This window comes from Lysobacter sp. H21R4, from assembly GCF_015277535.1.
Taxonomy (GTDB): domain Bacteria; phylum Pseudomonadota; class Gammaproteobacteria; order Xanthomonadales; family Xanthomonadaceae; genus Novilysobacter; species Novilysobacter ciconiae.
This window is the reverse complement of record NZ_CP063772.1, coordinates 1,280,230-1,337,399: the sequence shown is the minus strand read 5'-3', so window position 1 is coordinate 1,337,399 and position 57,170 is coordinate 1,280,230. Positions and strand designations below refer to the sequence as shown.

General features: G+C 67.3%; 50 protein-coding genes and 1 tRNA gene (2 of these 51 only partly in view). 28 read left to right on the top strand and 23 right to left on the bottom strand.

The genetic code is table 11. The annotated features are described in order from the left end of the window. The 3 genes from INQ40_RS06140 to INQ40_RS06130 all read left to right on the top strand — a co-directional run. A protein-coding gene (locus INQ40_RS06140) for a cysteine dioxygenase family protein (RefSeq protein ID WP_194342257.1) crosses the window boundary here: on the top strand, positions 1–342 show its 3' portion. 261 nt of this gene lie to the left of the window's left edge; 342 of the gene's 603 nt are visible here — the last part of the coding sequence; its start codon lies off the left edge, out of view; its stop codon occupies positions 340–342. A 235-nt stretch (positions 343–577) separates the two neighbouring features. Next, positions 578–1,216, top strand: coding sequence for an SDR family oxidoreductase (locus INQ40_RS06135; protein WP_194342256.1), 639 nt, complete (start codon positions 578–580; stop codon positions 1,214–1,216). Further along, a complete protein-coding gene (locus INQ40_RS06130) occupies positions 1,216–2,733 on the top strand; it encodes an MFS transporter (protein WP_194342255.1) in 1,518 nt (505 codons plus the stop codon). The genes INQ40_RS06135 and INQ40_RS06130 overlap by 1 nt, the downstream gene beginning before the upstream one ends. A gap of 39 nt (positions 2,734–2,772) precedes the next feature. Here the strand turns inward: INQ40_RS06130 and INQ40_RS06125 are convergent, their stop codons facing one another. Together INQ40_RS06125 and INQ40_RS06120 are read right to left on the bottom strand one after the other, a co-directional pair. Then, positions 2,773–4,158 carry a cytochrome c gene (locus INQ40_RS06125; protein ID WP_194342254.1) on the bottom strand — a complete coding sequence of 462 codons (1,386 nt, stop codon included), beginning with the start codon at positions 4,156–4,158 and terminating at the stop codon, positions 2,773–2,775. 23 nt (positions 4,159–4,181) lie between these two features. Next, the gene (locus INQ40_RS06120; protein WP_228482151.1) at positions 4,182–5,684 is read right to left on the bottom strand and encodes a GMC family oxidoreductase; all 1,503 of its coding nucleotides are present in this window, start codon (positions 5,682–5,684) and stop codon (positions 4,182–4,184) included. Here INQ40_RS06120 and INQ40_RS06115 point away from each other — a divergent pair. Next, positions 5,665–6,675, top strand: coding sequence for a carbohydrate porin (locus INQ40_RS06115; RefSeq protein ID WP_194342252.1), 1,011 nt, complete (start codon positions 5,665–5,667; stop codon positions 6,673–6,675). The two genes, INQ40_RS06120 and INQ40_RS06115, sit on opposite strands and share 20 nt — an antisense overlap. 19 nt (positions 6,676–6,694) lie before the next feature. Here INQ40_RS06115 and INQ40_RS06110 read toward each other — a convergent pair whose 3' ends face one another. Then, positions 6,695–8,032 (bottom strand): MFS transporter, encoded by a 1,338-nt coding sequence (locus INQ40_RS06110; RefSeq protein ID WP_194342251.1) that lies wholly within the window; start codon positions 8,030–8,032, stop codon positions 6,695–6,697. A 79-nt stretch (positions 8,033–8,111) separates the two neighbouring features. Here INQ40_RS06110 and INQ40_RS06105 point away from each other — a divergent pair, with 79 nt between their 5' ends. The 5 genes from INQ40_RS06105 to INQ40_RS06085 all read left to right on the top strand — a co-directional run bounded on the left by INQ40_RS06105 (position 8,112) and on the right by INQ40_RS06085 (position 12,888). Further along, positions 8,112–8,684, top strand: coding sequence for an NADPH-dependent FMN reductase (locus INQ40_RS06105; RefSeq protein ID WP_194342250.1), 573 nt, complete (start codon positions 8,112–8,114; stop codon positions 8,682–8,684). 18 nt (positions 8,685–8,702) lie between these two features. Next, positions 8,703–9,602, top strand: a complete 900-nt coding sequence (locus INQ40_RS06100; protein WP_194342249.1) for a pirin family protein — start codon at positions 8,703–8,705, stop codon at positions 9,600–9,602. A 119-nt stretch (positions 9,603–9,721) separates the two neighbouring features. Continuing rightward, positions 9,722–10,921 carry an MFS transporter gene (locus tag INQ40_RS06095; RefSeq protein ID WP_228482150.1) on the top strand — a complete coding sequence of 400 codons (1,200 nt, stop codon included), beginning with the start codon at positions 9,722–9,724 and terminating at the stop codon, positions 10,919–10,921. A gap of 15 nt (positions 10,922–10,936) precedes the next feature. Continuing rightward, positions 10,937–12,187, top strand: a complete 1,251-nt coding sequence (gene codA / locus INQ40_RS06090) for a cytosine deaminase (protein ID WP_194342248.1) — start codon at positions 10,937–10,939, stop codon at positions 12,185–12,187. Positions 12,188–12,300: 113 nt separating this feature from the next. After that, complete coding sequence (locus INQ40_RS06085) at positions 12,301–12,888, top strand: YSC84-related protein (protein ID WP_194342247.1); 588 nt, start codon at positions 12,301–12,303, stop codon at positions 12,886–12,888. 58 nt (positions 12,889–12,946) lie between these two features. Here the strand turns inward: INQ40_RS06085 and INQ40_RS06080 are convergent. The 6 genes from INQ40_RS06080 to pssA form a co-directional block, all read right to left on the bottom strand. Then, positions 12,947–13,033, bottom strand: a tRNA-Leu gene (locus tag INQ40_RS06080). Between the two features lie 52 nt (positions 13,034–13,085). After that, entirely contained in the window at positions 13,086–13,484 is a 399-nt protein-coding gene (locus tag INQ40_RS06075; RefSeq protein WP_194342447.1) for a hypothetical protein, read from the bottom strand. 47 nt (positions 13,485–13,531) lie between these two features. After that, positions 13,532–13,735, bottom strand: coding sequence for a PspC domain-containing protein (locus tag INQ40_RS06070; protein WP_194342246.1), 204 nt, complete (start codon positions 13,733–13,735; stop codon positions 13,532–13,534). 28 nt (positions 13,736–13,763) lie between these two features. Then, positions 13,764–14,870 carry a class III poly(R)-hydroxyalkanoic acid synthase subunit PhaC gene (locus tag INQ40_RS06065; RefSeq protein WP_194342245.1) on the bottom strand — a complete coding sequence of 369 codons (1,107 nt, stop codon included), beginning with the start codon at positions 14,868–14,870 and terminating at the stop codon, positions 13,764–13,766. A gap of 1 nt (position 14,871) precedes the next feature. Continuing rightward, positions 14,872–16,248: a class III poly(R)-hydroxyalkanoic acid synthase subunit PhaE gene (gene phaE / locus INQ40_RS06060; protein WP_194342244.1), complete on the bottom strand. Its 1,377-nt coding sequence runs from the start codon at positions 16,246–16,248 to the stop codon at positions 14,872–14,874. Between the two features lie 69 nt (positions 16,249–16,317). After that, the gene (gene pssA / locus INQ40_RS06055; protein ID WP_194035562.1) at positions 16,318–16,938 is read right to left on the bottom strand and encodes a CDP-diacylglycerol--serine O-phosphatidyltransferase; all 621 of its coding nucleotides are present in this window, start codon (positions 16,936–16,938) and stop codon (positions 16,318–16,320) included. Between the two features lie 160 nt (positions 16,939–17,098). Here pssA and dinB point away from each other — a divergent pair, with 160 nt between their 5' ends. The 5 genes from dinB to INQ40_RS06030 are packed head-to-tail and all read left to right on the top strand — an operon-like array spanning position 17,099 to position 24,243. Beyond that, on the top strand, positions 17,099–18,193 hold the full coding sequence (gene dinB / locus INQ40_RS06050; RefSeq protein WP_194342243.1) for a DNA polymerase IV: 1,095 nt from the start codon (positions 17,099–17,101) through the stop codon (positions 18,191–18,193). Between the two features lie 49 nt (positions 18,194–18,242). Next, entirely contained in the window at positions 18,243–18,878 is a 636-nt protein-coding gene (gene lexA, locus INQ40_RS06045; protein ID WP_193987015.1) for a transcriptional repressor LexA, read from the top strand. Further along, positions 18,878–19,585 carry a translesion DNA synthesis-associated protein ImuA gene (gene imuA / locus INQ40_RS06040; RefSeq protein WP_194342242.1) on the top strand — a complete coding sequence of 236 codons (708 nt, stop codon included), beginning with the start codon at positions 18,878–18,880 and terminating at the stop codon, positions 19,583–19,585. Before lexA ends, imuA begins: the two co-directional genes overlap by 1 nt. 9 nt (positions 19,586–19,594) lie before the next feature. Continuing rightward, the gene (locus INQ40_RS06035; RefSeq protein WP_194342241.1) at positions 19,595–21,040 is read left to right on the top strand and encodes a DNA polymerase Y family protein; all 1,446 of its coding nucleotides are present in this window, start codon (positions 19,595–19,597) and stop codon (positions 21,038–21,040) included. After that, a complete protein-coding gene (locus tag INQ40_RS06030; protein ID WP_194342240.1) occupies positions 21,037–24,243 on the top strand; it encodes an error-prone DNA polymerase in 3,207 nt (1,068 codons plus the stop codon). Before INQ40_RS06035 ends, INQ40_RS06030 begins: the two co-directional genes overlap by 4 nt. A 13-nt stretch (positions 24,244–24,256) precedes the next feature. Here INQ40_RS06030 and INQ40_RS06025 read toward each other — a convergent pair whose 3' ends face one another. Then, positions 24,257–25,054, bottom strand: coding sequence for a tRNA threonylcarbamoyladenosine dehydratase (locus INQ40_RS06025; protein ID WP_194342446.1), 798 nt, complete (start codon positions 25,052–25,054; stop codon positions 24,257–24,259). A gap of 96 nt (positions 25,055–25,150) precedes the next feature. Here INQ40_RS06025 and INQ40_RS06020 point away from each other — a divergent pair, with 96 nt between their 5' ends. Further along, positions 25,151–25,615: a cytochrome c gene (locus INQ40_RS06020; RefSeq protein ID WP_194342239.1), complete on the top strand. Its 465-nt coding sequence runs from the start codon at positions 25,151–25,153 to the stop codon at positions 25,613–25,615. A gap of 102 nt (positions 25,616–25,717) precedes the next feature. Further along, a complete protein-coding gene (locus tag INQ40_RS06015) occupies positions 25,718–26,200 on the top strand; it encodes a glycine zipper 2TM domain-containing protein (protein WP_194037424.1) in 483 nt (160 codons plus the stop codon). A 92-nt stretch (positions 26,201–26,292) separates the two neighbouring features. Here the strand turns inward: INQ40_RS06015 and INQ40_RS06010 are convergent, their stop codons facing one another. Then, positions 26,293–26,502 carry a cold-shock protein gene (locus INQ40_RS06010; RefSeq protein WP_043957790.1) on the bottom strand — a complete coding sequence of 70 codons (210 nt, stop codon included), beginning with the start codon at positions 26,500–26,502 and terminating at the stop codon, positions 26,293–26,295. A 199-nt stretch (positions 26,503–26,701) separates the two neighbouring features. On the opposite strand from INQ40_RS06010, the gene INQ40_RS06005 reads away from it, so the two are divergent. The 5 genes from INQ40_RS06005 to INQ40_RS05985 all read left to right on the top strand — a co-directional run bounded on the left by INQ40_RS06005 (position 26,702) and on the right by INQ40_RS05985 (position 32,236). Then, entirely contained in the window at positions 26,702–27,187 is a 486-nt protein-coding gene (locus tag INQ40_RS06005) for a DUF456 domain-containing protein (RefSeq protein WP_194342238.1), read from the top strand. Between the two features lie 108 nt (positions 27,188–27,295). Then, positions 27,296–28,561 (top strand): phospholipase D-like domain-containing protein, encoded by a 1,266-nt coding sequence (locus INQ40_RS06000; RefSeq protein WP_194342237.1) that lies wholly within the window; start codon positions 27,296–27,298, stop codon positions 28,559–28,561. Between the two features lie 22 nt (positions 28,562–28,583). After that, positions 28,584–29,987 (top strand): mechanosensitive ion channel family protein, encoded by a 1,404-nt coding sequence (locus INQ40_RS05995; RefSeq protein ID WP_194342236.1) that lies wholly within the window; start codon positions 28,584–28,586, stop codon positions 29,985–29,987. Positions 29,988–30,068: 81 nt separating this feature from the next. Next, positions 30,069–31,196, top strand: coding sequence for a phospholipase A (locus INQ40_RS05990; protein WP_228482182.1), 1,128 nt, complete (start codon positions 30,069–30,071; stop codon positions 31,194–31,196). A gap of 83 nt (positions 31,197–31,279) precedes the next feature. Beyond that, positions 31,280–32,236 (top strand): patatin-like phospholipase family protein, encoded by a 957-nt coding sequence (locus INQ40_RS05985; RefSeq protein WP_194342234.1) that lies wholly within the window; start codon positions 31,280–31,282, stop codon positions 32,234–32,236. A gap of 4 nt (positions 32,237–32,240) precedes the next feature. Here INQ40_RS05985 and INQ40_RS05980 read toward each other — a convergent pair whose 3' ends face one another. Together INQ40_RS05980 and INQ40_RS05975 are read right to left on the bottom strand one after the other, a co-directional pair. Continuing rightward, positions 32,241–33,800 carry a fumarate hydratase gene (locus tag INQ40_RS05980; protein WP_194342233.1) on the bottom strand — a complete coding sequence of 520 codons (1,560 nt, stop codon included), beginning with the start codon at positions 33,798–33,800 and terminating at the stop codon, positions 32,241–32,243. Positions 33,801–33,927: 127 nt separating this feature from the next. Then, on the bottom strand, positions 33,928–34,167 hold the full coding sequence (locus INQ40_RS05975; protein ID WP_043957797.1) for a heavy-metal-associated domain-containing protein: 240 nt from the start codon (positions 34,165–34,167) through the stop codon (positions 33,928–33,930). 315 nt (positions 34,168–34,482) lie between these two features. Here INQ40_RS05975 and INQ40_RS05970 point away from each other — a divergent pair, with 315 nt between their 5' ends. Continuing rightward, complete coding sequence (locus tag INQ40_RS05970; RefSeq protein ID WP_194342232.1) at positions 34,483–36,366, top strand: ABC transporter ATP-binding protein; 1,884 nt, start codon at positions 34,483–34,485, stop codon at positions 36,364–36,366. Positions 36,367–36,376: 10 nt separating this feature from the next. Here INQ40_RS05970 and INQ40_RS05965 read toward each other — a convergent pair whose 3' ends face one another. Further along, the gene (locus INQ40_RS05965) at positions 36,377–36,931 is read right to left on the bottom strand and encodes a DUF488 domain-containing protein (RefSeq protein WP_194342231.1); all 555 of its coding nucleotides are present in this window, start codon (positions 36,929–36,931) and stop codon (positions 36,377–36,379) included. A 79-nt stretch (positions 36,932–37,010) separates the two neighbouring features. Between INQ40_RS05965 and INQ40_RS05960 the strand changes: the two genes are divergently transcribed. From INQ40_RS05960 to INQ40_RS05945, 4 genes are all read left to right on the top strand, one after another. After that, positions 37,011–38,792, top strand: a complete 1,782-nt coding sequence (locus INQ40_RS05960) for an AarF/UbiB family protein (RefSeq protein ID WP_228482149.1) — start codon at positions 37,011–37,013, stop codon at positions 38,790–38,792. 82 nt (positions 38,793–38,874) lie between these two features. Continuing rightward, complete coding sequence (locus INQ40_RS05955) at positions 38,875–39,297, top strand: universal stress protein (RefSeq protein WP_193987001.1); 423 nt, start codon at positions 38,875–38,877, stop codon at positions 39,295–39,297. An 84-nt stretch (positions 39,298–39,381) separates the two neighbouring features. Continuing rightward, a complete protein-coding gene (locus INQ40_RS05950) occupies positions 39,382–40,191 on the top strand; it encodes a ferredoxin--NADP reductase (RefSeq protein ID WP_194342229.1) in 810 nt (269 codons plus the stop codon). A 121-nt stretch (positions 40,192–40,312) separates the two neighbouring features. Then, positions 40,313–42,772: a Tex family protein gene (locus INQ40_RS05945; RefSeq protein ID WP_194342228.1), complete on the top strand. Its 2,460-nt coding sequence runs from the start codon at positions 40,313–40,315 to the stop codon at positions 42,770–42,772. A gap of 19 nt (positions 42,773–42,791) precedes the next feature. Here INQ40_RS05945 and INQ40_RS05940 read toward each other — a convergent pair whose 3' ends face one another. After that, on the bottom strand, positions 42,792–43,211 hold the full coding sequence (locus INQ40_RS05940) for a hypothetical protein (RefSeq protein ID WP_194342227.1): 420 nt from the start codon (positions 43,209–43,211) through the stop codon (positions 42,792–42,794). Between the two features lie 34 nt (positions 43,212–43,245). Next, positions 43,246–43,509 (bottom strand): DksA/TraR family C4-type zinc finger protein, encoded by a 264-nt coding sequence (locus INQ40_RS05935; RefSeq protein WP_193986997.1) that lies wholly within the window; start codon positions 43,507–43,509, stop codon positions 43,246–43,248. A gap of 162 nt (positions 43,510–43,671) precedes the next feature. Here INQ40_RS05935 and INQ40_RS05930 point away from each other — a divergent pair, with 162 nt between their 5' ends. After that, positions 43,672–44,661, top strand: coding sequence for a sensor domain-containing diguanylate cyclase (locus tag INQ40_RS05930; protein WP_228482148.1), 990 nt, complete (start codon positions 43,672–43,674; stop codon positions 44,659–44,661). A gap of 11 nt (positions 44,662–44,672) precedes the next feature. Here the strand turns inward: INQ40_RS05930 and INQ40_RS05925 are convergent, their stop codons facing one another. From INQ40_RS05925 to INQ40_RS05915, 3 genes are read right to left on the bottom strand one after another with little or no spacing between them, the layout of a single operon-like run. Continuing rightward, positions 44,673–45,437, bottom strand: a complete 765-nt coding sequence (locus INQ40_RS05925) for an ABC transporter ATP-binding protein (protein ID WP_194342225.1) — start codon at positions 45,435–45,437, stop codon at positions 44,673–44,675. Continuing rightward, on the bottom strand, positions 45,430–46,632 hold the full coding sequence (locus INQ40_RS05920; RefSeq protein WP_228482147.1) for an FtsX-like permease family protein: 1,203 nt from the start codon (positions 46,630–46,632) through the stop codon (positions 45,430–45,432). The genes INQ40_RS05925 and INQ40_RS05920 overlap by 8 nt, the downstream gene beginning before the upstream one ends. 5 nt (positions 46,633–46,637) lie before the next feature. Continuing rightward, on the bottom strand, positions 46,638–47,912 hold the full coding sequence (locus tag INQ40_RS05915; RefSeq protein ID WP_228482146.1) for an efflux RND transporter periplasmic adaptor subunit: 1,275 nt from the start codon (positions 47,910–47,912) through the stop codon (positions 46,638–46,640). 84 nt (positions 47,913–47,996) lie between these two features. On the opposite strand from INQ40_RS05915, the gene INQ40_RS05910 reads away from it, so the two are divergent. Beyond that, positions 47,997–48,260 (top strand): PAAR domain-containing protein, encoded by a 264-nt coding sequence (locus tag INQ40_RS05910; RefSeq protein ID WP_228482145.1) that lies wholly within the window; start codon positions 47,997–47,999, stop codon positions 48,258–48,260. An 85-nt stretch (positions 48,261–48,345) separates the two neighbouring features. Here the strand turns inward: INQ40_RS05910 and INQ40_RS05905 are convergent, their stop codons facing one another. The 4 genes from INQ40_RS05905 to recC all read right to left on the bottom strand — a co-directional run. Beyond that, entirely contained in the window at positions 48,346–48,768 is a 423-nt protein-coding gene (locus tag INQ40_RS05905; protein WP_194342224.1) for an OsmC family protein, read from the bottom strand. A 168-nt stretch (positions 48,769–48,936) separates the two neighbouring features. After that, complete coding sequence (locus INQ40_RS05900) at positions 48,937–50,877, bottom strand: AAA family ATPase (RefSeq protein ID WP_194342223.1); 1,941 nt, start codon at positions 50,875–50,877, stop codon at positions 48,937–48,939. Next, positions 50,874–54,482, bottom strand: coding sequence for a UvrD-helicase domain-containing protein (locus tag INQ40_RS05895; protein ID WP_194342222.1), 3,609 nt, complete (start codon positions 54,480–54,482; stop codon positions 50,874–50,876). The genes INQ40_RS05900 and INQ40_RS05895 overlap by 4 nt, the downstream gene beginning before the upstream one ends. Then, positions 54,479–57,170, bottom strand: partial view of an exodeoxyribonuclease V subunit gamma gene (gene recC / locus INQ40_RS05890; RefSeq protein WP_194342221.1) — the 3' portion only. The gene runs 1,013 nt beyond the window's last position; 2,692 of the gene's 3,705 nt are visible here — the last part of the coding sequence; the start codon falls outside the window, past its right edge; its stop codon occupies positions 54,479–54,481. Before recC ends, INQ40_RS05895 begins: the two co-directional genes overlap by 4 nt.

Genomic DNA, 57,170 nt, shown 5'->3' with positions numbered 1-57,170 from the left:
ACCTGGGGGCCCGGCCAGGGCACCCCCGTGCACGACCACTGCGGCCTGTGGTGCGTGGAAGGCGTCTGGCAGGGCGGTCTGGACATCACCCAGTACGAGTTGCTTGAGCGCGACGGCGAGCGCTTCCGCTTCCGCGGCACCGGCGGCATGATCGCCGGGCCGGGCAGCGCCGGCAGCCTGATCCCGCCGCACGAATACCACGCGATCCGCAACAGCAGCAGCGACCAGATCGCGATCTCGGTCCACATCTACAAGGGACCGATGGAGACCTGCGCGATGTTTGTGCCCGTCGACGGCGAGTGGTTCGCGCGCGTCGAGAAGGCGCTGCCGGTCGACCTGTAAGGATCCGGCAGGCACCACCTCGCGACGGATTGCCTGCCCAGAGGTGAGGCGTCGACCGTCGCGCGCTGACGCGCAGCGTGCTTGCACACGCGCACTGGACACCCGATGGCGTAGAACAGGCACCGGCGCTCCCGCAGCCGGGCTTCCACAGCCAAATCGTCGCAGCCCTGTTCTTTGAGCCGCCTGCTTCTGCTGCATGCGACAGCGCCGGCCTCACTCATTCAGGAAAACTCCCATGCGCGTCCTCATCGTCGGTGCAAACGGCAATATCGGCCGTCGGCTGATCCAGCAGATGGCCTCCGGCCCGCATCAAAGCCAGGCAATGATCCGCGACGCGAAGCAGGCGGCGGAGCTGCGAGAGCGTGGCGCCGATGCCACCGTGGTGGCGGATCTGGAGCACGACATCCAGACCGCATTGGACGGCTGCGATGCGGTCATTTTCACCGCGGGCTCGGGCGGCAAGGGCGGCGCGGAGAAGACCGATGCGGTCGACCGGGACGGCGCAATCGCGGTCATCGATGCAGCGCAGAAGGCAGGTATCGAGCGCTTCGTGATGGTCTCCTCCATGGGCGCCGACGCGCCGGGACAAGGACCCGAGGGCCTGCAGCATTACCTCGCCGCCAAGCAGGCCGCCGACGAGCACCTGCGCGAGAGCGATCTGCACTACACGATCGTTCGCCCCGGTTCGCTCACCGACGAAGCCGGCACCGGCAAGGTGGAGATCGGCAAAGACCTCGGCCGCCACGGTACCGTCCCGCGCGATGACGTGGCCACGGTGCTGCTGCAGGTGCTGGACGCCAACAACACCTGGGGCAAGCAGTTCGAGCTGCTCTCGAGTACATCGTCAGTGTCTGCAGCGGTGGCCGCCATTTGATGGACCAGGCAGAGGGCGCGAGCCGCTGGCGCATCCTGGCGGTGCTGCTGGGCGTGATCTTCATGTCGTTGATCGGCGTGAGCATCGTCAACGTCGCCCTGCCCTCCATCCAGGTCGGTCTGGATGCCGACCAGTCGGACCTGCAGTGGGTATTGTCGGGCTATGCGCTGACCTTCGGGATCATCCTGGTGGCCGCCGGGCGCGCGGGCGACATCGTCGGGCGCGGCGGGATCTTCCTCGTCGGTGTGGGCATCTTCACCGTGTCCTCCATCGCGGCCGGATTCGCCTCGGATGCGATGTGGCTCAACGCGGCGCGCTTCGTCCAGGGGATCGGCTCCGGCCTGCTTAGCCCGCAGGTGATCGGGATGATCCAGCATTACTTCCGCGGCGATGATCGCGGCAAGGCCTTCGGCTACCTGGGAACGGCGGTGGGCGTTTCAGTGGCGATCGGCCCGGTGCTCGGCGGTTTCCTGATCGGCGCCGGCGGGCCGGAACTCGGCTGGCGCCTGACCTTCCTGGTCAATGTGCCTATCGGCATCATCGCGATCATCCTGGGGATGAGGTGGTTCCCGAAGCCGCTTTTCCGCAAGCCGCCGCAGGCGACGACCGGCGGCAGGGAGAAACCGGCAAGCTGGCTCTGGTCGCTGGACCCGGTCGGCTCGATCCTGTTGGGGTTGGCGCTGCTGGCGATCCTCTACCCGTTCATGGAATCCGGTGGCTCGCCGCTGTGGTGGGGCTTGCTGCCGGTCGGAGGCGTCCTGGTCTGGCTATGGGTGCGGTGGGAGCAGCGCTGCCCGCGGCTGGGCCACACGCCGATGGTGGACCTGGACATCTTCCGTACCAGCAGCTTTACCAACGGCACGGCCATCATGACGCTGTACTTCACCGGCATGACCAGCATCTGGGTGCTGGTGGCGCTGTACGTGCAGGATGGGCAGGGAAAGACCGCGTTTGAGTCTGGCCTGTTCGGGATTCCGAGTGCCTTGCTCTCGGCCTATGCGGCGCACTGGTCCGGGCGGCGGGTGAACCAGTACGGTCGCAGGATCGTGATTGCCGGACTCTTCCTCGCCCTGTTCGGCCTCGCCGCCAGCATCGCGGTCGTTTTCCTGCATGAGCAATATGGCCTGAGCGTGTGGTGGCTCATGCTGTCGTTGTCGTTCATCGGCCTGGCGCAGGGCGCCGTGATCAGTCCCAACCAGACCCTGACGCTGGCCGAGGTGCCGCTGGAGTATGCGGGCAGCTCGGGGGCGATCATGCAGACCGGCCAGCGCATTGGTACATCAGTGGGAATCGCCGTCATCACCGCGGCGGTCTTCGCATCGCTGGCGCGGTGGTCCTGGTCGGTGGCCGTGGTCATTGGCTTCGGCATGATTTCGCTGGTGGTGGTGGTCGCGCTGGCGATGGCGTTCAAGGATCAGCGTGACCGTCGCACGCTCATTGCCGACAAGGTGGCCAACGCGGCGGCGGACCAGGACCTGCAGACGCCGCCGACGTTCGTCGGCGACAACCACTTCTGAGCTGCCCTTCTCCTTGGCCTTCCGCGGCTGGCAGAGTCTTCAGCGGAGCGAGCGGCGCCTGCGTCGGGTCAGCAACCAGAACACCAAGGCGAGGATGACGATCACACCGATGATCAGCCCCGGCATGGCGAGCTTTGCCACCAGCGGTTGCTCACCGGCGTTCCTGCGCAGCTCATCGACCATTGCCGCATCGACCGTTGCGCCGGCCGGATTGCCGTAGGTTTTCAGCACGTAGTTGCTGACCGCGGCCACCTCGGCGCTGGTCAGCTTGTGCTCGAAGGCCTCCATGCTGACGGTCTCGCCATCCACGGTGCGATGGACGCCTTCAAGGATGGCCATGACCAGGTTGTTCGCATGCCTGGCACCGACCACGGTGTTGCCGAACAGCGGCGGGAATTCTCCGTCGTCGGTGCCGGCGCCCGCCATGCCATGGCACGAGGAACACGCACCGTAGAAGATCGCCCGACCATCGGGGCTGTCACCGGTCTCGTCGCCGCGGAACGCGCTGACGTCCTCGCTCGGCGCGCCCCAGCCGTGGCGCGGCTTTTCGTCGGCCGGATCGCGGACCGGCTTCTGCGCGCGCAGGTAGGTGACGATGTCACGCAGGTCCTGCTCGGGCAGTTTGCTCAGCGAATGCTCGACCGCCTCGCCCATCCCGCCGGCGGCGCCGCCCTTGCCGGCGACCAGGCCGGTGCGCATGTATTCCACCAGCTCATCGTCGCTCCAGTCACCAATACCGCTGACCGGATCAGGCGTGATGTTGTAGGCCTGCCAGCTGCCGACCGCGCCGCCGCCGAACTTCCGGCTCTCGTCGCTGCCCATGCTGAAGTCGCGCGGCGTGTGGCAGGTGCCGCAGTGCGCGAGCGCCTCGACCAGATACGCGCCACGGTTCCATGCATCATCCTGCGCCGGGTCGGGCTTCAGCTCGCCCTTGCGCAGGTTCAGCAGCTTCCAGCCCGACAGGATCCAGCGCTGGTTGAACGGAAAGTCCAGTTCGCTGACCGGATTGTCCCGGCTCGTCGCCGGCAGGCTGAACAGATAGGCCTTGATGGCCAGCACGTCCTCGCGCGAGAGCTTGGTGAAGGCGTCGTAGGGGAACGCCGGGTACAGGTTCTCGCCATTCCTGCCCACCCCCTCGTGCATCGCCCGATAGAACTCCTCGTCGGTCCATTTGCCGATGCCGGTGTCGGGATCGGGCGTGATGTTGGGCGCGACGATCTGGCCGAACGGCGTGGGGATCGACACGCCTCCGGCGAACGGCTTGGCCGGGTCGGTTGTGTGGCAGGCGACGCAGTCCGCTGCGGTGGCCAGGTAGCGGCCCCGCTCCACGAGGCTCGTGTCCTGTCCCGTCTGCGCCATCGCGCCGCCGCTGACGCACAGCACCACCAGCAGCACTATCCGCCGGGCCAGATCAGACGACGCCATGGGCATGGGGGCTCCTCGCATGGTCATATTTCCCGGCGGATGACGTCGGCGGCGCGCAAGGCCAGTGCCGCGCCGGTCAGGGTCGGATTGATCACCCCCGAGGCCGGGATCACACCGGTGGTAGCCAGAAACAGGTTGGGGTGGTCGTGCGTGCGGCAATCGCCATCCACGACCGAATCGGCCGGGTCGCTGCCCATGATGTGGTCGCGGTTCTGCGGACCGCTGTCGTCATCGAGCAGCTTGGCTTCGAACAGCTTCACAAAACGCTGGTAGTCCTGCTTGGCCACGTCGACGGCGGTACGGAAGTAATCGTCCACGTCGTAATAGATCTGCGGCTTGGGCAGGCCGATCGCGTCCTTCTTCGGGCTCAGCGTGATGCGGTTCTGCGGCAGCGGCAGGATCTCGAAGGTGGTGGAAATCTCGACAAAGCGCGCGGCGTCATGGCGGATGCACCGGTCCAGCTCGCTGCCCATCAAGCCCTCCTCCAGCAGCGGTTCGGTGACGAGCTGGTTGGCGATGCCGTTGCGCGGTGAGTGCTTGATCGCGGCGTACTGCCTGCGGTGTTCGCCATCGCGGCGATCGAAGATGCCGCTCTGTTGCACCGGGCCCTGGCCCGGCCACAACGCTTCCTTGGTGAGCATGTTCAACGCGATGCCGGTGTGGTCCATCAGGTTGCGTCCGACCTGGTCGGAGGAGTTGGCGACCTCCGACATCAACAGCAGTTTGGGTGTTTCCACGCCGTGGGCCGCGACGATGAAGTACTTGGCGGTGATGCGGGTCGACTTGCCCTCCGGCGACTTGTAGTGCACCGCCACGATCTTGCCGCCTGCGCCCTTCTCCAGCTTCCAGGCGACCGAGTTCTCCAGCAGTTTTGCGCCGGCGCGCTCGGCCTTGTAGGCGTGCACCTCGCCCGAATACAGCGCACCGATCGGGCAGATCGGCATGCAGTTGTTGTTGCCACTGCACGCCGGGCGACCGTCGTAGGGCTGGGAATTGGTGGAGTTGGGCTCATCGATGAAGTGATGGCCCGCAGCGGTGAAGGTCTCCGACAGGCGCTTGGTGTAATGCGTCCATGGCCGCATCGGCATCGGATACGGCTTGGAGCGCGGCGGAAAAGGCGCGCCGCCCTGGCCGCTCTGGTCGTCGGTTTCGCTGCCCGAGACACCCATCGCCTCCTCGGCCAGCTGGTACCACGGCTCGAGGTCGTCGTAGTCGATCGGCCAGTCGCGGCCGACGCCGTACAGCGTCCTGATCTTGAAATCGTTGGGAATGTAGCGCCACGCCGCACCGGCGTAATGCCAGGTCGTGCCACCAACCAGCCGCAACATGCCCGGCTTGAGCGTGAACGGGCCGACATTCTGCAGGTAGTCATCGGCGTAGGGACCGCCGGAGGATTTGGGCGCCCAGGGCTGGTCCGGGTACGGCGCGTTGTAGTCCAGCTTGTTGGGGCGGTTGCGGTAGTTCTCGACGATCTTCCAGCGCGGCACGCGGGGTCCGGCTTCCAGGATGATCACCGACTTGCGCAACGGCCGGGATCTGGGCGCCGATGCGCAGATCGGCAACAACCAGCTGCTGCAGGAAGTCTACGGCCGCGGCCAGACCCTGCACATGACCGTCCTCGCGCTGGGCCAGAGCTTCCTGGACGGCAGGCTGGACTGGCGCATCGGACGGCTGCCGGTGGGGGAGGATTTCCACCAGTTCTCCTGCAATTTCCAGAACCTCACCTTTTGCGGCGCCCAGCCCGGCAACATCGTCGGCGACTACTGGGTGAACTGGCCCACGAGCCAGTGGGCGACGCGCTTGAAGCTCAACACCACTGAAAGCACCTATGTGCAGATCGGCGCGTATCAGGTCAATCCCAAATACGTGGATGACGGCTACGCTCGCCGCAACGGCTGGAAGCCGGATTTCCCCGACGGCACGACAGGCGTGCTGATCCCGCTGGAGTTCGTCTGGAAGCCGCAGTTCAACGGGCGGGCCGGCAACTACAAGGTCGGCGCGTGGTACAGCAGCGCGGAAGGTTCCGATCTGTACTGGGACCGCCATCGGCAGCCGATCGCGCTCAGTGACGGCGAACCGCTGCAACACAGTCATCGCGACGGCGCCTACCTGAGCTTCCAGCAGAAGATCAGCGGGACCGGGGATTCAGGCGCCACGGTTTTCCTCAATGTCACGCAAGCCGATCGGGACACCTCCGCCACCGACCGCCAGATCGCGCTGGGCGTGGAATACCAGGGACTGTTCGGACGCGCGAAGGACTCGGCGGGCTTCGCGGTTGGCGCCACCCACGCGAACGGCCGCGCGGCCGACCATCAGCGCCTGTACAACCAGTTGCATCCCGCGGATGCGGGGCCGGTGATGGATGGCAACGAATACGTCGCCGAAGTTTTCTACGGCTGGAGTCCGCTAACGTCCGTCACCCTGCGACCGAACCTGCAGTACGTCCGCCACCCGGGCGGGAACCGCGGGAACGACAACGCCCTGGTGTTCGGGCTGAAGAGCAGCATCGCGTTCTGACGCGCATCATCCGGTCTCATCACTCGCCGTCATCGGTGGTGTTGGCCGCCGTGCGGGAGACTTCGGGCAAGCGCCACGACCACGCTGTGCCGAGCAGGCCCATGGCCCCGAGCAGGAGCAAGGCCCAGGAAGTGCCCAGCATGGCCACGGCCGCGCTGAGGCCACCGGTCACCAGCAGCAGCACCCCGATCACGGTGTTGCTGACCGCCGTGTAGTCGGTGCGCCGGTTGCCCTCGGCCATGTCCACCAGGTAGGTCTTGCGGCCGATGCGTACACCGGAATGGGCGATCGCAAACACAAAAAACGCCCCGGGATAGAACCATCCGCCGACGCGCCACGAGGGACTCAGCAGCGTCAGTCCGGCGACGAACAGGCACACCGCAGCGGCCAGACCGCCGCCCAGGATCATCACCTGACGGCTGGACGCATCCGCCATGAAGCCCCACACGCTTGCGCTGACCGCGCTGGCCAGCCCGGATGCGACGACGAAGCCGCCCAGCAGCACGGCGCTTTCATCCCTCTGCTGCGCGAGTACCACCACGAACGGCGAACCCAGGGCGGACGCCAGCAGGAACGCCCGGGCGATCACGAAGTTGCGGAAGGGCGCATCGCGCCCCAGCAGGCTGAGGCTGCTGACGGCCTCCCGCAGGGCGTTGCCACCACCGGCCGTCTCGCCGTCGAACTCATCCAATCCGGCAAACACCGCAGCCGCCACAAACCAGCACAGCCCGGCCGCCAGCAGGAGGAATGAGTAAAAACGCATGCTGGGATCACTGCCGCCCTCAAACAGCAGCAGCCCGACGATCAGCGCGACCACGCCCGACAGAGTGGAAGCCAACCCGGCCAGGCGTCCCCGCCGGGACCTCGGCACGGTCTTGCCCTGCACGTCCTTCATGGCCACCGAGCAGAACCCGCGGCTGACGCTGAACACCACCAGCAGACCCACCACCGTCAGTGCCGCCGGCACACCCTCCAGAAGCCAAACGGCCAGGGCCATGCCGAGCACGGCCAGCCCCTGCAGGATCGCGCCCATCACCCAGAACCACTTGCGGACCGGGTGCCGTCGGACCCAGGCGCCGATCACCAGCTGCGGAATCAGCGAGCCGGACTCGCGGATCGGCACCAGCACCCCGACCAGTGCCTGGGGCGCACCGACCGCCACGATCAGCCAGGCCAGCACGGTCTTGGGGTTGATCAGCAGGTCACCGATCTTGGTGAACATGCTGGCGACGATGATGCGGAAGAAGTTGCCGGGCACTTCCCTGCACGCATCCTCGCTGATGTCGGTGCAGACGCGCGCGTCCTCTTCATTGGCGACCAGCGCGTAGAGACGCTCGGTGGAGCTAAGGTGTTTCATCGATCCGTTACTGCCCCGGCCGTATAAGGGTCCCAGATACTACGGGAGGTCCCTCCCGTCGGGCACAAGGAGCTGAGCGATGAAGACGTACAAAGTTGGGTACCTGATTGGCAGCATGGCCACCGAATCGATCAACCGGAAGCTGGCCAATGCGATGTTCAAGCTCGCACCGGAAGCGTTGCAGTTCGAGGAGATCTCCTACCGCGACCTGCCGATCTACAGCTACGACTACGACCCGGACTACCCCGAGGTCGGACGCAAATTCAAGAAGGACATCGAGAGCTGCGATGCGATCCTGATCGTGACCCCGGAGTACAACCGGTCCGTTCCCGGCGGGCTGAAGAACGCGTTCGACTGGGCCAGCCGCCCGTGGGGGACCAACTCGTTTGCCGGGATTCCCAGCGCCGTGGTCGGTGCATCGATCGGTGCGATCGGGACCGCCGTATGCCAGCAGCACCTGCGCAGCATCCTGGGCTTCCTCGACTCCCCGCAGATGAATTCACCCGAGGCCTACATCCACTTCAAGGACGGGATGATCAATGACGCCGGCGAGATCGCGAACGAGTCCACCGCGAAGTTCCTTGGCAACTACCTCAAGTCCTTCCACGAGCACATCGAGCACATGCTGAGCAAGGTGCCCAGTGACAGCTGACTCAGAAGGAGTACCTGCGTGATCGAACTTGTCATCCAGCAGCGCACCCGTGACCTCGGCAGTTTCGAGGTCGGACGCGTCCTTCCGTTCGCGCAGCGCCGCATGGTGGGCCCGTACATCTTCTTTGACCGCATGGGCCCCAAGGACATGGCGCCCGGCCTGCCGCGCGAGGCGGACGTGCGCCCGCATCCGCACATCGGTCTGTCCACCCTGACCTATCTGTTCGATGGCGAGATCATGCATCGCGACAGTGTCGGATCGGAGCAGGCGGTGGGTCCCGGCGAGGTCAACCTGATGACATCGGGCAGCGGAATCACGCACTCGGAGCGCTTTGAACGCCTGCGCCGGGAAGGCGGGCTGCTGGACGGCATCCAGGCCTGGGTCGCACTGCCCGACGAGCGTGAGGAAATGGACCCCGGGTTCTGGCACTACACCAGCGCGGCGCTGCCGGTCTTTGACGCCGACGGCGTGGTCGGGCGACTCATTGCCGGGCGCCTGTCGGGGGTGGTCTCGCCGGTGCGGACCGAATCTCCGCAGTTTTATGTCCACTGGGACATGCGTGATGGCGCACGGGTCTCGCTGCCTGCCGAATACCCGGAACGTGCGGTCTACGTGGCACGAGGCGCGGTGGAGCTGGCCGGCCAGCGCATCGAGCAAGGAGTCATGGCCGTCCTCGCGCCCGGCAAGCCGGCAACCATCGCCGCCGACGGCGACGCGGTGGTCATGGCGCTGGGCGGCGATCCGGTCGGACCGCGCTACATCGACTGGAACTTCGTGTCCTCCTCCAGGGAGCGCATCGACCAGGCGCGCGAGGACTGGTCCGCCGGGCGCATGAAACTGCCGGACCTCGACAACGAGGAATTCATCCCGCTGCCGCCGAAGATCGGCGAGATGCGCGAACCCGAACCGATGTCCTGACGCTCCGGACGTTCACCTGCAGGTAACGTGCCTCCGCCGAGCTTGGCTCGGCGGGTCGTCCAGATTCCACCCATTACCAGACGCCTGGAGCCGGGATACTCGCCTACAAGGAGAGTACTTTGTCCGCCACTGCCCCCTCCTCCGACAAGCCCACCTTTTCCTGGTTTGTTCTTGGCCTCATGGCCAGCGTCACGTTCGTGGGAATCCTGTCCGAGCTCGTCCCCTCGGGCATCCTCCCCCAGATGACCGACGGGCTCGGGATTGAGGAAAGTGACGTCGGCTTTCTGGTGGGCGTCTATGCGCTGGCCTCCGCCGTCGCCGCCATTCCCTTGATCAGCGCGACCCTCGCCTTCAACCGCAAGGCGTTGCTGATGGCCCTGCTGATCGGCTTCGCGTTGTCCAACGTGGTGGTTGGCGTGTCCTCTTCCTATCCCATCATCATCGGGGCGCGGATTGTCGGCGGCGTCTGCGCGGGCGTGATGTGGCCGATGATCGCCGCCTACGGTACCCGCCTGGTACCCGAGCACATGCACGGCAAGGCCATCACGGTGATCATGTCCGGCAACACGCTGGGCATCAGCATCGGCCTGCCGGCGATGACAGCCCTCGGTCTCGCGCTCGGTTGGCGCAGCGTGTTCCTGGGGCTGGGTGCCATCGTCGCAGTGATCGCCGTGCTGTCATATTTCTTCCTGCCCTCCATCGGCGGCGAGAAGCTCGACAGGACCAACTCGCCGCTGGCGATGTTGAAGATGCCGTCGATCCTGATCGTCCTTCTGCTGACCTTTTTGTCTGTCGCAGCGCATTACGGTGTCTATACCTACATCGCCCTGCTGGTGGAGATGATCGGTTTCGCCGGCGGCATCGGAATCGCCCTGCTGATATTCGGGATCGGCTCGGTGATTTCGGTGGTCGTTTCGGCGCGTTACATCGATGCGTACCTGCGGCCCCTGATCGTGGCCATGCTCGGCGTCGGCGGCCTCTCCATGGCGATGTTCCTCGCATTCAAGGGCACGGTGGGGGTCTCGCACGTGGCGTTCTTCCTGTGGGGACTGGCCTTCGGCCCGCTGGTGACCATGTACCAGACCGCTGTCAGCAAGCAGGTCGAGAGCGCCAAGGATGTGGCCACGTCGGTGCAATCAAGCGTGTTCAACCTCTCGATCATGATCGCGACCTGGGTCGGCGGCATGCTCTTGAACCGCTCCCCTTCCGAGGGAGTCAGGCACATCGTCTACGTGTCCCTCGCCTGCTTTATCGCGGCCATCGTCATTGCGTTCCTGGCCAGACGCACGCTGCGGTCTTCCCCCGGTCCGTCGCCGTAAACGAAAGGGAGCATCATGAAAAAGTTCACCCATGCACGAATCTATCGACAGCACGACGAGGTCAGCGAAATCCTCGTCGACAAGGGCGCCATCAAGCAGATCGGCAGGAACCTGCCCGCCGCCGAAGAGGAAATCGACCTGAAGGGTCGCCTCGTAGTTCCGCCCTATGTGGATTCCCACCTGCATCTTGACTACGTCTATACCGCCCAGAGCGAGGGCGCGGCGAACACCAGCGGCACGCTGTTCGAAGGCATCGCCCGCTGGCACGACGTCAAGAAAACCCAGACGCTGGAAGATGCAAAAGAACGGGCGCTGAAGGGCATCGAGGAAGAAGTCTCCAAGGGCGTCCAGTTCATCCGCACCCACATCGACGTCTGCGATCCGAAGCTGACTGGCCTGAAGGCGATGCTGGAGATCCGCGCTCAGCTCAAGGAGAAGGTCACCATCCAGATCGTCGCGTTTCCGCAGGAAGGCATGTACGCCTACAAGGGCGGCGACGAGATGATGGAGGAGGCGCTGAAGATGGGCGCGGACTGCGTCGGTGGGATTCCGCACTTCGAATGGGCCCGCGAGATCGGTGAGAAGTCCGTCCGCCGCACCGTGGAGCTGGCCGAGAAGTACGGCAAGCTGATAGACGTGCACTGCGACGAAACCGACGACGTGATGAGCCGTCACGTGGAATTGCTCAACGCGTTGGTGATGATCGAAAACATCGGCACCCGCTCGACCGCCAGCCACACATGCTCGTTCGGGTCGGCCGACAACGTCTGGGCGTTCCGCATGATGGGCCTGTTCAAGCAGTCGGGGATGAACTTCATCGCCAACCCGACCGAGAACGCCTATCTGCAGGGCCGCCAGGACACCTATCCCAAACGCCGCGGCCTTACCCGGGTCAAGGAGATGTGGGAGAGCGGCATCAACGTCTGTTTTGGCCAGGACTCGATCAACGACCCGTGGTATCCGCTCGGCAACGGCAACATGATGAACATCCTCGACAACGGCATCCACCTGGCGCAGACGATGTCGTTTGACGAGATCGATCGTTGTCTGGACCTGATCACCTACAACGGCGCCAGGACGCTCAACGTCGAAGATCAGTACGGCATCGAAGAGGGCAAGCCGGCCAACTTCCTCGTGCTGGATGCCCGCTCGCCTTTCGAAGCGGTTCGCCAGCGCGCGGACGTACTGGCCTCGATCCGCAACGGTGAATACCTGTTCAAGCGCCCGGAACCCGGTTACGAGATCGCCCTCGATCTCCTCGGGTAGTTGCCGGTCGTTGACAGGTACGTCTCGCGGCTGCTGCTAGCTTGGAAGCCCGATGTCCGGTGAAGCCAGATCCTACCGACCAACATCATTTCCGGAACAAGGAGAAATACCGCATGACTTCCCAGGTTTTCCGTCCGGTGGCCATGGCCTCTGTGCTTGCGCTCTGCGCGTTCATGTTCGTCGGCTGCACCACGACATCGCCATCGGGCCGCACAGATGTACTTTCGTCAACAGGCGACATCGATGCACAGACCGACGCCGCGCTGGCCCGGCTGTACAGCGAGGTGCCCGGCGCGCGCGAACTCGGTTCTGCAGCGAAGGGCATACTGGTTTTCCCTTCGGTGGTTGGCGGCAGCTTCGTCGTTGGCGCCGAGTACGGACGCGGCTCCCTGCGAACCACCGACAGCCCGAGGCGCTACTACAGCATCGCCGTCGGCTCGGTAGGCTGGCAGGTCGGTGCCCAGTCGAAGTCGGTCATCTACATGTTCACGACGACCGAATCGCTCAACAAGTTCCGCAACAGCAAGGGCTGGACCGCGGGTGTCGATGCGACGGTTGCCGTCGCCAATATCGGTGCCAACGGCAGCGTCGATACGTCCTCGATGGAAGCACCCGTGGTGGCGTTCGTTCTCGCCAATACCGGCCTGGAAGTCGGCGCGTCGGTGCAGGGCATGAAGGTCACCGAGCTGTCGCGCAAGTAAGCTGAGACTCGGCCAAAACAAAGGGCCTGCGATCGTTCGCAGGCCCTTTGTTTTTATCTGGTGCCGAAGGGGGGACTCGAACCCCCACAATGTCTCCATCGGCGGATTTTGAATCCGCTGCGTCTACCGATTCCGCCACTTCGGCGCGGACCGGGAGTATAGCGGAGCGCGCGAGTCGTGCTCCAGCTTTTTTGCCGTCACCACGGCCACCAGCCCCGGCCGCTCAGGGCATAGCGATCGGCCGCGCGCTCGAAACGGTTGCGCGCACTGACGCCGCCGCACAGCAGGTACAGCGGCAGGAACAGCGGCCCAAGCACCATGTACTGGAAGACGTGGGCGCGCTCATGGTCCGCCAGGCAAACCGGTTGCTCGTTGCCCCATCCGGCCCGGTGCGCGTAGGTCAGGCAAGAGGCATCCAGATCATCGCCGGTATGGATGATCACATTGCCCAGCGTGAGCGCCCCGCCCGGTCCCCAGCGCCAGTGATGGAACACCAGGGCCAGATCGGCCGCACGCCAACGGGCGCGCGCGCCAAACGGCATCCCGGCGATTCCCAAGGCGAGCCCCAGTAGCGTGTTCGGCAATGTCCAGGTCATGCCGGCGAGCACCGCCAACGTCGCCCCTGGCGGACGCACGCGACTTGTCAGGAACCTTCTTCCGGCATCAGCAGCCACAGGATCAGGTAGACGATGATGCCGGGGAACGCAGCCGACGCGATTGAGAAGATCACGTACAGCAGTCGCAACAGATTGGCGTTCCAGCCGAAGCGTCGGGCGACGCCGCCAATGACGCCGGCCAGCATGCGATCGCTACGCGAGCGGGTGAAGGGAGCGGATGCAGAGTTCATGGGGAAACCTCCGGGGTCAACGCGCGTGTCAGCGCGACCGCTGCGCCAGCCAGTCGTGCACGGCCTGTGGAACCTCCCGCTGGGCGCGGCTGGAGACGTAGATACCGATATGGCCGCCGCGGAAGGAGAGTTCGCTGTAGTCCTCCGTGCCCACCAAGCCACCCAGCGCCTGCGATGAGGACGGCGGCACCAGATGGTCGTGCTGGGCGAACACGTTCAGCACCGGCATGTCAACCCGGGACAGGTCGACGCTGCGGTCGCCAATGCGGATGCTGCCCTTGATGAAGCCGTTGGCCTGGTAGAACTGTTTGGTGAACTGGCGAAATGCCTCCCCGGCCTGGTCGGGCGAGTCGAAGATCCAGTTCTCCATGCGCAGGAAGTCCTTCAGCGCCTCCTTGTCATCCATGATGTCGATCAGGCCCACGTACTTCTGCACGAACAGCCGCCAAGGCTTCAAGGTCAGGTAGGTGAAGTTCATCATGTCGGCCGGGATGTTACCCAGCGTGTCGACCATCAGGTCCACGTCGACTTCGCGGATCCAGTTCGACAGCATGTTGTCTTCGGTGTGGAAGTCCACCGGAGTGACCATGGTGACGAGGTTCTTGATCTTCGTGGGGTTCAGCGCCGCGTAGCACAGCGAGAACGCGCCGCCTTGGCAGATGCCCAGCAGGTTGATGGCGTCCAGGTGATGGGCCGCGCGGATGTGGTCGATCGCACCGCCCAGGTAGCGCTGGATGTAATCCTCCAGCTCAAGGTAACGGTCGGAGCGATCGGGGTAGCCCCAATCCAGTATGTAGACGTCCTCGCCGCGGGCCAGCAGCCCACGCACAATCGACTTGTCTGCCTGCAGGTCCACCATGTACGGCCGGTTGACCAGCGCGTAGGCGATCAGCAGGGGCACCTTGGCGGTAGGCGCGCGACCGTCTTCCAGTTGCGCGCCACGGTAGCGGTACAGGGTGACCTTGCCGTCGCTCCAGACCTCCTCCTTCGGCGTCGCGCCGTAGCTGATGTCGCCGACCTGGTGAAGCGTCTTCAGTCCGGCGCGCATCTTCTCCTGCACGGCGCCCGCTTCCCGGGCCAGCGCATCGGCGCTGAAATCAAAGGGGCCGACCGAGAATGGTGAGGAAGTGTCCATGTCAGCCGGCCTTTGTGGTGGTCTTCTTTACTGCCGCGGCGGAAGCGGTCGCAGCCGTCTTTTTTGCCGGCGTCTTGCGGGTCGCGGTCTTGCTGGCGGCAGATGGTTTGGCACTCTTCTTTGCGACGGTCTTGGCCGGCCGCTTGCTGCTGGCAGTTTTGGCGACGGTCTTGGCTGCTTTACTGGCCGGTTTGCGGGTCACCCGCTTTGCCACTTTCTTGGTCGCCCTGCCACTGACGTCGTCGGTCCCACCGATATCCCGCTCCCTGCTGGCGGGCCGGGCGGCAGCCGCCGGTTGCGCGCCGGGCGCGGTCGTGGACTCTGGCGCTCCGGACCCGGTCGAATTGGCAGTTGTGGCCCGCGACGACATGCCGGATCCGGCAGCATCGATCCGGTCGCGCAACTGGCGCAATTCGCGCTCCAGCTGGGTGATCTTGCGGTGCGCGGCATCCACTTCAGTCCGCGAGGGCATGCCCATCGAATCGCCCAGGTGCTCGATTTCCTTCTGCACCGCTGCGCGCAACGCCATCTGTGCGTTGCCCAACGCGCCATAGGCATCGCGGAACCGGGGCGAGATGGCGATGTCGGCATACGCATCTTCGGCCGCATCGATCCACAGGTCGAACAGCGCGCCCATGGACTCCAGCCTGTTGCCTGGCTGGCTGCACTCGTCGAGTTTCTTCTCGAAGCGCTTGAAGGCATCCTGCAGCGCTTCGCTCATCAGCGCCTGGTAGCCCTTGTTGTGGCGCTGGTATGCCTGCTGCGCCTGGATGAGCTCCTTCCAGCGCTGCTCATGCTCGCGGTTGAGGCCGAACGTCGGGGTTTCCAGCCAGGCGTTGCTGCCCTCGCGCAGCTTCTCCAGCCACGGTGACACCTGCGCCATCCACTGTTCGAAACCCTGCTGGCCCTGCCCCTGCATGCCCTTGAGCGCATCGGCGAAGGGGTTGGCCGCGTGGCCACCGAACATCTCCTTCCATGCCTGGCTGACATCGCGCGCGCTGGCATCCTGCCCGGCAAAGCGCGCAGCCAACTCCTGGATCTGTGCGTACCAGCCCTGCGCCTGGGTATTGAAGCGCTGCACGGTCGCGTCGGCCTGCGGCATCCCGCCGCTGGCCAGTTGGGACCACCAGTTCACCGCCTCGTTCCAGCCGGGCAGGCCCGGGGTCGCGGTCGGGCCGTTGCCACCGGGGAAACCCATGCCCGGGAAACCAGCAGTGCCGACGAAGCCCGACGCCGGCGCACCCTGGCCGCCTGCGCGCAGCATCTCGCCCCACTGGCTCCAGTACTGACGGGCCAGTTCGCCCAGTTCCCCGGCGTCGGCGACGTTGCCGAAACCACCGGGAGGAAACCCGCCCGAACCAAATCCCTGATTGCTCATTGAACCTCTCCCAAGCTGGCGTTGATCATAGCAACGCCGTCGTTGCGTACCCGTGCACCACGCGCTTCATCAGGGTTTGGGAATCCGCACCGTTTTGCTGACCATCAGCACGCCGGACAGCGCGAACATCAGTACCAGCGGATGGAATTGCCACGGACCGATCTTCAGCACGCCCAGCCACAGCTGCGATCCGATCGCGCCCTGCGCCGCGGCGATCCACAGCACGATCACCAGCACCAGACTGGTCGGGATCGGCGTGCCTTCGAAGTACTTGACCTTGCCCTCGTCGCCGGACAACTGCTCGGCGGTAACGTTGTAGCGCGCCAGTCGGCTCACCCCGCAGCCCACGAAGAAACTCAGGATCACCCAGTCCCAGCCGCCCTGCATGCCGCACGCATAGGCAAGCGCCGCCGGCGCCACGCCGAAGGAGATCACGTCGGCCAGCGAGTCCAATTCGCGGCCCAGGGTGGACGCGGATTTACGCCAGCGCGCGACCCGGCCGTCCAGCGCATCGAAGATGAAGGCCAGAGGGATCAGCGCCATGCCGATCATCAGGTCGAACACCACGCCCTCCTGCAGGAAGCGCATTGCGGCGAAGATCGCCCCGGTGCCGCAGAACGCGTTGCCAAGGGTGAACCAGTCCGCAAGCTGGAATTCGCGGAGCATCGAGAAATGACGGGGTTGCTGCATGGGTGGCTCCGGAGCGGTCGGCGGGCATTGCGCGAACCAGGATCCCCAGCGTGCCAAAGAGCGCGTGACGACGGCAACCGGGGCGGCAACTTGTCGCACAATGGATGCAGTCGGCGGCCTGCCCGACCGTTGTTCCTTTCAAAAGACTCCGCTTTCCCCGATGCCCACCCCGCTTCGCAAGATCCTCCACGTCGACATGGACGCCTTCTATGCGTCCGTCGAGCAGCGCGACGAGCCGTCACTGCGCGGCAAGCCGGTGGTGGTGGCGTGGCGCGGTGCGCGCTCGGTCGTCGTGGCGGCGAGTTACGAAGCTCGTGTGTTCGGCGTGCGCTCGGCGATGCCGGCGATGCGGGCCGAGCGCCTGTGTCCGGATGCGATCTTCATTCCGCCGGACTTCACGCGCTACAAGGAGGCCTCGCGATTGGTGCGCGAGATCTTCCTGCGCCACACCGATCTGGTGGAGCCGCTGTCCCTGGACGAGGCGTACCTGGATGTCACCGAGAACCGCAGCGGCCTCCCTTCTGCCACCGCTACCGCCGAGGCGATCCGCGCCGCAATCAGGGCGGAAACCGGGCTGACGGCCTCGGCCGGCGTCGCGGGCAACAAGTTCCTGGCCAAGATCGCCTCGGACTGGAACAAGCCCGATGGCACCTTCGTGATCCGGCCCCGCCACGTGCAGACGTTCCTCACTCCCCTGCCGGTCGGCCGCCTCCCCGGGGTGGGCAAGGTGATGCAGGGCAAGTTGGCCGAGCTGGGCATCGCTACCGTAGGCCAGTTGCGCGAGGTCGCCGGCGAGGAGCTGGAGTTGCGCTTCGGTCGCTGGGGCCGCCGCCTGCATCAGCTGTCGCGGGGCATCGACCACAGCCCCGTGCGCTCGGAACGGTTGAGTGTGCAGATTTCCTCCGAGGACACCTTCGAGCGCGACCTCCCCTTGGCCGAACTGGAGCCGCACATCCGGCGTCTGGCAGAGAAGACCTGGGACGGCTACCAGCGCCAGCGGCAGCGCCATCCCGATCGCACGCCGCGCACGGTGGTGCTGAAGCTCAAGACCGCTGATTTCCGCATCCTGACCCGCAGCCTGACGCCGCCTACGCGGCCGGCCACGCTGGACGCCTTGGCCGACATCGCCTGCGACCTGCGCGACCGCGTCGCCTTGCCCGGGGACACGCTGTATCGGCTGGCCGGAGTCGGGCTTTCGGGATTCATCAAGGAGGATCCAGGCAGCGTGCAGACGGAATTGTTCGACCTCGCCTGAGTGGCGACGTATCTCAATGCGTGAGACGGACAGGTACTATTATTAGTACATGGACCTCTCCGACACCCAGCACCGCCTGCTCGCCTATCTGCGCGAGCACATCGCCCGTCACGGCTACCCCCCGTCGCAGATGGAGATCGCCCGTGCCTTCGGTTTCCGCCAGAACCGCTCGGCGCGGCACCACCTGGAAGTGCTCGCACAGGCGGGCCTGATCGAACTGGCCACCGGACGTGCGCGCGGTATCCGGCTGACCGGCCCGGGCACTGCCGGCACCCCGGGCGATGGCCTGCTGCAGGTGCCTTTGCTGGGCCGGGTCGCGGCCGGCCAGCCGATCGGTTCGGACCCGGAGGTGCGGCGCGAACTCACCCTGGACCCGTCCCTGTTCCGCCTGCGTCCGGACTACCTGCTGGAGGTCGAGGGCGACTCGATGATCCTGGACGCCATCCTGCCCGGCGATCTGATTGGCGTGCATCGCACGCCGCAGGCCCGCCACGGCCAGACGGTGGTGGCCCGGATCGAAGGCGAGCTGACGGTGAAGCGACTGGACACCGGCGGCGCGGAAGGCAATGGCGGCCACCTGCGCCTGCTGCCGCGAAACCCGGCCTACGCCCCGATCGAGATCGACGCCCGCATCGTTGACTTCGCCATCGAAGGGCTGTTTGCTGGACTGGTGAGGCCGGGCTGATGGCGGTGGTCAGCTCCCTGGAGTCCCTGCTGGAGTCGCGCCAGGTCTGGCGTGGCCGGCCTGCCCCGCGCGCGCCATCCAGCCAGCCGACCGGTTTTCCCGATCTGGACGATGCTCTGCCCGAGGGCGGCTGGCCGGAAACCGGCCTGACCGAGTTGCTGTTGCCGGCCGACGGCGTGGGCGAACTGCGCCTGCTGTGGCCGACCCTGGCCCGGTTGTCGCAGGCCGACGGCATGATCGCGCTGATCGCGCCGCCGTACCTGCCCTATGCGCCTGCCTGGATGAATGCCGGGATCCGACTGCAGCGTTTGCAGATCGTCCGCGCCGATCCGCGTGACGCGCTGTGGGCCACCGAGCAGTGCCTGCGTTCCGCGGCCTGCTCGGCGGTGCTGTGCTGGCCCCGTCAGGTGGACGACCGCGCCCTGCGCCGCCTGCAGGTGGCCGCCGAGGCCGGGCAGTGCCTGGGGTTTGCGCTGCGCCCGATGAAGGCGGCAGCCAATCCCTCGCCGGCGGCACTGCGGATCGCGGTCGACGCCGATCCTGCCCGGTTGCGGGTACTCAAGTGCCGCGGAGGCAATCCGCCCCCGCAGGCGATCCCGTTTGCCGCGGACGGCAGCCGGCCGCCTTCCCGGCAGGGCGGCGTGGTCCGGGCCTTCCCACCCTCACGCGTGCACAAGTTGCATGCGCTGCCGGCGCGGACCCATTGAGATCCGCCAATGCTCTGGGCCTGCATCCTCCTGCCGCAACTGGCGCTCGACGGCGTCCTGCGCCGCCACCCTGACCCCGCCGCCCCACTGGCGCTGGTGACCGGGCCGGCGCAGCGCCGCGTGCTGCGCGCCGTCAACGCCTCCGCCAAAGCCGCCGGATTGCGGGCCGGCCAATCCCTGGGCGCGGCGCAGGCCCTGTGCAGCCGCTTCACCGCCGTCGCCCACGATCCGGCCGACGACGTGCGCTGGCACAGCTTCCTGGCCGCATGGGCCTACCGCTACAGCTCGCTGGTCAGCCACGAGATGCCCTCGGCCCTGCTGCTCGAGGTCGAGGCCAGCTTCAAGCTGTTCGGTCCCTGGCCGCGGTTCGAGGCGCAGCTGCGCGAGGACCTCAAGGCGCTGGGATTCCGCCACCGCATCACCCTGGCACCCAACCCGTATGCCGCCCGCGCGTTGGCCAACCAGCATGACGGGCTGGCCATCCTGACCGATGGTCCCTTGCACAACGCGCTGGCCCAGTTGCCGGTGGAGCGCAGCGGCCTGCCCGCCGAGGTGGCCAGCAGCCTGCGCCGGATGGGGCTGCGCAAGCTGGGCCAGGTCGTCGCGCTGCCGCGCGTGGCGCTGGGCCGGCGGGTGGGCAAGGACGCCCTCGCCCACCTGGACCGCCTCACCGGCGCATTGCCGACGCCACTGCGTTATTACCAGCCGCCCGACAGCTTCAGCTCGCGGATCGACCTCAACTACGACGTCGAGTCCAGCCAGGCGCTGCTGTTTCCGCTGCGCCGCCTGACCGCCGACCTGGCCGCCTACCTGGCCGGACGCGACGGCGGCGTGGAACGCTTCATCCTGGTGCTGGAGCACGAGCGCTGCGCCGATACCGAGGTGGTGGTCGGCCTGCTGGCGCCCGAGCGCGACCCGGCCATGCTGTTCGAACTGGCGCGGGGCCGGCTGGAGCAGGCGCGGGTTCCCGCCCCGGTGCGCGGCGTGCAGCTGCTGGCCCGTGAACTGCCCCCGTTCGTGCCGGCAGGTCGCGACCTGTTCGATGCGCGCCCACAACAGGCGGTGCCGTGGGAGCAACTGCGCGAGCGCCTGCGGGCCCGGCTCGGCGATGAATCCGTGCAGGGTCTGGGCGTGCGCGCCGACCATCGCCCCGAACGGGCCTGGCAAGCCGAGCACTCGCGGGTCGCTCCGCCGGCCGACCTGCCCCGTCCGGGCTGGCTGCTGCCGCATCCGGTGCCGCTGCGCGATCACCAGCTGCGCATCCTCGCCGGACCCGAACGCATCGAGACCGGCTGGTGGGACGGCGACCTGCGCCGTGATTACTACCTGCTGCAGACCAGCCAGGGTCAACGCGCCTGGGCCTACCGCGCCGCCGGCGATCCCCCGCGCCTCACCGGCCACCACCCCGCCAGCAGCGCGGCGGATGGCTTCATGTTGCACGGCTGGTTCTCATGAGCGCGCCCCTGCCCGCCTACGCCGAGCTGCACTGCCTGTCCGCCTTCAGCTTCCAGCGCGGGGCATCGACTGCGGCCGAGCTGTTCGAGCGCGCCCGGCAACAGGGCTACAGTGCCCTGGCGATCACCGACGAGGGCTCGCTGGCCGGCATCGTGCGCGCGCTGGAGGCGTCGGAAAAATCCGGCGTGCCGCTGATCGTCGGCAGCGAGATCCAGCTGGAGGACGGACCGAAGCTGGTCCTGCTGGTGGAGAACCTGGCCGGCTATTCGCGCCTGTGCCAATGCCTGACCCGCGCCCGCCGGCGTGCCCCCAAGGGCGAGTACCGGATGCTGCGCGAGGACTTCGCCTCCGACGCCGCATCGCGCGACAGCCATCCGGGTACCGACGGCCTGCTCGCGCTCTGGCTGCCACGGGGCGACACCCGCGATGACGCCCTCGACAGCGAACAGGCCCGCTGGCTGCACGCCAGCTTCCCGGACCGCGCCTGGCTGGCGGTGGAGCTACATCGCGGCCCGGACGACGACGCCCGCCTGGCCCGCCTGCGCCGCCTGGGAGAGCGCATCGGCCTGCCGCTGGTCGCCACCGGCGACGTGCATATGCACGTGCGCGGCCGGCGCGCCCTGCAGGACACCCTGACCGCGGTCCGCCACCACACCACCCTGGCCGATGCCGGGCACCGCCTGTTCTCCAACGGCGAGCGCCACCTCCGCAGCCGCCGCGCGCTGGCGGCGATCTACCCCGAGGAGCTGCTCGCCGAGAGCATCCGCATCGCCGAACGCTGCCGTTTCAGCCTGCGCGAACTGCGCTACGAATACCCCCACGAACTGGTGCCGACCGGCCACACCGCCGCCTCCTGGCTGCGGCAACTGGTCGAGGAAGGCGCGGCGTGGCGCTGGCCCGGCGGCGTCCAGCCCAAGGCGCGCGCGCTGATCGAGCACGAGCTGGAACTGGTCCACTACAAGCGCTACGAGTCCTACTTCCTCACCGTGCACGACATCGTGCGCTACGCCCGCTCCTGCAACATCCTCTGCCAGGGCCGCGGCTCGGCCGCCAACTCGGTCATCTGCTACGTGCTGGGCGTCACCGAGATCGATCCGGTGCTGATGGACCTGCTGTTCGAGCGCTTCATCTCCCGCGAGCGTGACGAGCCGCCCGACATCGACATCGACTTCGAGCACGAGCGCCGCGAGGAAGTCCTCCAGTACGTCTTCAAACGCTACGGTCGCGAGCGCGCCGCGCTGACCGCCATAGCGACCCAATACCGCGGCCGGGGCGCGGTACGCGACGTCGGTCGCGCACTGGGTCTGCCGCAGGACCTGCTGGGCGAGCTGGCCTCCACACTGGACCGCTGGAGCGGCCAGGCGCCGCTCGACACACACCTGCGCGAGCGCGGCTTCGACCCCGAATCCCCGGTGATGCGCCAACTGGTGGCGCTGACCGAGCAGCTGATCGGCATGCCGCGCCACCTCTCCCAGCACCCGGGCGGCTTCGTGATCTCCGAGCATCCGCTGCACACCCTGGTGCCGGTGGAAAACGCGGCGATGGACGACCGCACCGTGATCCAGTGGGACAAGGACGATCTGGACGCGATGGGCCTGCTGAAGGTCGACTGCCTCGCGCTGGGCATGCTGACCGCCGTCCACAAGACCCTGGACCTGCTGCGCGCCAGCGGTCGCCGCGACATCACCGTCGCCGATATCCCCGTCGATGACCGCGACACCTTCGAGATGATCAGCCGCGCCGATACCGTGGGCGTGTTCCAGATCGAGTCGCGCGCGCAGATGGCGATGCTGCCGCAACTGCGCCCGCGCGAGTTCTATGACCTGGTGATCCAGGTGGCGATCGTCCGTCCCGGTCCGATCCAGGGCGACATGGTCCATCCCTACCTGCGCCGTCGCCGCGGCGAGGAGGCGATCACCTATCCCTCGCCCCAGCTGGAGACCGTGCTCAAGCGCACCCTGGGCGTGCCGCTGTTCCAGGAGCAGGTGATGAAGATCGCCATGGTCGCCGCCGACTTCAGCGCCGACGAGGCCGACCGGCTGCGCCGCTCGATGGCGGCATGGAAGCGTCGCGGCGGGCTGGAGCCGTACCGCGAGCGGCTGATGGCCGGCATGCTGCGCAATGGCTACAGCGTCGAATATGCCGAGCGCCTGTTCGAGCAGATCAAGGGCTTCGGCAGCTACGGCTTTCCCGAGTCGCACGCGGCCAGCTTTGCCCTGATCGCCTACACCAGCAGCTGGCTGAAATGCCATGAGCCGGCCGCCTTCGCCTGCGCGCTGATCAATTCCTGGCCGATGGGCTTCTACTCGCCCGACCAGTTGCTGCAGGACGCACGCCGCCGCGGCATCCGCACTTTGCCGGTGGACGTGCGCTACAGCGACTGGGACTGCAGCCTGGAAGCGAATGCAAATGCGAATGCGAATGCCGCGCCCGCGCTACGCGGCTCCACGTCGATGCAACGGCGCTCCGCCCGATCCGGCGAATCCCCCCAACCCGCCATCCGCCTCGGCCTGCGCATGGTGCGCGGTTTCAGCATGGAGGCCGCGCTGCGCATCGAACAGGCACGCGCGCAATCGCTCTTCCACGATGTCGCCGACCTGTGCGCCCGCGCGGCACTGGATCGTCGCGCCCAATCCCTGCTGGCCGATGCCGGGGCCCTGCGCGGACTGGCCGGACACCGACACCGCGCGCGCTGGGCGATCACCGGTATCGAACCCCAACTGCCCCTGTTCGCCGACCCGGCCACCAGCCGCGAGCCCGAACGCATCGTGCTGCCCCTGCCCTCGCCCGATGAGGACATGCGCGCGGACTACGCCATGACCGGCACCACCCTGGGCCGCCACCCGCTGGCGATGCTGCGCCGGATCCTGGATGCGCGGCGCTGGCGACGCTCGGGCGAGATCGCCAAGCTTCCACACGGACGCCACGTTCGCGCGGCCGGACTGGTGACTCTGCGCCAGCGTCCGCAGACCGCCAGCGGCGTGGTTTTCCTCACCCTGGAGGACGAGGACGGCATGACCAACGTGGTGGTCTGGAACGAATTGGCCGTGCGCCAGCGACGTGAACTGCTGGAATCGCAATTGCTGGCAGTGGAAGGCCGGCTGGAATCACGCGGCGGCGTGCAGCACCTGATCGCCAAGCGACTGGAAAACCTGACCCCATTGCTGGGAACGCTGGACACCCGCTCGCGCGACTTCCACTGAGCGGCCGTCGCAATCAGGCCGTAGCCCGCCCCTTCAACAGCAGCTCCAGCGCCCGGCCCACCATCGCGAAGGCAAACGCCCCGGTGACGTGCGTCGCCGCACCCAGACCCGCGCCGCAATCAAGTTTCAGCGACGCTTCGCCCGCCACTTTCGGACGCACACCGCAGACCGTGCCATCGACCTGCGGGTACTTCACGTTTTCCAGCGAGTACACCGCCGGCACGCTGAAGTAGCGCTGCGGGCTGCGCGGAAAATTGAACTCGGCGCGCAGCTTCTTGCGGATCAGCGCCAGCATCGCGTCATGCTCGGTACGCGACAGGTCACGCACGCGGATCTGGGTCGGATCCAGCCGCCCGCCGGCCGAACCGCAGACCACCAGCGGCAGCTTCCCGCGCCGGCACCAGGCAATCAGCTCCACCTTGCTGCGGAAGCTGTCGCAGGCGTCCAGCACAAGGTCGAAATCACGGTCCAGCAACTCGCCCACGTTCGCGGCGGTCAGGAAGCTCTCGACCGCCTCCACCTCGATCAACGGGTTGATGGTCCGGCACCGCTCCGCCATCGCCACCACCTTGGGCCGCCCAAACTGGCCCTCGTGCGCAGGCAGCTGCCGGTTGGAGTTGGACACGCAGATGTCATCGGCATCGATCAACACCAACCGGCCGACGCCGCTGCGCACCAGCGCCTCGACGACCCAGGAGCCCACGCCGCCCATGCCGACGACAGCCACGCGCGACTGGCTGAAACGGGCAAGCGCGCCGGTGCCATACAGCCGATCAATACCGCCGAATCGCTCCAGCAGGACAGGGTCCAGGGGGTGGTTTTCCATCGCGACATTGTAGAGCCCGCGGCCGGCTGGAGTCCGCGCGGTGCGTGCTATCGTTCGGCCAAACATCAGGAAGCGAGCCCCATGGACAACCCCCAGCGCGAGACCCCGTACGGCGACCACAAGCCCCATGGCAACGGCGCCAAGTACATCATCCTGCTGCTGGTCGGCCTGGCCATCGGCGTGCTGGCCACGGTGATGCTGCTGCGCGCGCTGGAAGGCCGCAAGACCTGGCAGGACCACTTCCCGGGCGCCGCCATGCACCTGATGGAGGCCCATGCCGCGCAGTTGGGCGGGAAGATCAAGGCCAACCGTTGCAGCGCGTCCGACTCCCAGCCGCACATCAAGGCGCTGCGCACCGTCAGCGACGACCTTGAGCCCGCCTTCCCGGGCCTTGCCGATGACGCGCGCTTCGCGGGCCACGCCGGCGACCTGCGCGCCACCCTGGATGCCGCGCTCGCCAGTCCGGCCGAAGGATGCGAGAGCCTGGCCGCGACCACAAAAAAGATCGGCGAAAACTGCAAGGCATGCCACCAGGACTTCCGCTGATTCCCGGCAGGTATCGCGCGGATTGACCCTGCGTTCATCGGCACCGCCCTAAGTTGGCTGCGTGGCTTGTTGCCCACCCCAAATCCAAGGTCGGAGAACCCCATGAACATCACCAAACAGCGCTCCATCACCACCGCGTTCGTCGCCGCCGCCGCGCTTGCCATGGCCGGCTGTGCGACCAGCCCGGGCTACAGCTCCGGCGGCTACAACACGCAGCCCGCCTACGGCAGCCAGACCAGCTGCCAGGACTGCGGCACCATCGTGCGCATCGAGCACATGGGTTCGACCGGCTCCAATGTTCCCAACGCGACCGGCGCGGTACTCGGCGGCGTGGTCGGCGCGGTAGCCGGGCGTGAGCTCGGCAGCAGCAAGAGCAAGGGCAAGCGCAACACGGCGACAGTCGCCGGCGCAGCTGCCGGTGCCCTTGCCGGCAACGCGATCCAGAACAACGTGCAAGGTGACGTCTACCGCGTCCACGTGCGCATGGACAACGGCCGCACCGTGTCGGTTGACCAGAAGAACGTCAACGGCATGCGCGAAGGTTCCTACGTGCGCGTTTACGGCGGTGCTGCCCACCTGCGCTGAGCCAGCATGATCTGATCGCCTGCGGCAGTCATTGCGCAGGCAACAAAAAACCCCGGACTGGCCGGGGTTTTTTGTTGCCGCAGTTCCGTCCCTTACTCGGGGCGGACCTGGTCGGCCTGCAAGCCCTTCTGGCCCTGCGTGACCACGAAGGAGACCGCCTGGCCTTCCTGCAGGCTCTTGAAGCCGTCGGACTCGATGGCCCGGAAATGGACGAACACGTCTTCGCCATTCTCACGGCTGATGAAGCCAAAACCCTTGGCATCGTTGAACCATTTTACGGTTCCGTTTTCACGGTTGGACATCTTGAAGCTCCCTGGAACAGTCTGAGTTGAACCGGCGCGGCTGCGCCAGGCTGGTTGCAAGGAAGAAACAAGGTGCAACGATGAGCGATCCGGGAACCAGCACATCGGGCCGTGATTCACGATGACCCTGACAAACAGCGGCCCGAAACTACCCCGGGAACAGTGATAATGCAATCACTTGTGCTGACGGATTCACGATTTGGACCTGCAATCGCTTTACTACGCGCTCGCCGTGGTGCTGGTGGTGCTGGGCGTGGCCGGGACGGTCCTGCCCGCCATTCCGGGCATCCCGCTGATATTCGCCGGCATGTTGCTGGCCGCGTGGGCCAACGGCTTTGAGCAGGTCGGACCGTGGATCCTGCTGGTTCTGGGTGTGCTGACCGTGTTGTCGGTTGCCATCGATCTGCTTGCGACGGCCGTAGGCGCCAAGCGGGTCGGCGCGAGTCGACTGGCGCTTGCCGGGGCCGTCGCAGGCACCGTGGCGGGCCTGTTTTTTGGCCTGCTCGGGCTGTTGGCCGGACCGTTCGTGGGCGCGCTGGCGGGCCAGCTGTTGCACGACCGCCACCTGGGGCGCGCGACACGTGTCGGCCTTGGCACGTGGCTTGGCATGCTGGTGGGGACGGTGCTCAAGATCGGGGTGGTCTTCGCCATGCTGGGGATCTTTGCCGCGGCGTGGTTTTTTTGACCGGCGCCGCCGGCGCGCCGCGCATTCTTCACGTTATGCGCCGCCCCGGACATTCACAGTAGCCGCGGAGACAAGGGGAATTCCATGCTGTCCTGGAGCCGCAAACATATGACATGGGTCATCGTGCTGACTGTGCTCGTCACTGCCATCGTGGTCGTGATCGGACTGAACTTCTCGACCTCGGAAAAGCACATCGAGCGTCGCATCAACCACCACTATGCAACCGGAGACGAGCAGTACGAGCGCGAGATGGCGGTCATGCTCGGGCCAGGGATACTGCCGGGCAACAAGGTGCAGGCGTTCAACAACGGGCGCGAGATCTTTCCGGCGATGCTGGACGCCATCCGCGCCGCGCGAACCTCGATCACCTTCGAGACCTACATCTACTGGTCCGGTGAGATCGGCCGCGAATTCAGCGATGCGCTGTCGGAACGCGCCAGGGCCGGGCTGCCGGTGCACGTGACCGTCGATTGGGTCGGCAGCCTGAAGATGGACCAGGCGCTGCTGCAGTCGATGGAGGATGCGGGCGTGGAGGTGCAGCGCTACCGGCCGTTGCACTGGTACAGCCTGACCCGGATGAACAACCGCACCCACCGCAAGCTGCTGGTCGTCGACGGCCGCGTCGGCTTCACCGGCGGTGTCGGGATCGCCGACCAGTGGGAAGGCAAGGCCGAGGATCCGGATCACTGGCGCGACATGCATTTCCGGATCGACGGGCCGGCCGTCGCGCAGATCCAGGCCGCGTTCAACGACAACTGGATCAAGACCACCGGCGTCGTGCTCAGCGGTCCGACCTACTTTCCACCGCTCGAGCACGCGGGCGACATGGACGCGCACATGATCATCGCCTCGCCCGCCGGCGGCAGCGAGAGCATGCACCTGATGTACCTGATGTCGATCGCCGCCGCGGAGGAATCCATCGATCTCGCGGCTGCGTACTTCGTCCCTGACGAGCTGATCGTCGAGGCCCTGCTGGCCGCGCGCGAACGTGGCGTGCGCATCCGCGTCCTCCTGCCCGGACCGCACATCGACTCGGCCACGGTGCGGATCTCGTCGCGCTCGACCTGGGGCGCGCTGTTGCGCAACGGGATCGAGATCCACGAATACCAGCCGACGATGATGCACACCAAGTTGCTGGTGGTGGACCGCCAGATGACCTCGGTCGGCTCGACCAACTTCGATATCCGCTCGTTCAGGCTAAATGACGAGGCCAGCCTGAACATCTACGACCGTGCGTTTGCCGAGGCGATGACGGCGGTGTTCGAGCACGATCTGAAGTCCGCCAAGCGCTACACCCACGAGATGTGGCTCAACCGCCCGTGGCGCGAGAAGATGGCCGAGCGTGTGTCGCTGCCCTTCAAGTCCCAGTTGTGATCCCACGGTGCGGAATGTGTTGATGCCCAGATCGTCGCTCCTGCCCCTGGCGTTGCTCGCAGCGCTGTTGGTGTTGTTGCTGCCCGGCGTGGCGCCGGCCTCGCAGGATCCGGGCCTTGCTCAGCTCGAACGCCCCGCCGCCGCTGAGGACAGCGGCGCCGCCGAACGGCCCGGAACCGATCCTGATGCGATTCCGGACGCCGAGGCGGCCGCGCCGGACGATGACGCGCTCACCCTGCAGGTCGCGCGCCGCCTGCAGAAGGCCGACGGCATGCAGGACGTCAACGTGACGGTGACCGCCGGGGTCGCCCGCCTGGAAGGCAGCGTGCTGGAGGTCGAGGACCGCACGCTGGCCGAGCAGATCGCAAGCCAGCACCCCGGCATCAGCGCGGTGGAGAACCACCTGACCCTCAGCACGCACCTGATCGACCGGCTGGACGCGGCAAGCGCCATCGCGATGGACAAGGTGTTCCGCCTGCTGGCGGCGCTGCCCTTGCTGATCGTCGCGGTGGCGATGGTGGTCGCGTCGTGGTGGCTGGGACGCTGGCTGGGCGTGCGCATCGGCAAGCACAAGCTGCGCACCGCCAATCCGTACATCAACGGGCTGGCCCGCAACCTCGTCCAGTGGCTGGTGCTGATCGTCGGTGTCCTGTCCGCGCTCAACCTGCTGGGTGCGACGTCACTGCTCGGCGCGGTGCTGGGCTCGGCCGGGGTGATCGGCCTGGTGGTCGGCTTTGCCTTCAAGGACATCGCCGAGAATTACGTCGCCGGCGTGCTGCTGGGCCTGCGCCGGCCGTTTTCGCCGGGCGACACCCTGCGCATCGACACCTACGAGGGCAAGGTGGTCGCCCTTACCTCGCGCGCAACGATTCTGATGACGCTGGACGGCAACCGTCTCAGCCTGCCCAATGCGCTGGTGTTCAAATCGGTCGTGCTCAATTTCAGCAGCAACCCGAAGCGCCGCTTCGACTTCGTGATACCGGTCGACGCCGCCTCATCCATGGGCACCGCCCAGGAAACCGGGCTGGAGCGGATCGCCAGCATCGATGGCGTGCTCGCCGATCCGCGGCCGTCCTCGATCATCAACAGCTACGACGGCAACGAGCTGCGGATCCACTTCTTTGGCTGGATCGACCAGCGCAAGAACGATCTGGGCGGTGTGCGTAGCGCAGCGATCCGCGCGGTGCGCAACGGCTTCTTCCTGGCCGGCATCCAGCCGCCGCGCTCCATCCAGCACGTCGTGGCAATGCCCGCCCCCGATCAGGCCACCGCCATTGCCGAGCCTTCCCCGGCCGAAGCGGTGGCGATGGACGAAAGTCCCGACACCGCGCCGCAGGACACGTCCATCAACCGTGATATTGATGAACAGCTCGCGGATGAGCAACGTGCCCACTCCCCCGACGACCTGATGTCGCCCGACCCCTGAACCCCCATGAGCGAACCCGTGAAACAACCGCCTGCGCTCCGCCCCGCAACCCTGCCCCTGTTCGTCCTGGCGTCGCTGGCCATGGCCGCGCCCGTCGCGGCGCAGGACCTGATGTCGCCCGAGTCCCCGAGCACTGCCGAGGCATGTGTACCGCTCAGCCTCGATGTCGAGCGCCTGGCCTGCTACGACAACGTGTTTGCCCGACGCGCGGCCGATACCGCGCGTGCGGACGAGGACGCCGATGTCGCCCGCGAGCAGCGCGCGCAGCGGGCCGAGCAGGACATCCAGCAAGGTCAGGCCAGCCCGGCGGCGGCGCGCGCGCGTCTGGTGGCCGGCAATCTCTTCAGTACCGACACCGGGGATGACGCGCTGGTCGATCGCATCGCCAATGCCGGCAAGGGCGGCCTGCTGGACAGCCGCTGGGAGTTGGCCCGCGACTCCAAGCTGGGCATCTTCAACCTGCGCGCCTACAAGCCCGTCTACCTGCTGCCGACGGTCTGGAACAGCAGTCCCAACAAGGAGCCGAGCAGCTCGGACCCGGACATTCCGGCGCAGCCGGTTTCGCTGAAAAGCGTGGAGGCGAAGTTCCAGGTCAGCTTCAAGACCAAGGCGCTGGAAAACCTGATCGGCAACAACGGCGACCTGTGGATGGCCTACACCCAGACCTCGCACTGGCAGGTGTTCCAGGGCGATGATTCGCGCCCGTTCCGCGAGTCCAACTACGAGCCGGAAGTGCTGCTGGTGTTCCGCAACAACTACGGGCTCCCCGGGGGCTGGCGCGGGCGCATGCTCGGCGTGGGCGTCAACCACCAGTCCAACGGGCGCGCCGATCCCCTCTCGCGCAGCTGGAACCGGGTGATGGCGAACATCGGCATGGATCGCGAGGACTGGGCACTGATGGTGCGGCCATGGTGGCGGCTGTCGGACGGCAGCGATGACGACAACCCCGGCATCGAGAACTACATGGGACGCGCCGATGCGACGCTGGTGCATGTACGCGACGGCCACGAGTTCGCGCTGATGGCGCGGCACTCGCTGCGTAGCGGCAGCGATTCGCGCGGCGCGGTGCAGTTCGATTGGGGATTCCCGCTGACCCGAACCCTGCGCGGCCACGTGCAGGTGTTCGACGGCTACGGCGAGAGCCTGATCGACTACAACCATCGCTCGACCCAGGTCGGCCTGGGCATCTCGCTGCTGGAGTGGTTCTGACGCCCGCCTGAGATTGGCCGGCGGTCTCATCCGGTGCGCCGGCATCGGGTTAACTTGGGTCGACTCCACCGGAGGCAGTGACCATGAAGGCCCGGCGAATCCTCTCCATCGATGGCGGCGGCATCCGCGGCCTGGTCAGTTGCGCGTGGCTGCAGGGGGTCCAGGACGCCCTGACGGACGCCGGCAGGCCGGGCCTGCTCGAGAGCTTCGATCTGGTGGCCGGCAGCTCCACCGGGGCGGTCATCGCATGCGGGCTCGGTCTGGGACTGCCACCGGCGCAGATGGCGCGCCTGTACCGGGAGCATGGGCAGCGTATTTTCCCGGGCATGGCCAGCCGCCTGTGGTCGCGTGCCGGGCGGCTTTTCCGCGACGGTCCGTCAGCACCCCGCTATGACGGCCGTGGCCTGGAAAACGTACTGCGCGAGGTGTTTGGCACCGCGACCCTCGGCGAGCTGCGCATGCCGGTGGTCATCACCAGCTACGACACCCTCTCGCGGCAACCGGTAATGTTCAAGAGCTTCCGTCCCGAGCATCAGTCGCTGCGCGTCTGGGACGTGTGCCGCGCCTCGACCGCGGCGCCCACCTATTTCCCGGCGCATCCGCTGGTGGTGGAAGGTCAGGCGTGCTCGCTGATCGACGGCGGCGTGGTCGCCAACAACCCCACCGCCTGCGCCATCGCCGAGGCGATCCGCCATGACGAGCGGGTCCAGCACTGCCAGCAACTGACGGTGCTTTCGGTCGGCAGCGGCCAGCGGAACCGGCCGATCCTGCTCAAGCAGGCGCGCGAATGGGGCGCGCTGGAGTGGGCGATCCCGATCATCGACGTGCTCTTTGATGGCAACACGGATTCGGTGGACTACATCGCCCGCCAAATTGTCGGGAGCAGCTATTACCGCATGCAGGCCGAGCTGGTGGTAGGGCTGGACGATCTGGATGACGTCAGCGCGACCAATCTGGCCGCGCTGGACGCGATGGCCGACGCGTATCTGGCGCAGCCGGCAACCAGGAGGATGCTGCGCGCGCTGATCGCCGACCTCTGAGCGATCAGACCTCGGCCAGCAGCAGCGGGATCGTGCCGATCCGTGCCTGCCACTCGCGCGGACCGGTCACGTGCACCGACTCGCCGGCGGAGTCCACGGCGACGGTCACCGGCATGTCCTGCACGGTGAACTCGTAGATCGCTTCCATCCCAAGATCCTCGAACGCGACCACGCGGGCAGCCTTGATCGCCTTCGAGACCAGGTACGCGGCGCCGCCCACGGCCATGAGGTACACGGACTTGTGGCGGCGGATCGACTCAATCGCCTCGCTGCCCCGCTCGGCCTTGCCGACCATGCCCAGCAGGCCGGTCTGGCTGAGCACCTGCTCGGTGAACTTGTCCATGCGCGTCGCGGTGGTCGGACCGGCCGGCCCGACGACCTCGTCGCGGACCGGGTCGACTGGACCAACGTAATAGATGAAGCGACCGGTGAAGTCGACCGGCAACGGCTCGCCGGCGTCGAGCATGCCGACAATGCGCTTGTGCGCGGCGTCCCGGCCGGTCAGCAGCTTGCCGTTGAGCAGGATGGTCTCGCCGGGTTGCCAGCTGGCGACGTCCTCGGCGGTGACCGTGTCCAGATCCACCCGGCGGCCCTTGGATGCGTCGTAGGTGAGCTGCGGCCAGTCTTCCAGTGACGGGGGGTCCAGCATCACCGGACCGCTGCCGTCGAGCGTGAAGTGCGCGTGGCGGGTTGCGGCGCAGTTGGGGATCAGCGCGACCGGCAGGTTGGCCGCGTGCGTCGGGAAATCCTTGACCTTGACGTCCAGCACCGTGGTCAGGCCGCCGAGGCCCTGGGCGCCGATGCCCAGGCCGTTGACCTTGTCGAACAGCTCGATGCGCAGCTCTTCGACGCGGTTGGACGCGCCGCGGGCTTTCAGCTCGGTGATGTCGATCGGCTCCATCAGCGATTCCTTCGCCAGCAGCATCGCCTTCTCCGCGGTACCGCCGATGCCGATGCCCAGCATGCCCGGCGGGCACCAGCCTGCACCCATGGTGGGAACGGTCTTCATCACCCAGTCCACCACGGAGTCGGAGGGATTGAGCATGGCGAACTTGGCTTTGGCCTCCGAGCCGCCGCCCTTGGCTGCGACGATCACATCGACCGTGTTGCCGGGCACGACCTTGACGTTGACCACGCCGGGCGTGTTGTCCCGGGTGTTGACGCGCTTGCCGGCCGGATCGGCCAGCACGCTGGCACGCAGCTTGTTGTCGGGATGCGCGTAGGCGCGGCGCACGCCCTCGTGGACCATGTCTTCAACGCCCATGGTGGCGTCATCCCAGCGCACGTCCATGCCGATTTCCAGGAACACCGTGACGATGCCGGTGTCCTGGCAGATCGGCCGGTGACCTTCGGCGCACATGCGCGAGTTGATGAGGATCTGCGCGATCGCGTCCTTGGCCGCGGCGCTTTCCTCGCGCTCGTAGGCCGCCGCGAGGCTCTTGATGTAGTCCACCGGGTGGTAGTACGAGATGTACTGCAACGCGTCGGCAACGGACTGGATGAAGTCCTCCTGCCGGATCGAGACGGGCTGGCGGACGGCAAACGGGTTGGCGGCATTGCTCACGGCGCGGTCTTCAGGCTGGCGAAGGGGTGGCCATTCTAACGGCCCGGGCTCCAACGGGCGCGCGCCGCCCTTACGGCACTAGCCCCAATGGCTGGCGGCCTCTCCCGCCGCCAGCCCTCCCCTTAAATCAGGAGCAGCCGCCGCAGCAGTCGCTGCCTTCGCCGCTGTGCGGCGCTGCGTTGCTGGCCGGGTAGCCCGCTGCGACCAGCGCGTCGATGGCCTGCTGCTGGGTGATCAAACCCTCGACGCGGACCTGCTGGTCGGCGACGTTGACGGTGACCTGCGCGGTGGGGTCCTGCGCGAGGATGGCTTTCTGGATCGCGTCACCGCACTTGTCGCAGGTGATCTTTTCAACTTCGAGCAGCATGTTTCAACTCCTGATGAGCGGATATCGGGGAGATGCAGCATCCGTCGAATTGATCGCCGGCGCCTTGACCCTGATCAGGCGAGCGGGAAAATGCGTGGACTGGCGCGATCAAGGCCCGCGCATCCGTCAGGCGTGATTCACGCGTTGCAGCGCCGCGAGTTGCCAGACTTGCGCCCTCATACCGTCGGTGCGATCACGCGCCTTTCGTCCGGGAAGAACCGCTTTTGGATTTCATTCTTTGTCATACACGTGCGCCCTCGCGAAATGACGGGCTGATTGCACCGCCCGTGTCGCGTATCCCCGGCGCAGCCCGGCATGGCTGAGACGAAGACGGGCGCCCACGGCCCGCTCCGCCGCCCCAGTGCCAAGCCTTCGTTGCGCGAGCGTTTCGATGCCCTGCGCAACCTGCCGCCTTTCCTGCGCATGATCTGGGCGACCAGCCGGTCGCTGACACTCGTGACCCTCGGCCTGCGCGTGGTCCGTGCACTGGTGCCGATCGCCACGCTCTACATCGGCAAGCTGATCATCGACGAGGCGATCCGCCTGGTCGCGATCGACACCACCTTTGAGACGCTGCAGGTCGCCTGGCAGAGCGGCCAGCTCAACCACCTGGCGGCATTGCTGGCGATGGAGCTGGGGCTGGCGATCGCCTCCGACCTGCTGGGACGGCTGACCAGTTACGGAGATGGCCTGCTGTCGGAGCTGTTCACCAACGCGACCAGCGTGCGCCTCATGGAACACGCCGCGACCCTGGACCTGCAGGACTTCGAGGATCCCGACCTGCAGGACAAGCTGGATCGCGCGCGTCGCCAGACGATGGGGCGGCAGAACCTGCTCAGCCAGCTGTTCGGCCAGCTGCAGGACGCGATCACGGTGGTCAGCTTCGCCATCGGGCTGCTGGTGTACGCGCCGTGGCTGATCGCCCTGCTCGCGGTGGCGTTGATTCCAGCCTTCCTCGGCGAGGCGCACTTCAATGCGCTGGGCTATTCGATCAACTTCGCCTGGACGCCCGAGCGCCGGCAGCTGGAGTACGTGCGCCAGATGGGCGCGAGCGTGGAGACGGCCAAAGAGGTCAAGATCTTCAACCTCCACCGCTTCCTGGTGGCCCGCTACACCGAGCTGGCCGACAAGTTCTACCTCGTCAACCGCGCGCTGGCCCGCCGACGCGCGCTATGGGGCTCCGCGCTCGCCGCGCTGGGAACGCTGGGCTACTACGCCGCCTACGCCTACATCGCCTGGCGCACCGTGCGCGGCGACTTTAGCATCGGCGACCTGACCTTCCTCGCCGGCAGCTTCCGCCGCCTGCGCCAATTGCTGGAGGGCCTGCTGGTCGGCTTCTCCCAGGTTGCCGGGCAGGCGCTGTACCTGGACGACCTGTTCTCGTTTTTCGCCACCCAGCCCCGGATCATCTCTCCCACCCACCCCGTTGCGTTCCCGCAGCCGATACGCAGCGGCTTCGTGTTCGAGAACGTCGGCTTCCGCTACCCCGACGCCAACAAGTGGGCACTGCGCGGTCTGGACTTCGAGCTGCGCGCCGGCGAGGTCCTGGCGCTGGTCGGCGAGAACGGTGCCGGCAAGACCACCCTGGTCAAGCTGCTGGCCCGCCTGTACGACCCTGTCGAAGGCCGCATCCTCCTGGACGGGCGCGACCTGCGCGAATACGACCTGGACGAGCTGCGCGCCAATGTCGGCGTGATCTTCCAGGACTTCGTGCGCTACCACCTCACCGTCGGCGAGAATATCGGCGTGGGCCAGATCAACGCGATGGACGACCAGGACCGCATCCGCGAGTCGGCGCGCCGCGCAATGGCCGAGGAGATGATCGAACGCCTGCCCGACCGCTACGGGCAACTGATCGGGCGCCGCTTCAAGACCGGCGTGGACCTGTCAGGCGGCGAGTGGCAGAAGATCGCGATCGCCCGCGCGTACATGCGCGATGCGCAGGTGATGATCCTCGATGAGCCGACCGCGGCGCTGGACGCGCGCGCCGAATTCGAGGTCTTCCAGCGCTTCAAGGAACTGTCTGCGGAGAAGACCGCGGTATTGATCTCCCACCGCTTCTCCAGCGTGCGCATGGCCGACCGGATCCTGGTGCTGGCCGACGGCGGCCTGGAGGCCAGCGGTACCCACGAGGAGCTGCTTGCCGCCGGCGGCCGCTATGCGGAACTGTTCGAGTTGCAGGCTGCGGGATATCGCTGAGCCACGCGCCTCAGAACAGGGAGGCCTGCGGCGGTTCGGGGGCGGAGTAGTCCAGCTTGCCGTCGACGATCCGAGCCGCCGACGTGTACGGATGCTCGTCGCTGCGCCCCGGCGCCATCAGGTGGATGACCTCCCAGCCACGCGCCTTGAAATCATCCGAGATGAGGCCGCGGTGGCACTGCCACCACACCGCCTCGGCGCACATGATCGCGACGCGCTCCTGCAGCGCCAGCTCCGCGAGGCGGTCCCGCGCCGCCTGGAATGCGGCGGTTTCCATGTAGTCGGCGTAACCGCGGAAGCTGTCGTTGCGCCACGCCGTGTTGCGCGTATTGGGATCGACCTTGCGGCGCCCGCCCAGGTCGACCATCGGGATGAAGCGGATGCCGGTGGCGGGCATCTCCCGCGCCATCGCCTCGGCACTGAACTGCGGGTTGCGCCGCGAGCCGGGAAACCGGCGTACATCCACCAGCGCGGTAATGCCGGCGTCCTTCAGCATGCCCACGAAGACGGGCCACTCGCGCGTGGAGTGGCCGATCGTCCAAAGCGTTCCTGTGGGACTGGGCATGCCTTTGAGCGTGCCAGCCAAGGCGTGAAGCCACGTTGACGTCCGTCCGGATACGGTATCGGCATCCATGGAGACCAACATGCCCGACACCGTACGCAGCAACAGCCCCCAGCCCGGGCAAACCGCCGCCACGCCTGCCGACGCCGAGCCGGCAGCGACGCCGCCTGCGCAAGGGTCCGGTGACGTCGAGCACGGGTTGGCGCGAACCGCGCGGATCATCGGATTCCTGCTCAAATACCGCAACTCGGGTGTGTTCGGCGGTCTGGACATCAGCGATGCACTCGACAACGCGGAGACCGTCCCCGCGGACGGCACGGCCGAGCAGTTCGTCGACGACCTGGAAGCGCTGGGGCCCACCTTCGTCAAGATCGGGCAGACCCTGTCCACCCGCCCGGACATGGTTCCGCAGGCGTATGTGGATGCGCTGGAGCGCATGCAGGACGACGTGTCGCCCCTGCCCTTCCCGGTGGTTCGTGCCGCGATCGAGGACGAGCTGGGATTCCGCCTGACCAAGGCCTACGCCAGCTTCGATGAGCAGCCACTGGGCTGCGCGTCATTGGCCCAGGTGCACCGGGCCACTTTGCGCGACGGCACTCCGGTCGCCGTCAAGGTGCAGCGGCCGCACGCGGTCGAGCAGATCCGCGCCGACCTGGACGCGCTGGCGTCGATCGCGGGCCGGGTCGACCAGTCGACCGACCTGGGCCGGCGCATCCACTTCGCCGACTGGGTCCATGAGTTCCGCAAGACTTTGCTGGCCGAACTGGACTACCGCGCCGAGGCGGAGAACCTGGAGCGCTTCGGGGATCACTTCGCCGACTATCCCGAGCTCACCGTGCCAAAGCCGGTCTGGGACCTGACCCGCACCCGGCTGCTGACGATGGAGCTCGTGGTCGGTACCAAGGTCACCGAGATCAGCGGCATGCGCCGGGCCGAGGAGCCCATGGGCCACCTGGCCACCGCACTGATGCGCGGCTATCTGGACCAGACCTTCATCCACGGCGAGATCCACGCCGATCCGCACCCGGGCAACCTGCTGGTCACCGACGACGGGCGCCTGGCGGTATTCGACCTAGGCATGGTGGCGCACGTCCCGCCCAAGCAGCGCGAGCGCCTGCTCAAGCTGCTGTTCGCCGCGGTGGACGGGCGCGGCGAGGACGTGGCCGCCGAAGGCATCGCCATGGGCACGCGCCTGGAGGACTTCGACGGCGAGACCTACCTGCGCGAGGTCAGCCAGCTGGTGTCCCGCTATGCCGCCCACTCCGGACGCAGCCACGGCACCCACATGTCCGAGGGCCGGCTGGTGCTGGACCTGGCCCGCATTGCGACCGCCTGCGGCCTGCGCACGCCGCCGGAGATGAGCCTGCTGGGCAAGACCCTGCTCAGCCTGGAGTCGGTCTGCGTCGCGCTGGACCCCAACATGGACGTCAAGAGCCTGGTGGAGGACCACCTGCAGCATGTGATGCGCGAACGCCTGCGCAAGACGCTCTCGCCGTCCAACCTGGCCGGGGAGATGATCGACGTGCACGAACTGCTGCGCGAAGCCCCGCGCAAGATCGGCGATGCGCTCTCGCTGCTGGCCGACAACCGCCTGCAGATGCGCATCACCGGCCTGGACAATTCGCAATTGCTGGAGGCGCTGCAGAAAATCGCCAACCGGATCGCCGCCGGCGCGGTCACCGCCGCCCTGATCCTGGCCGCTGCCTTCATGATGCGCTCCGGCGAGGGACCGACCCTGCTGGGCTATCCCGCCGTCGCGATGGTCCTGCTCGCGCTGGGCGCCGGGCTGGGTGTCGCGATCGTGCTCAGCGCGCTGCTGGGCGATCGTCGGGCGAAACCGCGCGAAGAGCGCGGCCCGCGCTGACGCTGCCGGCTTTGATTCCGATCAAGCGCCGCGCAGGCGAAGCGTCCATAGTTGACGCATCACGATTACCGGAGCCATGTGAATGAAGATCCTCCTTGCCGTTGACGGCAGCGAAAACAGCACCCGTGCCGCGAACTTCGTGGCCAAGCTCGCCAAGAGCCTGGCCACGCCGGCGCAGATCATCCTGCTGCACGCCGACGTGCCCCTGCTGGCGGGCGTGAAAGAAGCGCTCGGCACGCAGGGCACGCTGGATTACCACGCCGACAACAGCCGTTACGCGCTCAAGGACGCGCGCGCCGTGCTGGGCGATGCCGGCCTGGAATTCGAGGCCCGCGCGGTCGTGGAGGATGCCGACAAGGCCATCGTCGAAATCGCTGCCAATGACGCCGTCGACCTGGTGGTGATGGGCTCACGGGGCCGCTCGGCGCTGCGCGGCTTCCTGCTGGGTTCCACTGCCACCAAGGTGATCGCGCAGGCCGGGGTGCCGGTCACCGTGGTGCGCTGAGGCCTCCGCCCACGGTCGCGCCGGGCCCCACTGGCGCGATCGGATAAAATACGCCGTTCCCGCATCCACGCAGCGCCTTCCGTTATGTCATCTGCCTTCGGCACCGAAACCGTGCTGGACGTCCGTCATTGGACGGACGACTACTTCAGCTTCACCACCACCCGCGACGACGGCTTCCGCTTCGAGAACGGGCAGTTCGTGATGATCGGCCTGGATACTCCGCAGCCCGACGGCTCGACCAAGCCGCTGATGCGCGCCTATTCGATCGCCAGTGCGAACTGGGAGGAGCAGCTGGAATTCTTCTCCATCAAGGTCGCCAACGGCCCGTTGACGTCGCGCCTGCAGCACATCCAGCCCGGCGATGCGATCCGCATCGGGCGCAAGCCCACCGGCACGCTGCTGATCCACGACCTGCACCCCGGGCGGAACCTCTACCTGCTGGGCACCGGCACCGGCTTCGCGCCCTGGCTGTCGATCATCAAGGACCCGGAAGTCTACGAGCGCTTCGAGAAGATCATCCTGACCCACGGCGTGCGCCACGAAGCTGATCTTGCGTATCGGGATTACATCCTCAACGAGCTTCCCAGGCACGAGTTCCTCGGCGAGGAAATCACCGCCAAGCTGCGCTACTACCCGGCGGTCACCCGCGAGCCGTTCGTCTTTGACGGCCACGATCACCGGGGGCGCATGACCGACCTGATGGCGAGCGGCCAGATGATGGAGCACCTCGGCCTGCAGCCGCTGGATCCGGCCCACGACCGGGCGATGGTGTGTGGCAGCCCGCAGATGCTGGCCGACTTCCGCACCCTGCTGGACGGCCGTGGATTCACCGCTGCACCGCGCATCGGCGTGCCCGGCGACTACGTGTTCGAGCGCGCGTTCGTCGAGAAATAAGCGACGCACGCGGCCAGTCCGGCCCGGCGCTTCCTGTCAACGGCTTCCCCGCATTCCCGGGCGCGGCCACAATCGGGCTCCCCGCGCTGCGGGGTTCCGTTTTCCGCAAGGTCCCCACGCAATGCCCCAAGCCATCGATACGACCATTTCCACGCTGTCCGACACCGCCGCCGCAAGCGCGGCGACCGACACCCGCCACGCTGCGCGCGTGGCCACGCAGATCGCGGGCACGATCGCCGGTGAAATCGGTGCCCGCCCGGCCCAGGTGCTCGCGGCGATCGGTCTGCTGGACGAAGGCGCGACGGTGCCGTTCATCGCGCGCTACCGCAAGGAAGTCACCGAAGGCCTGGACGACACCCAGCTGCGCAATCTGGAGACGCGCCTGATCTATCTGCGCGAGCTGGAAGACCGCCGTGCGAGCGTGCTGGCCAGCATCGAGGAACAGGGCAAGCTCACCGCCGAGCTGCGCGCCGACATCGAGGCGGCCGACAGCAAATCCCGCCTGGAAGATCTCTACCTGCCCTACAAGCGCAAGCGTCGCACGCGCGCCCAGATCGCCCGCGAGGCGGGCCTGGAGCCGCTTGCCGACGGCCTGCTGGAGGATCCGTCGCAGGTCCCGGAAACCGCAGCCGCCGCCTTCGTTGATGCCGAAAAAGGCGTGCACGATGTCAAGGCCGCGCTGGAGGGCGCCCGCGCGATCCTGATGGAGCGCTGGGGCGAGGACGCCGCGCTGGTGGGCGAGCTTCGGGAATGGCTGAGCGAGGTGGGCGTGATCCGCGCGCGCGTCATCGAGGGCAAGGAGGCCGAGGGCGCCAAGTACCGCGACTATTTCGACCATTCCGAGCCGCTGTCGCGGATCCCGTCGCACCGCCTGCTCGCGCTGCTGCGCGCGCGTCGCGAGGACTTCATCCAGCTCGACCTGGACCCGGGCAAGGACGCGGACGCCGGCCATGCGCAGGCCGAGGCACGGGTGGCGCACCACGCCGGCGTCGCCAACCGCGACCGGCCCGCCGACGCCTGGCTGCTCAATGCGTGCCGGCTGACCTGGAAGGCCAAGCTGCACCTGCACCTGCTGCTGGACCTGTTCGGCCAGGCGCGCGAGAAGGCGGAGGCGGAAGCCATCGCCATCTTCGGCGACAACCTCAAGGACCTGCTGCTGGCCGCTCCCGCGGGGCCGAAAGCGGTGCTGGGGCTGGACCCCGGCCTGCGCACCGGGGTCAAGGTCGCGGTGGTGGACGCGACCGGCAAGCTGGTCGCCACCGACACCATCTTCCCGCACCAGCCGCGCAACCAGTGGGACGGCTCGCTGCACCTGCTGCGCGCGATGTGTGTGAAGCACGGCGTGCAGCTGATCGCGATCGGCAACGGCACCGCATCGCGCGAGACCGACAAGCTGGCCGGCGACCTGATCAGGATGGCGCCCGAGCTGAAGATGCAGAAAATCGTCGTCAGCGAAGCCGGCGCATCGGTGTACTCGGCCTCCGAGCTGGCGGCGAAGGAATTTCCGGATCTGGACGTCTCGATCCGCGGCGCGGTGTCGATCGCGCGCCGGCTGCAGGATCCACTGGCCGAGCTGGTGAAGATCGAACCCAAGGCGATCGGCGTCGGCCAGTACCAGCACGACGTGGACGCCTACCGGCTCGCCCGTGCGCTGGATGCGCGCGTCGAGGACTGCGTCAACGCGGTCGGCGTGGACGTCAACACCGCCTCGGCCGCCCTGCTCGCCCGGGTCTCGGGCCTGAGCACGACCGTGGCCGAGAACATCGTCGTGTACCGCGACGAGAACGGCGCGTTCAACAACCGCAGATCACTGCTCAAGGTGCCGCGCCTAGGCGACAAGACCTTCGAGCAGTGCGCGGGCTTCCTGCGCGTGGCCGATGGCGACCAGCCGCTGGACGCCTCCTCGGTGCATCCCGAGGCGTACCCGGTGGTGGAGCGTATCGTCCAGCACAGCGGTCGCGCGGTGAAGCAGCTGATCGGCGACAGCGCATTCCTGCGCAGCGTCGATGCGAAGACCTACACCGACGAGCGCTTCGGCCTGCCGACGGTGCGCGACATCCTCAAGGAGCTGGAAAAGCCCGGTCGCGACCCGCGTCCCGAGTTCAAGGCCGCGCGCTTCGCCGACGATGTCCAGGAGTTGAAGGACCTCAAGCCGGGCATGGTTCTGGAGGGCGTGGTCAGCAACGTGGCGGCCTTTGGCGCGTTCGTCGACATCGGTGTGCACCAGGACGGCCTGGTCCACATCTCGATGCTCGCCGACCGCTACGTCAAGGATCCGCGCGAGGTGGTCAAGGCCGGGGACGTCATCAAGGTGAAGGTGCTGGAGGTCGACATCCCGCGCAAGCGCATCGCGCTCACCTGTCGGCTGGAAGAAGCTCCGCCGCCCGCACAGCCGGAGCCTGCCGAGCGGCAAGCATCACGCGGCGCCAAGTCAACAGCCGGCAACGGGAACGCAGCGCGCCGCCCACCTGGCGACAACCGGCGGGCCGCGTCGCCAAAGCCGCCGGTCGCGCGGCCTGCGGCCCCTTCGATGAACAATGCGCTCGCCGCCGCGTTCTCGCGGGCCAGGGAAAAGAGCTGACCGGGGCTTTGCAGCGCCCTTACCGCTCGCCGTGGCGAAGCCAAAGCGAGGCTTCCGACTGGTGGTTGAAGGCGCGCGCGACCATGCCGCGCTCGCGGGCCAGGATTTCCGTGGTCTCATGCTGCGCGGAGCGGGCCAGATTGGCGCCAACGTAGGCCGTACGCACCTGTTCCAGGCCCAGTTGCGCCAGATGTCCGATGAACACCTCAAGCTCGTCGGGCGTCAACATCGCCCCGCTGGTGTGGTCCACCACGAGCAGCAGCGCGACGCCCGCTCGCACGGTTTCCGACGCGATCATCGACCAGTATTCCATCGTCGACTGCAGCGTGCCGGTGACGCCGGTGACGGACGCCCAGAGACGGTCGCCCTCGCGGCGGAACTCGATCTGGAAACTTGATCCGTCGATCCTCAGGCTATGGGGTTCGGGTTCGATCAGCATCGCGGTCCACCGCGGTTTCCGGACAGCGAGGCGCTCATCGTAACTGGCTGTCCTTGCTGCCGCGTCGGTTGTAGCCGCTGGCGGCAAGCTCGTCGTCTTCCAGCTCCTGACACGACACGCACAAGCGCACGCCCGGCACCGCGGCGCGCCGAGCCGCGGGAATCGGCTCCTCGCAGTGCTCGCAATGCAGAAGCCCCGGCCCGCTTGCCAGACGGCTGCGCGCACGCTTCACCGCATCCTCGACCGTCGCATCGATCTGGTCCTGGACCGCGCCGTCGCCCGCCCATCCCGTCGCCATGACCCATCTCCCTTGCACCGTTCTACTACCGCAAGAGTAGTACCCCCGGTTACAACACAGCGTTAGTGACCATTCGGCGGGGTATTATCCGGTCGGGGAGACGGGGGTCATGCCATGAAGAACAGTCGTCGCGGCCCGGGAGATCGCCTTTCGGCAAGCCGCATGATCTACCCGTTCCGGGTGGTCGGCATGGGCCTGGGTGGGCTGCCGGTAGCCACGGTGCTGCATGAGCTTCAGGCGTCCTGGCTGGCGTGGGCTTCCGTCGCGCTTGGCTGCCTGGTGTGGCCGCATGCGGCGTATCTGCTCGCGGCGGGCAGCGCCGATCCGATCCGGGCCGAGAAGCGCAACCTGCTGGTCGACTCGGCCATCGCCGGCGCGCTGGTGCCGATGGTCCACTTCAATGTATTGCCCTCCACGCTGCTCATCACCTTGACCACGGTGGACAAGCTCAGCACCGGCTTCCGGCGTCTTTGGCTGCACTCGCTGCCGGCGCTGATTCTCGGCGGTGCAGCCAGCGCGGCGCTGTTGGGAACCGGCTTCAGCCCCCTGACCTCGATGCCGGTGATGCTGGCATGCCTGCCGATGCTGTTGATCCACATGATCGCGGTCAGCATCGGCCGCTACCGGCTGATCCGCAAAGTGACCGAGCAGAACCGCGAGCTGGACCGGCTGCGCCGGATCGACACCCTGACCGGCCTGTCGCGACGCGGCGCCTGGGAAGAGCAGGCCCAGCAGGTGCTGGCCAGCCGCCGCGCGGGCCGGCAGGACTGCATGCTGCTGATCGACGTCGACCGGTTCAAGCTGATCAACGACCGCCACGGCCACGGCGCCGGCGACGCCACCCTGCGCGAGCTGGCCGAGCAGATGCGCCGGGTCATGCGCCCGCAAGACCACCTCGGTCGGCGCGGAGGCGACGAGTTCGCGATCCTGCTGCCAGATACGACCCGGGAGCAGGCCCTGGCGATCGCCGAGCGGCTGCGCTGCCAGGTCGAGCGGATCCGCCTTGCCGATTATCCGGACGTCTGCCCGACGGTGAGCATCGGCATGGCAGTGGTACCCGCCGCGCCTGCCCACCTTGGGCATTGGCTCGAGCGCGCCGACAGCGCCCTGTACCGGGCCAAGAACGCGGGCCGCAACGCCGTCATGGCATGACCCGCGGGTAGTCAGGTGCCATCCGACTCCACGTGCGCCGAATCACCGGTGATCCGGCCGTCGATCAGCGTAACGGTGCGGTCGCATTGCGCGGAAAGGCGCGGATCGTGGGTCACCAGCAGGACCGCGCAGCCGAACTCACTGTTGAACTTGCGGAACAGGGCGAAGACGTCCTCCGCGGTCCTGCTGTCCAGGTTCCCGGTCGGCTCGTCGGCCAGCAGCAGGGCCGGTCGGGTAACCAGCGCGCGCGCGACGGCGACGCGTTGCTGCTGGCCGCCGGAGAGCTGGTCGGGCCTGCGGTCCGCGAGACCCTTCAAGCCCACATCCTCCAGCAGTCCTGCAGCCATCGCCCGCTGCTCCGCGGTGGGCTTGCCCCCGGCGACCATCAGCGGCATCAGCACGTTCTCCAGCGCGGTGAACGCCTGGATCAGGTGGTGGAACTGGAAGACGAAGCCGATCGAGTGGCCACGGACCGCGGTGCGGCGAAGGTCGTCCATCGACGTCGTGGCTTCACCCAGCAGGCGGATCTCGCCCTGGGTCGGCGTGTCCAGCAAGCCGATAAGGTTGAGCAGCGTGCTCTTCCCCGATCCCGATGCGCCGACCAGCGCGGCGAAATCGCTGCGCTGCAGGCGCAGGTCCAGACCGTGCAGCACCTCCACCTCGGTGGGCAGGCCGACGTTGTAGCTCTTGCGAACGTGCTCCAGGCGCAGCACTTCCTGCTGGTGGTCGTGGGCGGTCGCGGCCGCGGGCGACGGGTTTTTCCCGGGCTCAGACATGGCGGATCGCCACGACCGGGTCCAGACGCGCCGCCCGGCGCGCCGGAATGGCAGCGGCGATGACTCCGGTAAGCGTCGCCAGCGCAGTGGCCGCCACGAGCAGCCATGGGTTCACCGGGATGTAGAACAGGCGCGGGCCGAAGTTGTTGAACGCCACCACCAGCCCGACTCCGCTGATGCCGCCCAGCAGCGAGCCCAAGAGCCCGAACAGCGCGCCCTGGATCAGGAACACGCGCAGCATCTGCGCCCGGGTAATGCCAATCGCCCGCAGGATGCCGATCTCGCGGGTGCGCTGGACCACGCTCACCGACAGCACGCTGGCGATGCCCAGCGCGACACTCAAGGCGACGAACACGCTGATCATGGTCGTCGACATGCTCTGGCTGCGCAGCGCGTTGAGCAGCTGCGCGTTGGTCTCCATCCAGCTCTCGACCTTCTGCCCGGTGAGCCGGCGGATCCGCGTGGCGATGGTGTCCGCCTTGAAGATATCGGCCACCGTCAGGTCGATCACCGTCGCCGCACCGGGCAGGTCCAGCAGCGACTGCGCCTGGCTCATGTCCAGGTACACGTAACGCGCATCCAGCTCGCGCACGCCCAGCTCGAAGATCCCGGCCACGTTGACCACGCTGTCGCCGCCCTGCCCCGTTTCCAGGCGCAGCTTGTCGCCAACGCTGGCGCCCAGGTCGATGGAAAGCTGCTTGCCGATGACGGCCTCGCCGGCGCCGATGCGGAACGCGCCGGCGACGATGTCCTCGCTGACCGGCAGGATCTGCTGGTACCGGCGCGGGTCGATGCCCACCAGCGCGACCGACTGCAGAGCCTCGCCGCGGCGTGCGAACGCCGGTCCGGAAATGATCGGCGACACCGCCGTGACCTGCGGAAAGTCATCCAGCACGTCGCGCAGTTGCTGCCAGTTGTTGATCGAGCGCAGGCGCTGGGCGCGACGGGTCTCCAGCAGCATGCGCGTCGCCGGGCCGTCCAGCGGGACGATCCGGTTGACCTCGTCCGGCGGGGATAGCCTGATGTGGGACTGGGTTCCAAGGGTGCGGTCGACGATGTTGTGCTGCAGGCCGGTGATCAGCGCGGTGATGAACACGATCACCGCGACGCCAACGCCAATGCCGACCAGGATCAACGTGCTCTGGGCGCGGCCCTCACGCAGGAAGCGGGTGGCGATGGTCCATTCGGTCCACACGGCCGTCAGTCGAACTTGACCGGCAGTTCGCGATCGGTCGCCGTATCCGCGCGTTCCGACGGGATCGCGCCGAGCTGCGGTCGGACCCGGTCACCGTCGGCCAGCGTTGCGCCGGGTGCGCTCAGGACCACATCGCCCTCAACCAGACCATCGGTGACCTCGGTGACGGTGATACCGCGCAGGCCCAGGCTTACCGGCACCCGCGCGATGCGCCCACCAGTCACCTTCCACACCTGCGCGCCGCCGCGGCCATCCCGCTCCAGGGCGTCATTGGGGATGACCAGTGCGCGATCGCGCCGCCCGGTTTCCACGTTGACTGAAACGGTCATGTCCTGACGCAGGAATTCGGGTACCGGATCCAGGCGCAGGCGGATATCCACGCTGCCGCGTTGCGGGTCCACCGCCGGCGCGATGAACGCGACCGTCGCGGGGAACGGGCGCTCGGGATACGCGTCGGCCACGCAGACGGCAGCTTGTTCCAGGGCGAGCACCGACAGGTTTTTCTCGTCGACCGGCACCAGCAACTCGGTCTCACCCTCGCGGGCGATCTCGAACAGCACCTGCCCTGGCTGGACCACATCGCCGGGCTCGGCATCGCGGGTGAGCACCGTGCCGCCGACCTGGGCCCGGACGCGGGTCTTCTCCAGCAAGGCCTCGGCTGCCGCCACCCGCTGGCGGGCTTCGGTCTCGCCCGGATTGCCGGGCGACAGCGACCTTGCGCTGAGCTCCGCCTGCTCTAGCGCCGCGCGGGCGACGGCCTCGGCCTGCACGGATTGCTCCATCATTTCGCGCGACACCAGGTGCCGGGCGAACAGTTCACGCCGACGCACCGCCTCGCGACTTGCCTGGGTGAAAGCGGAGCGGGCGCGGCGCAACAGAGCGTCGGCCTGCGGCTTCCCGGACTGCCTCAGATCGGCCAGCGCGGCCTGCGCCTCGCCCAGGCGCGCCCGGTAGTCATCGTCCTGCAGGATCGCCAGTACATCCCCGGCCGCGACCGTATCGCCCTCGCGAACCAGGCGCTGGGCGATGACGCCGGCGACCTGCGCGCCCACCTGCGCGCGCGACGCGGACGCAACCCGGCCCGTGGCGACGACCGTCTGCACCAGCGGCTGCGCCTGCAGCCGGTACGCCGGCACCGACGGCCCCTGGATCTTCAGCACGACGAGCCAGCCGGCAACGACCAGCAAGGCCGCGAGGACCACCAGCAATGCAGCGCGTGTGCGGGTGAGTTTCAGCTCGGCCTCCGGCGGCTTCAACGAGGAACAGGGAGTGGTGCGCAACGCCGCTCATCATACGGTCGGCGTCTGCGCGCGCGTACTTCCTCGCGCTAGACTGGCGCGGTCGAGCAAGACAAGGAGAACACCATGGCGAAAATGTGGATTGTGATCGGCGATCCCACCAGCGGCGGCGGCAAGGTCATTACCGGCTCGCCGTTTACCGATATCGATGGCAAGCCCGTGGCGCGGGTGACTGATCAGGCGACGTGCCCGACCCACAAGGGCAGCTTCCCGATCGTCGACGGAGACGCGACCACCACGATTGATGGCCAGCCGGTTGCGGTGCACGGCAGCGCGCTGGCGTGTGGATGCAAGGTGCTGGCAGCCAGGCAGATGCGCGTGTCCCTGTAGCAACCCGGCGTCGTAGCGACTCAGGCCCGAAGACATATCGTTTCAGCAGAATGCCGCCGCGCCGGGTGCGCGGCGGCCGTTCCGGCTACTCGTCGAGTTTCGCTTCCATGGTGATCCTGGCGCCCTTGAGCACCTTGGACACCGGGCAGCCTTCCTTTGCCGCCGTGGCGATGCGCTGGAACGTCGCGGCATCGGCGCCGGGGATCTTAGCCTTGACGTCCAGATGGATGGTGGTGATTTCCAGCGCGTCCGGATCCAGCGTGACCGAGGCCGTGGTTTCGATCTTGTCCGGGGTCAGGTTTTCCTTGCCCAGCATCATCGAAAGCGCCATGGAGAAGCAGCCGGCGTGGGCTGCACCGATCAGCTCCTCGGGGTTGGTGCCGGGGCCATCCTCGAATCGTGCTTTGAAGCCATAGGGCGCGTCGCGCAGCACGCCGGTCTCGGTCGAAATGCTGCCCTTGCCGGTCTTGACTTCGCCGGTCCATACAGCCGATGCGGTCTTCTTCATGGGGTTCTCCTGATGACGGGTGGGGTGCCGATACGGACAACAGCCGTAACCGGCGAACCCCCACTATGCCGTTTCGGATGCGATGAGCCTGTGTGCTCCGGGCGCGGACCTTGGAAGGGTGACCGTCGCAAAGCGCGCGCGTGCCTTACGCCGCCGACGCCCGCGGCGCTACGACGACTGGCTTGCGTCCAGCCTGGCGCGCAGACCGCTCGAGCGGCGAGCGGGGGTTGAGATCGCGCGACGGAGCACCGCGTCCGATGCCCATAGCTGCACCTTTTGCCGGGCGCGAGATATCCCGGTGTAGAGCAGTTGCCGGGAGAGGATCCGGTTGTCGGGATCCGGCGGCAGCAGCACGGCGACTTCGCGGTACTCCGATCCCTGGCTCTTGTGGATCGTGATGGCAAATCCGCCCTGGTGGTCCGGCAGGCTGCCCGGCGCGAAGCAGACCGCCCGGCGGCTGCGCTCGGTCGCTGGCGCCGCGGCATCATCGTCGATCGCGCTGCCTGCGGACGCGGCGCTGGCTGCGGACACGGCAACGGTGACCGCAAACCAGACCCCCAACACGCCGTCAGCATCCTCCAGGCAGATGCCGACATCGCCGTTGAACAGCCCGGCGGTGTAATCGTTGCGGGTGATCATCACCGCGCGACCGGGGTACCACTCGCCCCGGGTGAGGGAAAGCGCGTCGTCCGATGAAGCGGCGCAAACCAATGACTCCAGGTGGCGGTTGGCCGCCTCGGCGCCGAATTCGCCTTCACGCAAGGCGCACAACAGTTGCCGATCGCGCAGACCGTCCAGAGCCCCCAGGACGGCGACCTGGTCCGGTGCACCGTCCCCGCCACGCGGCAGCGGCGAGAACGCGCCCGCTGCGCGCAATCCATCGGCCAGGCTTCGGGCCCAGCTGGCCAACGCGGCGTCCAGCTCGTACGGGGCGCCGATCTGCACGCGCCGCACCTGATCACCGGCGTCGATGACAGCGCGCTCGAACGCGTCGATGTCACCAATGCGCACTGCTTCATTGAGTGGCAGCAGCGACTGGTCGGCGCGAAAGCTGTGCGAGAGCCGGACCAGACCGGGATCGGCCGCTGCCTCCATCGCGCCGACCAGATCCAGCAATACCGAACCGGTGCCTACCGAGGTCAACTGGTCGGCATCGCCGACGAGGATCAGGGCGGCATCCTCGCGCAATGCCTCCAACAGATGGCGGAGCATCGCCAGGTCGACCATGGAGGCCTCGTCGACGATGACGATGTCGGCAGGCACGGGATTTCCCGCGTGGTGCACGAACCCGCCGCCATGTCCGCGGCTTCCCAGCAGTCTGTGCAAGGTGCTGGCAGGCGCGTTGAGCGATGCGTCCAGCCACGGGTGCCAGTCTTCGGGCAGCGGAGTCTGGCCGTCACGCATCAGCTTGGCGCCGTCGCGCAGCGACTCCGATAGACGCTGCGCCGCCTTGCCGGTTGGCGCGCCGATACGGACGACCGCCGGAGCGGCGCCTGATCCCGCGCGGCGCTTGAGCAGCAGCATCAGCATGCGCAGGACGGTCGTGGTCTTGCCGGTGCCGGGTCCGCCGGTAAGCACAAACAGGCGTTTGCCCGGGACCTGCGCCACGGCGGCGCGCTGCGCGGCCACGCGCCCGCTTCCGTCCCCATGGAACAGCACGTCGATGTCGGCCGAACTACCCTCAGGCTCGGTCCCGGCGCCTGCGCGACGCGTATTGGCATGCCGCGCCACGACGCCCTCGTGCAGGTGGTTGCGCAGCAGGTAGAAATACCCGCTATCGACCACGAACGGCGTGGCTGCGACTGCCGGCGCGGCTTGCGTGGACCCGGTAGTCACCACCGTCACCATTGGGTCGGCCATGACCTGCTCCATGGCGTCATCCTCCAGCGGCGGCATTCCATGGCGGCCGGCGGCCTCGCCACGCAGCGGCAGCGCGCTGTCGCCGTGACCGTCGGCCAGGCTGGCCCAACCCGCCAACTCCGCCAGCGCCGCGCAGCCACCGTGCGCCCTCACCCAGCGCGCCACGGTGTGATCCAGCATCCGCCACGCCTCGGGCGGAGCCGGCTCGTTCGCCGGTCGGCGGAAGTGATAGGTGGCTGGAGCGTTCACGCGGCCACCTCGGTGCGGGTTTCGCCCAGAACGCTGCCGACCGCGTCCAGCAGTGGATCGGGAAACCGGTGTCGCCAGATCCCGGCATCCGGTGCCAGCCCTGCCGCGCGGACAAACAGGTACACGCATTCGCCCAGGTGTCGCGACCGGTCATAGCCGGCACCAAGGCGCTGGCGCAGGTAGCGGTCCACGGCGAGCGTGTACAGCAAAGCCTGGAAGCGATACCGGCTCCGGTCCATCTGCTCAAGCAATGCGCTGCCCATGTAGTTCCCCAAGGAGTCGCCCAGGTAGTTTCCTTTGTAATCAAGGACGTAAAACCTGCCGTTACAGTGAAATGTCAAGTCGATCTTGCCGTTCATCAGGCCGCTCAGAACACGCTGGCTGGTCGGCACCAGTTGCGGCTCTCCGTGGGCCGCGCACGCTTCGCGGAGGTCCGCCATGGAGACCGCGTCGAGGGCGAAATGAAATCCCATTTCCGCACGAAGGTCGGTTTCGGCCAGGTCCGCGAGCGACAGATCAGGATGTCCCTGAAGTCCCAGCGGTGCCTCCAAAGCACCCTGCAGTCGCCGGGCGAGCGTTTCGGTCAGCGGCGACTGCGCGGGGTCCTTGCGACGCACCCCGGAATCACCCAGATACCGCTCCACCAGCGGAAGCTGGGCGGTGATCGGCTCGCCAATTTTGCGGAACTCGAATACGGCGTGGACGGCGTTGCCGAAATCCGTGCCGCGGACGTCCGCCAGCGCGAGAAGTTCGGGATGTGGCGCGGCGGATAGCTGCTCGGGCACCGCCGCGCTCGAGCCCGCCGCGGTGGTGGCCTCGGTCTCGTCCCCGGCAGCGGCCTCCGGATTGATCGCTTCGCGCTGTTCGCCGTGGGTCAGCGTGGTGAAGCTGTGCTTTCCCGGCAGCGGGCCGATCGGCCATGCCGGCATGGGGCGCGCGGTGCGTTGCCGCGTCGTCCTGGTTGCGTCGGGCACATAATGCTGGCGTTCCTTCGGAAGCCAGCCCTGCCTCCACTCGATCCGCGTGGCCTGGGCTTCCAGTTCCGTGCTGCCCAGCGGTGACGACAGGCGCGTCAGCATCACATCCAGCGCGCTGCGTTTGGTGGCTAGCAGTGGCGACTTCGCCGTTGCACTCGCCGGTCGCTCCACGTCCAGGGCGAACACGTGGCACGCATAAATGGCGCGGGTCAGCGCCACGTACAGCACGCGGAACCGTTCGTCCTGCAGTTCCTGCAACCTGGTCGCAGCAGCCTCAGGCGAGCGCTCGACACGACTGGCCCCGGTGCGCGGATCGGTGAGGACATGCATCTCGCCACCGGTTTTTTCGCCGTGGTTCCACATCAGCGGCAGGAACACGATCGGAAATTCCAGGCCCTTGCTGGCATGCAGGGTCATCAGGCGAACCCGCGCGCTGTCGGACTCGATCCGCAGCTGCGCTGCTTCAACGGCGTCATCGCCGGAGTCGCCCTCGCCGTCCCGGCATTCGGCCAGCCAGCCCAGCAACTCCTCGAAACCCGGATCCTCCTCGGACCGCGCCTGCAGCAGCTCGCCCAGGTGGCGCATGTCGGTCAAAGCGCGCTCGCCGGCCAGGGTCTGCAGGTAGCGCGGTGCCATGTGCGTGATCAGCTGCTCGACTACATGCAGCACGCCGCGACGCTGCCAGTCCAGATGCCATTGGCGGAACTGCCCGGCCACCGCCTGCCAGCGCAGAACGTCGTCGCCCCATTCCTGAAGCTCGCTGAAGCTGGTGCCCCACAGCCGGGTTGCAGCCGCGGCGCGAAGCGCGCCGAGCTCGCCGGGATAGGCCACGGCGTACAGGACGGTCTGCAGGTCGCGGGCGATATCGGTGGCAAAAACGCTGCTGCGGGTGCTGGTGACGCAGGGGACGCCGCGCGCACGAAGCTCGTCGCGCAGTGCGGTGATGTCCCTGGCCGTCGGCAGCAGTACCGCGATATCCGAGGGCTCCACAGGGCGTCCGGCAATGCGGTGGGCTCGCGACTGCAACATCCCCGCGATCTGGTCCGCGCAGGCGCGCAGGGCTTGAGCGCGACGCTCCGGCTGGGATGGCGCCGCCGGGATTTGGTGGTGGATTACCAGCGGCTTGCCGCAAGGGTCCCCTTCAACGATGTAGGGCGTCGCGCTCCGGCGTTTGGAGGCTTTGACCGGGCTGCAGCGGATCTCAGTTGCATCCAGCGCGCTCAGCCGATTTCCGGCCACCGCGTAGAACTGGTTGATGGCATCCACCAGCGCCTCGCTGGAACGGTGGTTGGTGTCCAGGGTAAGCCGGTCGCTGGCGCCGGCGCTGGCCGCCGCGCGCTGGTAGGCGTGGATGTCCCCGCCGCGGAAGGAATAGATCGCCTGCTTGGGGTCGCCAATCATCACCAGTCGGCCACGCGGGGCGCCACCGGCATCGCGGTAAACCGCGTCGAGGATGCCGTACTGCAGCGCATCGGTGTCCTGGAATTCGTCCACCAGCGCCACCGGCCAGGCGTCGTGCAGCGCATCAGCCAGCGGGCGCTCGCTGCCGGCCGCCTCGCGTACCAGCGCGTCGCTGACGGTACTGATCAAGGCATCGAAGGTGAGCTGGTGGCGGGCAGCGAGCCGCGACCGGATCTCGCCGCGCGCCACCGCTGCCAGCTCGCGCCAGAAGCTCATCTGCAGACCCTGGATGGCGGGGACGCACGCCTCGGCAAACTGGCCCGCGGCCAGAAGCTCGGGATCCTTCTCGCATGCTCTTTTCAGCCCGGTCAGCTTCGAGGCCTCGGCCAGTCGCTTGCAGCTGTCTTCGGAAGGGAGCCGCGAATGGTCCTTCAGCAGTTCGAGCAGTTCGGCGAGCACGCGCGGCAACGCGGCGTTCTTGGCGAACGTATCGACGCTGCCCGCGACGATGTCCTCCAACTTACGTATCCAAGCGGGGTCAAGCGCCGCCTCGATTTCCGCGGACGGCATGCCGCCGACCGCTACGCCCTGCCCGAGGCAGATCTTGAGCTCCCTGCGCAGGCGCGCACGGTTCAGGTTGCCGGCGCGGCCGGCGAGCAGCACCAGCGGGTCGCTGTCGCCCCCCTGCTGCAAACGACGCCACAGGTCGCTTGCCACCTCGTCCAGCAGGGTGTCGCTGGCGATCATGTCGCCCATCACGAAGGCCACGCCACAGGCGAACGGGTGGTCGGCGAGGATCCTCCGGCACAGGCTGTGCAGGGTGCTGATCGGGGCGGCGTCCATCTCCGCCAGTGCGAGGCGCAAAGCCTGCAGGTCCCTGGATCGCGCGTCGGCGTCCTGCTGCCAGCGTTCGTGCAGCCACAACGCATCGGGGCCGGCATCGGCCGGGACAGGCTCGGCGGATTCGGCGAGCTGCACGGCCCAGCGCAGCTTGCCGCGCAAGCGTTCGCGCAGTTCCTGTGCGGCGGCTTCGGTGAACGTCGTCACCACCACCTGTCGCGGCGACCGGCCCTGTTCGAGCAACAGGCGCAGGTAGAGGACGGCAATGGTCCAGGTCTTGCCGGTGCCGGCACTGGCCTCGATCAGGCTGCGCCCGCCTGGTGCCAGGTCCAGGTCGCGCCAGTCACGAGCGGGGGCCTGAGCGTGCGCGCAAACCGTCTCGTTCATTGCTGCCTCTCCATGCAAGCAGATTCGTCGGCGGTCGCGTTGTGCCGCAGCGGCGATGCCATGTCGATGCATTCGTGAAGCGCCAAGGCAAAGCGGTGCAGTTCGGCCAGCTCGTTGCTGCCGCCGGCGAAATCCACGCCACCGGCCAGCAGCCCGCTGTAGCCGGGCGCGTAATCGCGCTCGCCGGTGCCGCCGTCGTGCGTCGCCACCCAGATACTCTCGACGTTTGCGGGCGCTGGCTCGCGATCATCCTGCCCGCCGGCACCGCTGCGCGGACTGACCGTGGGTTGGATCGCCTTCCAGGCGATTTTTGGAAAGTACCAGCGTGGCCTGCACTGCGCCTGCTGCCACCAGTGCAGCAAGCGCGAGAGCCGCCGCTGCAGATCGCTCAGCAGCTGCGATCGTTCATCCGTCGCTGCCTCCACAAAGGCCTCGTCCCAGGCGTTCAGCGCGCCGGACCAGCCTGGAATCTCGTCGTCGACCAGCATCGCCAAACGCACCGTCGGCATCCGCCCACCGCCGCCCGCCGTATGCACGCGCAGCAACGCCCAGTCCATGAACATCGGCACGCGGTCCTTGAAATCCAGATCCTTCTCCGCCTTCAAAGCGCCACCCTGGCCGGGAAATGCGCGCAGCATCTGCCAGTGTTCGCGGCCCTCATGGCTGAGCCGGTACACGTGACCAACCTGACCGACCAGTGCGACATCCCCGATGGGCTGATCAATCACCACGCTGACCGGCGCCGGCACGCCATGCTCGAACGCCGGCAGATCGCCCAGCCGTTCGAGCAGTTTTGCCACCGCCGCCGCGGAGTCTTCCCAGGCCTGCACGCCCGGCCTCCCCGGCGGCATGATGCCGCCCAGGCGCAGCCAGTCCGGCGCACGTTCGGGCGGCCACTGCGCATCCGGCCAGGCCGGCAGCGCATCGTTGAAGAACAGCTTCCGCGGCACCGAATCCAGCGCGCCAAACCGGGGATCGACCGGCTCCTCGCTGGGAAGGCGATCATCCACCAGCGCGTCCAAGCTGATCTGCATGCGCCGGCCCAGCACCTGCGCGGCGGGGTCGCGGTAGTAGGCCTGTACCTCCCGCAATGCAACCGGGCCCTCGAGAACCACCTCGCCGGTGCCGTCGAGACCGAGGAACGGGGCGACGTCGGGGTGTGCCCCCTGGGCATGCATCGCGGCGAAGTCCTGTTGATAGGAGAACAGGCGCGGGTCGCTGCCGTCGTAATAGCGGGCATCGAAGGGCTGCAGCGGGTGACGGATGATCCACGGCCGCGGCGTGTCGGTGTCGTCAGCGACCAGGCCGGCGGACGCATCCAGCACCGCCAGCAGCTCCGACAGCGGCTGCGCAGGGTTTCGCGGCTTGCCGTCCATCACCCCTTCGCCCAGGTAACTCAGGTGCAACCGCTCGCGGGCCGACATCAGGGTTTCCAGGAACAGGTAGCGGTCGTCGCTGCGCACGTCACGGTCGCCGAGCCGCCGATAGCGCGCCATCAGGTCCAGGCCGGCGTCGCTGCTGTTGCGCGGAAACTCGCCGTCGTTCAGGCCAAGCACGGCGACCACCTTGAAAGGGATCGCCCGCTGCGGAACCATCCCGCAGAAGGTGATGCCGCCCATCAGGAAGCGCTGCCGCTCCGGCGCAGCGGCGAGGCGTTCGACCAGCAGGTCGCGGACGACGCTGAAGTGCAGCTCGGGGTCGACCTCGGCTTTCGCGGTTTCCGTCGCCAGCGTGCGGATGAAACCCAGCAGCACGGCCCTTGCGTCGCGGGCGTCGGCGTCCATCAGGTCGATCCGGAACATCGCCTCGAATCGGCGCTCCAGTTCCTCCGCCCAGGCGCTCGCCGGACGGGATTCGTCGGCGAGATCACACAGCGCCTGGATCTCACGCAAGAGGTGATCCAGCGCGCCCAGATGGGCGGCGGCCGGCCCGTGGATGCCGGTCAGCGGCGCAATGGCGACGCCGCCCGGCAGGGCCACCGATGGCTGGTGCTCGATATCGGCGCGGTCCGCCATCAGATAGCCGGCCATCATCCGGTCCATCGACCAGCCGAAGGTGTGCTCGGCGATCGCCGGCACGCCGAAGCGGCTGCGGAATGCCGGGTCCAGCGCCCACGCCACGCGGCTCGTCTGCAACCAGCCGCTCAACTCGTCCACCGCCGCGGAGTCCAGGCCCAGGCGAGCGGCGACCTCGGGGATGGCCAGCAGATCCACCACCTCGGGTGCGGTGACGCGGGTGCCGGGCAGATCGAGCAGTCGCTGGAACGCACCAAACAACGAGTGGCTGCGCGCCACCGAAACATCGGCCAGGTGGTACGGCAGGCGCTCCCCGCCGTGCCCGGCGACACCGAACACGGCGGGAATCAGCGGCACATAGGAGCGGATGTCCGGCGCCATCACGACGATGTCCGCCGGACGGATCGGCTCGCCGTGCTGGTCGGTGCTTTCTATTGCGTCGAGCAGCTGGTCGCGGAGGATTTCGAGCTCACGCAGGCGGGTGTGGCTGGCATGAACCCGCAACGACGCGTCGGCGATCTCACACTCGATGACCGCTGGCTGCCGGAGCTCCACCGCCTCGGGCAACGGCGCCAACGCGCGGATGCTTTCCTGCACGCGCTGCAGTCGGTTGACCGGCGACGAGATCTCCTCGTCGGCGCGGTGGCGCACGTCGGCCAACACGTCGTCGCTG

Excerpts from the sequence above, each read along its gene's own strand:
- INQ40_RS06135 (WP_194342256.1), top strand. The coding sequence starts at position 578 with ATGCGCGTCCTCATCGTCGGTGCAAACGGCAATATCGGCCGTCGGCTG.
- INQ40_RS06130 (WP_194342255.1), top strand. The coding sequence starts at position 1,216 with ATGGACCAGGCAGAGGGCGCGAGCCGCTGGCGCATCCTGGCGGTGCTG.
- INQ40_RS06125 (WP_194342254.1), bottom strand. The coding sequence starts at position 4,158 with ATGGCGTCGTCTGATCTGGCCCGGCGGATAGTGCTGCTGGTGGTGCTG.
- INQ40_RS06115 (WP_194342252.1), top strand. The coding sequence starts at position 5,665 with ATGATCACCGACTTGCGCAACGGCCGGGATCTGGGCGCCGATGCGCAG.
- INQ40_RS06110 (WP_194342251.1), bottom strand. The coding sequence starts at position 8,032 with ATGAAACACCTTAGCTCCACCGAGCGTCTCTACGCGCTGGTCGCCAAT.
- INQ40_RS06105 (WP_194342250.1), top strand. The coding sequence starts at position 8,112 with ATGAAGACGTACAAAGTTGGGTACCTGATTGGCAGCATGGCCACCGAA.
- codA (WP_194342248.1), top strand. The coding sequence starts at position 10,937 with ATGAAAAAGTTCACCCATGCACGAATCTATCGACAGCACGACGAGGTC.
- INQ40_RS06085 (WP_194342247.1), top strand. The coding sequence starts at position 12,301 with ATGACTTCCCAGGTTTTCCGTCCGGTGGCCATGGCCTCTGTGCTTGCG.
- INQ40_RS06075 (WP_194342447.1), bottom strand. The coding sequence starts at position 13,484 with ATGACCTGGACATTGCCGAACACGCTACTGGGGCTCGCCTTGGGAATC.
- INQ40_RS06070 (WP_194342246.1), bottom strand. The coding sequence starts at position 13,735 with ATGAACTCTGCATCCGCTCCCTTCACCCGCTCGCGTAGCGATCGCATG.
- INQ40_RS06065 (WP_194342245.1), bottom strand. The coding sequence starts at position 14,870 with ATGGACACTTCCTCACCATTCTCGGTCGGCCCCTTTGATTTCAGCGCC.
- phaE (WP_194342244.1), bottom strand. The coding sequence starts at position 16,248 with ATGAGCAATCAGGGATTTGGTTCGGGCGGGTTTCCTCCCGGTGGTTTC.
- pssA (WP_194035562.1), bottom strand. The coding sequence starts at position 16,938 with ATGCAGCAACCCCGTCATTTCTCGATGCTCCGCGAATTCCAGCTTGCG.
- dinB (WP_194342243.1), top strand. The coding sequence starts at position 17,099 with ATGCCCACCCCGCTTCGCAAGATCCTCCACGTCGACATGGACGCCTTC.
- lexA (WP_193987015.1), top strand. The coding sequence starts at position 18,243 with ATGGACCTCTCCGACACCCAGCACCGCCTGCTCGCCTATCTGCGCGAG.
- imuA (WP_194342242.1), top strand. The coding sequence starts at position 18,878 with ATGGCGGTGGTCAGCTCCCTGGAGTCCCTGCTGGAGTCGCGCCAGGTC.
- INQ40_RS06035 (WP_194342241.1), top strand. The coding sequence starts at position 19,595 with ATGCTCTGGGCCTGCATCCTCCTGCCGCAACTGGCGCTCGACGGCGTC.
- INQ40_RS06030 (WP_194342240.1), top strand. The coding sequence starts at position 21,037 with ATGAGCGCGCCCCTGCCCGCCTACGCCGAGCTGCACTGCCTGTCCGCC.
- INQ40_RS06020 (WP_194342239.1), top strand. The coding sequence starts at position 25,151 with ATGGACAACCCCCAGCGCGAGACCCCGTACGGCGACCACAAGCCCCAT.
- INQ40_RS06015 (WP_194037424.1), top strand. The coding sequence starts at position 25,718 with ATGAACATCACCAAACAGCGCTCCATCACCACCGCGTTCGTCGCCGCC.
- INQ40_RS06010 (WP_043957790.1), bottom strand. The coding sequence starts at position 26,502 with ATGTCCAACCGTGAAAACGGAACCGTAAAATGGTTCAACGATGCCAAG.
- INQ40_RS06000 (WP_194342237.1), top strand. The coding sequence starts at position 27,296 with ATGACATGGGTCATCGTGCTGACTGTGCTCGTCACTGCCATCGTGGTC.
- INQ40_RS05995 (WP_194342236.1), top strand. The coding sequence starts at position 28,584 with ATGCCCAGATCGTCGCTCCTGCCCCTGGCGTTGCTCGCAGCGCTGTTG.
- INQ40_RS05990 (WP_228482182.1), top strand. The coding sequence starts at position 30,069 with ATGGCCGCGCCCGTCGCGGCGCAGGACCTGATGTCGCCCGAGTCCCCG.
- INQ40_RS05985 (WP_194342234.1), top strand. The coding sequence starts at position 31,280 with ATGAAGGCCCGGCGAATCCTCTCCATCGATGGCGGCGGCATCCGCGGC.
- INQ40_RS05975 (WP_043957797.1), bottom strand. The coding sequence starts at position 34,167 with ATGCTGCTCGAAGTTGAAAAGATCACCTGCGACAAGTGCGGTGACGCG.
- INQ40_RS05970 (WP_194342232.1), top strand. The coding sequence starts at position 34,483 with ATGGCTGAGACGAAGACGGGCGCCCACGGCCCGCTCCGCCGCCCCAGT.
- INQ40_RS05965 (WP_194342231.1), bottom strand. The coding sequence starts at position 36,931 with ATGCCCAGTCCCACAGGAACGCTTTGGACGATCGGCCACTCCACGCGC.
- INQ40_RS05960 (WP_228482149.1), top strand. The coding sequence starts at position 37,011 with ATGCCCGACACCGTACGCAGCAACAGCCCCCAGCCCGGGCAAACCGCC.
- INQ40_RS05955 (WP_193987001.1), top strand. The coding sequence starts at position 38,875 with ATGAAGATCCTCCTTGCCGTTGACGGCAGCGAAAACAGCACCCGTGCC.
- INQ40_RS05950 (WP_194342229.1), top strand. The coding sequence starts at position 39,382 with ATGTCATCTGCCTTCGGCACCGAAACCGTGCTGGACGTCCGTCATTGG.
- INQ40_RS05945 (WP_194342228.1), top strand. The coding sequence starts at position 40,313 with ATGCCCCAAGCCATCGATACGACCATTTCCACGCTGTCCGACACCGCC.
- INQ40_RS05940 (WP_194342227.1), bottom strand. The coding sequence starts at position 43,211 with ATGCTGATCGAACCCGAACCCCATAGCCTGAGGATCGACGGATCAAGT.
- INQ40_RS05935 (WP_193986997.1), bottom strand. The coding sequence starts at position 43,509 with ATGGCGACGGGATGGGCGGGCGACGGCGCGGTCCAGGACCAGATCGAT.
- INQ40_RS05930 (WP_228482148.1), top strand. The coding sequence starts at position 43,672 with ATGATCTACCCGTTCCGGGTGGTCGGCATGGGCCTGGGTGGGCTGCCG.
- INQ40_RS05925 (WP_194342225.1), bottom strand. The coding sequence starts at position 45,437 with ATGTCTGAGCCCGGGAAAAACCCGTCGCCCGCGGCCGCGACCGCCCAC.
- INQ40_RS05910 (WP_228482145.1), top strand. The coding sequence starts at position 47,997 with ATGGCGAAAATGTGGATTGTGATCGGCGATCCCACCAGCGGCGGCGGC.
- INQ40_RS05905 (WP_194342224.1), bottom strand. The coding sequence starts at position 48,768 with ATGAAGAAGACCGCATCGGCTGTATGGACCGGCGAAGTCAAGACCGGC.
- INQ40_RS05895 (WP_194342222.1), bottom strand. The coding sequence starts at position 54,482 with ATGAACGAGACGGTTTGCGCGCACGCTCAGGCCCCCGCTCGTGACTGG.